This window comes from Kitasatospora sp. GAS1066B, assembly GCF_041262605.1.
Lineage (GTDB): Bacteria > Actinomycetota > Actinomycetes > Streptomycetales > Streptomycetaceae > Kitasatospora.
This window is the reverse complement of the sequence record NZ_JBGCCO010000009.1, coordinates 111,893-167,772: the sequence shown is the minus strand read 5'-3', so window position 1 is coordinate 167,772 and position 55,880 is coordinate 111,893. Positions and strand designations below refer to the sequence as shown.

Genomic DNA, 55,880 nt, shown 5'->3' with positions numbered 1-55,880 from the left:
GCCCAAACGGGCCCGCTCGACCGCACCGACAGGGGTGGATCCCATGACCACGACCACGCCGCTCACCCCCCGCCACTGCGCGCAGCAGCCGCCGCCACGCGGCCCGTCCCCGCTGCCGCCGCGGCAGACCGTCCCGGAGTTCCGGCCGATCCGACGGGGCGGGGGTGGGCGAGACCGCCTTCAGCAGGCGGTCCGCCAGCGACCTGGCGTGCTGGTCACCGGCCTGCTCGCCGCCGCCACGGCGATCGCCGCCGGTCCGCTGCGCCCCGGTGCGCCGACGCCGACGGGTCCGGCCGGCCCGCAGTCGCCGCCTGCCCAGACGGCGGTGGCACGGTGCTCCGCGGGGCGCTGACGGGGGCGGCGGTGCTCAGCGGCCGCGGCCCGTCAGCCGCCGGCTAGCCGTGGTGCGGGGGGCGCTGGCTCAGGTACCAGTCGAGACCGCGCGAGGCCTCGGATTCGCCCCACCCGGCGTCGGTGTCGTCCGCCGTCTGCCGGCTCAGCGGGTCCTTGAAGACGAGCTTGGCCGCCTTCGCGGGGGCGGCCGGGGCCGGCTTCGCGGCGGTCGACGGACTGGGCTGGCGATCCTGCTCGCCCTGGCCGTCCCGCTCGTGCTGTCCTGCCATCGTGCCGCCTCCGGTGTGGTCCGTTCCCACCGTCCAGCCTAGAACGCCGCGGGGGGCCGGGCGGCGGCCCGGCCCCCCGCGGTGCCCACTCACCGGCGGGCGTCGGCGCTCAGCCCAGTTCGGCCTTCAGGAAGTTGGCCCCGTTGTAGGAACCCCAACCCGTCACCTTGTCGTAGCCGGTGCCCGCGCTGTAGGCCCCGTTGCTGCCGGACTTCACGTCGTGGAAGGCGGCGGAGTAGGCGCTGGAGCCCGCCAGCGAGTAGATCCGACCGTTCGCGAATCCGAAGGAGGGCTTGCCCTTGGCCTTGGCCTCGCTGTTGTAGACCGCCGTGAAGGCCGCCCAGTTCGGGGCCGCCGCGCTGGTCCCGCCGAACTCGGCCCACGCACCGCCGGTGTAGACGGCCCAGCCGGAGGCCGGGTCGGCGTTCGCGGCGACGTCCGGCACCGCCCGGTAGGTCCCGGTGTTGGCGTTCGACTGGTAGCTCGGCGTGTTGAAGTACGAGGAGACTCCGCCGCCACTGCCGGACCAGGCCTTCTCGCCCTTCCACGCGCCGCCGGAGCCGAGGGAGAGCGTGGTGCCGCCGGTGCCCGTGGTCCACGGGTCGGCCGCCGGGAAGTCGACCGAGGTGCCGCCGTCGCCCGCGTCGTCCGAACCGCTGTCACCGGAGGCCGCGTAGACCGACTGGCCCTGCGCCGCGGCCTCCTTGAGGTCGGCGTCGACGGCCACCCGGTTGCTCGGGGTCTCACCCGCCTCGTAGGTGCCCCAGCTGATCGAGATCACCGGGACGTTGTCGCTGACCAGCTTGCCGTAGATCGCGGTCTCGCCGGCGTCGCTGTTCGGGGCCTCGTAGACCTTGATCGTCGCGCCGGGCGCCAGGGCCTGCACGACCTCGATGTCCAGGTCGACCTCGTCCTGGCCGGACAGGTCGGTGGTGCCGCCACCGGCGCTGACCACGCTCGGGGCGCCGGGCGTCAGGCCGAACCCCTTGTCGTAGGCCGCCACGTCGCTCTGCTTGAAGCCGGAGAACTCCAGCAGGCCCACCGTGGCCCCGGTGCCGTTGTAGCCGGCCTTGACGGCGGACGTGAGGTTGTACGCGGCCTGCGCGTTGGTCGGGCTCAGCCCGGCGGGCGCCTTGGCGGTGGCGTCCGGGGTGGCCTGGGCGCTCGACCTGATGCCGGGGTGGGTGTACTTGGTGAAGTCGCTGAGACCGGACACGTCGGTCACCGCGGCGGCGATGTCGGCGGGCAGCACCGGAGCACCGGAGTTGGCGTAGTAGCTGCGCCCGCTCCGGCCGTCCCGGTAGGTGGCGAGGCTGGTGCCGAAGGCCTTCTGCACCTGAGCCGCGCTGCCGCTGGCCTCGATGGTGAGCCGGTTGGCGGTCACCTGGCCGACCTGCAGCCCCTGGCCCGCCAGGTAGCCGGAGACCTTGGCGACCGTCGCCGGGGTCGCCCCGTACCGCTGGGCGAACTGATCCACCGTCAGGTAGTGCTGGTAGTCGGGCGAACTCGGGTCGGTCACCCGGTTGAGGAAGGCGTCCAGCCCAGCGGTGTCCCGCTGCGCCAGGCTGACCGCCACGGATATCCGCTGGCCGGCCGGGACCTCGCCGGTCCGGGCGGAATGGCTGACGGCTGCCACCACGTCCCCGCGCAGCACGGCGGGCGACTGGGCGGCGGGCTGGGCGGCGAACGCGGGTGTGGCGGCCAGCGCGATGATCGGCAGCGGGGCGGCGAGCAGTCCGACGACAGGCCTGATGCGGGACTTCACGGAGGTCCTCCTGGGACGGGGGTGATCGACCGTGGGCGCCGGCTGCCGGGGGTACGGACGGCTGCGGCGCCCAGGCCTGGGGAGTGGATGGCTCCACGCTAGGCTTGTCGATCCACCGTCAAAAGAGGGGTATCCCCTGCTGGTTGTGTGTCGCGATCGTGTCCTGGGGTGTCGTCCTGAGGTGTCGCCCTGGGGTGTCGCCGGCGTCGCGCCCCGTCGTGCTGGGCGGCGGGGTGGCGGGGCGGTGGGAGCCGTGGGGGGTCAGCCGCCGGCCGCGAGGGCTCGGGCGAGGCCGGCGCGGGAGCGCACACCGAGCTTGCGGTAGACCCGGGAGAGCGTGCCCTCCACCGTCTTGACGCTCACGAAGAGGGCGGCCGCCACCTCGCGGTTGGTCGCGCCGTCCGCCGCCAGGCCGGCCATCCGCTGCTCACTGGCCGTCAGCAGTCCGCCGTCCGCGCCCGGCAGGGCGGCCACCTGGTCCAGCCGCCCCAGCTCCCGCATCACCCGAGCCAGCAGCGGGTGGGCCGTACGGTCCGCGCAGAGCTCCCGGGCCTCCAGCAACACGGCCCGGGCGCCCGGCCGGTGCCGCAGGCGCCGCTCGACCGAGCCGAGGGCGAGCAGGGTCCGGGCCACCTCCAGCGGTAGCCCCGCCGCGCGCTGGCGCTCCGCCGCCGCCCGCAGCAGGTCCACCGCCGCCCGCCCGTTGCCCACGCCCGCCTGTGCCAGCCCGGCGGCGCGGTCCAGCGCGGCTCGGGCGGGGAGCTGCGGCCCGCCCTCCCAACGAAGCGTCAGATCGTGCCCCTGCCGCAGCACCTGCGCGGCCGTGCCGTGCTCCCCCAGGGCCGCCAACCCCTCTGCGAGGAGCGCGAGTCTGCGCACCGCGGCCGGATCGGCGAACCCCGCCGCCGTGCTCAGCCGGCGGGCCTCCTGGAGCGCCTCCACGCCGACCGCCGTGGCGGCCGCGTCCCCACGGAGCAGGCCGGACTCTCCCAGCGCCCCCAGTGCCCGCACCTGATGCAGGCGGTCGCCGGCCGCGGCCCAGCCCGCCGCCGCCCGCCGCGCCAACTCCCCGGCCCGCTCGGCGCTGCCGCCCGTCAGCTCCGCCAGAGCCGCCGCGTGCAGCGCGAGCCCGTGGACGGGGCTGGGGGCGGGGCTGGGGGCGGCCAGCGGTTCGCCGAGAGTGGCCAGGGCCTCCCTCAGCTGGTCGGCCGCCGCCATGGCTGACGCCGCGTCACCGAGCAGGGCGTGGGCGGCGCAGCGCAGGCCGAGGGCGGTGATCGCCGCAAGGTCGGGCGCATCGAAGCCGTGGGCATCGGCGTCGCGTGCATCGGAGCCGGAGCCATCGGAGCCGGAGACATCGGGGTGGCCGGGGACGGCTATCGCCAGCGCGGTGCGGAGGGCGGCGGGATCGTCCAGCGCCAGCTCGGCCCGGAGCAGGCCGAGCCGCAGGCCGCTTCGCGCACCGCGGTCCGCCACGCCGCGCAACAGGGCGGCCGCCTCGGCCAACGCCCGGCGCCCGGAACGGAGTTCGCCGCGAGCAGCCCGCACCGCCGCGAGCGTCCCCAGCGCCGCGACCCGCTGGGCGGCCTCGCCCGGGACGGCCGCGGCCACCGCCGCCTCGGCCGCGGTGGCCGCAGGGCCCGGGTCTCCGGCCAGCAGCCGGCCGTCGGCGGCCCAGCGGAGCAACTCCGACTCGGCCCAGCCGACCGCCCCCGCCGGCTCCTGCGCCGACCGGACCGTGCCGACCTCGGCCAGGCCCTCCCCGATCAACTCCCCCAGCCCGGCCGGCGCCTGCCCCGCCGAGCGGAGCAGCACCACGCGGGCCCGGGTCCGCAGGACGACCGCCGCCGGGGAGCGCCCGACGTCCCCCGGTGCCCGAGGAACCAGCACCCGAAGCGCCAGCGCCCGGGCCTCCGGCCAGCGGGCAGCAGCCGCGGCGTATCCGGCCGCATCCACCAGATCGGCCAGATCCACCAGATCCGCCGGCTCCACCAGATCCGCCGGCTCCGCCGGATCCACCGGTCCGGTCAACCGGTCCGCATCGTGGGCCCCCTGACGGATGGTCAGCAGCGCCAGCCCGTAGGCCTCTTCCGGAGCGCCCCGCCGGTGGGCCCGGCGGGCCGCCTCGGCCAGGGTGCGGGCGTCGGGCGGAGCCAGCTGGGCCAGGGCGGCGAGCCGGGCCCGCTCCTCGGGGTCGGCGGTGGCGGCGGCCAAGGCGCTACGGGCGGCGGCCAGTTCGGTCGGCCCGGCCTCGGCCAGCAGCACCACGCGCAGCACGGGTTCGCGGAAGCGCAGCTCGCCGGCCCGCGGTCCGGCCTCGGGTCCGCCCGCTCCCACGGGCGGGGCGGCTGGCCGCGGCGGGTCGACCAGTTCCAGCACCCGCGCGCGCAGCGCACCGTCCAGCAGCCGGATCGGCTCGCACCCCGCGGCCTCGCGCAGCAGCGCCAAGGTCGGGCGGGCCGCGACCGCGGCCAGCAGCAACAGCCGGCGCTCCGCAGCGCCGTACGGGCGTAGGCGCGCCAGCATCGCGGCACGCAGCGCCGGGGGCACCCCGTGCGGGCCGAGCAGTCCGAGCCGGAAGCCGGACCGGGCGAGTTCGAGCGCGTGCCCCGGGTTGCCCGCCGCGACCGACTGGACGTCGCGGAGCAGCGCCACCGGCAGCGGACCGCCGAGGTCGCGGGCCAGCAGCTGCGCGACGGCGGTCGGGGTCAGCGGGGGCAGCCGCACCTCGACGGTGGACGGTGGGCAGAGCTCCCACCAACCGGCCGGTGCCGCGTCGTCGCGCGCGGACGCGAGCACCCGCACACCCGTCCCCGCCCGGCGCAGCGCGAACCCCAGGGCCTGCGTGGTCGGGGCGTCCAGCCACTGCAGCACGAGCAGCAGTCCACTGCGGTCGGCCCGTGCGGCCAGCGCGCGCAGCAGGTCGACCAGGCCGAGCCCGAGCGCCAGCCGATCCGTCGCGCCGCCGGGCCCCGCCCCGCGCAGCAGAGCCGCAGCCAGGGCAGCCCTGGCCGGCCCGGCCGGGAGGCCGTCGAGCAACGCGTCGAGTTGCCCGCCCGGTAGCCCGGCCAGCAGGTCGCCGAGGCCCACGTACGGGAGATCGCGTTCCGGCGGCGCCGGAGTGCAGCGCAGCACGGTGCTCCCGCAGTCGGCGGCCTCGGCCGCGAGCGCGGCGGCCACGGCGGTGCGACCGATGCCGCCCGGTCCGCTCAGCAGGACCGCGCCGTCCGTGCGCAACGCCTCCCGGGCGGCGAGCAGTTCACCGTCTCGTCCGATCAATGCCGACTCTCCCCCGGGCCTGCCCCCGCCCCCACCCATCCGCCGAGCCACCTCCCCGTTTCCCTATTTGCCATGCACCTGACAGCAAGCTGCTCGTCACGCCCCCGAAGACGGTCCATCTCAACCCGGCCCGGACGCGCCGTCAATAAGGGGGGCAGCACGAACGATCAACCGAAACCGGGAGTTCACGCCGGTTGATCCACCGCAAAGAGATCCCCGGGAAGCGCACTCGGCACGACTGAGCCCGGGCCCCGCGATCGGGGTCCGGGCTCGGGGTCCGGGCTCGGTCGTGCCGAGCCGGACGGCTGAACGTCCGGCTCGCGGTGGGCCTGCGGTCAGGCGGCCTCGAAGCCGGCGTGGCCGGCGATCTTCTTCAGCTCCGCCAGCGCGTGCTTCTCGATCTGGCGGATCCGCTCGCGGGTCAGGCCGTGCTGCTTGCCCACCTCGGTCAGGGTGCGCTCGCGACCGTCCTCCATGCCGTAGCGGGAGCGGATGATCGAGGCGGTGCGGTCGTCGAGCCGGCCGATCAGGTCGTCCAGCTCCTCGCGGCGGAGCATCACCATCACGGCGTCCTCCGGGGAGACCGCGCCGGTGTCCTCGACCAGGTCACCGAACTGGGTCTCGCCCTCGTCGTCCACCGCCATGTTGAGGCTGACCGGATCACGGGCCCAGTCGAGCACGTCCTTGATCCGGGTCTCGGTGGTGTCCAGCTCGGCCGCGATCTCGGACGGCTCGGCCTCGCGGCCCAACTCCTTGGACTTCTCCCGCTGGACCCGCCGGATCCGCCCCAACTCCTCGACCAGGTGGACGGGCAGGCGGATGGTGCGGGACTGGTCGGCGATCGAGCGGGTGATCGCCTGACGGATCCACCAGGTCGCGTAGGTGGAGAACTTGAATCCCTTGGCGTAGTCGAACTTCTCCACCGCGCGGACCAGGCCGGCGTTGCCCTCCTGGATCAGGTCGAGCAACGGCAGCCCGCTGCGCGGGTAGCGCCGGGCGACGGCGACCACCAGTCGCAGGTTGGAACGGATGAAGACGTCCTTCGCCCGCTCGGCGTCGGCGGCTATCGCCTCCAACTCCTCGCGGGAACTGCCCTCGGGGAGTGCGACCCCGTGGCCGTCGGCCTCGTCCAGCAGGTGTTGGGCGTAGACGCCGGCTTCGATGCGCAGCGACAGCTCGACCTCCTCGGCGGCATCGAGGAGGGGGGTCCTGGCGATCTCGTCGAGGTACATGCCGACCAGGTCGCGGTCGGCCTCGAGGTTGGTCGGGCGGGCCGTACGAGTCCGGTCGGCCCTGTCGCGAACGACGGCACGGGTGGCCATGCTTGCTCCCTTGCTGGTGGATGCCCGGGTCTGGCTCGAGGGTCTGCGTTGGGGCGACGACACGCCTCCTCACCATGCGGGACCCCGGGGGCCTCGCACGTAACAATCCAACGAGCAGATTCCGGACAACATTCCCAAGTCGCTCAGATTCTTCGGGAGATGCAGTACCCTGCGCGATCCGGCACCGAATATCGACGCCGTGCGAGGGTTCGCCTACGCTGCGTCGAGTACGGCACGGGATCGACGACGGATCACCGTCATCCGTGCAACGCCCTGGGCGTCGCGAGAGATCCCCGCACCAGGTCCGCACAAAAGATGCCAAATCGCGATGCGCCACCCATCAGATCTACTCGTCGCGCTGGGAAGGTGTCAGCCATGCACCTGACCAGTAGCCCCGACCGTCCCGCGTGGGACCCGCGCCGCACGCCGCGCACCCGGCTCTCGCGTTACGCGGCGATCGCGCTGGGCGCCCTGGTGCTCTTCGGCGTGCTGCTCGCCCTGGTCGAGGGCGGCTGGTCCCCGTTGGCCCGGCTCGACCACGGCTGGACCTCGGCACTGCACGACTTCGCCCGCCAGCACACCGCGTGGACCGCCTCGCTGGAGACCACCACCATGCTCGGCGGCCCGCTGGTGATGCGCACCCTGCTCGCACTGGCCGCCGCCTGGCTCTGGGCGATCGGCGCTCGGACCATGGCGGGCTGGACCGCCGCCCAGGCGCTGGTCGGCTGGGGCGTCGAGGCGGCGGCCAAGGCGCTGGTCGGCCGGGCCCGTCCGAGCTGGCCCGACCCGGTGGCACACGCCGCCGGCGCCGCGTTCCCCTCCGGACACGCGATGGCCTCGGCGATCACGGCGGCCACCCTGGTCGCGCTGATCTGGCCGCGAGCCGACCGCGCCACCCGGATCGCCTGCTGCGCGCTGGCCGCGCTGAGCAGCGCCACGGTCGGCTTCACCCGGATCGGACTCGGCGTGCACTGGCCCAGCGACGTGCTCGGCGGCTGGTTCCTGGCGGGCGCGGTGCTCGGCGGGACCACGGTCGCGGTCGAGCTGTGGCGGCCCGGCGCGCTGTCGCGCGATGTGCGGCGGGTGGACTGGCGGACCAGACCCCGGGTGCAGAGCGTGCTGGCCCCCGTCGTGCCGTTCCCGGAGCTGGCCCCGGGCGAGGGCTACCGCTACCAGGACCGGCTCGGGCGGACCTTCGGCGGCGAGTTCGACGACAGGTTCGAAACCCGCGCGCCTGACGGGTCGTGAGATACCTCACACGAGTGGTCTGCGGCCACCCGGGAGGTAACCGGGCAGGGTCGGCCGAGTCCACCCAGTGCGGGTCCAGTCCGGTCAAACCTGGACATTGAGCGGTATATCGCCTGGCAAATCGATCACTCCCGGACACCTCGACCGCCCCGAAAACGGCCGGTTCGCGCACCGGAGAGATCCACCACATGGCACCGGACTCCCCAGTAAGTGCCCGGGTAGGGCAGACTGCTTCGGCTGGGCATAGCCATGTCCGGTTCGGGGGAACCGAGCACGACAGCGCGGCGGCGGCCGGTCGTCCGGAACTCGCGCCCATGCGTCAGCTCCGTACACCGACCCGCATCACCGCGCTCGCACTGCGGCAGCCCCGCAGCAGCACCTGCCCAGGCACCGAGCGACGGGGGTCCGATGACCACGCACACGGCGGGCGAGCCATACGGTTCGTATGGCCCGTCCGAGTCGTACGGGTCGGCGCAGCCGTACCCGGCGGCGCCGACGCAGGGTCAGGCGGATCCGGAGCTGGGCGGGCAGCAGGCGCAGGCGTACGGACAGGCCGCGCCCGGGTACGGGGAGGCCCCCCAGGGCTACCCGTACGCGCAGAACCCCCAGGAGTACGGGCAGGCTCCCCAGGAGTACGGCCAGCCCCAGGGCTACGGGCCCGGGCAGGAGTACGGGCAGCAGCCGGAGTACCCGCAGAACCCGTACCAGCAGCAGGATCCCTACCAGCCGCAGATCCACCAGCAGCGACAGGATCCGTACCAGCAGGACCCGTACCAGCAGCAGCCGTACCAGGACCAGCCGTACCAGGAGCAGCAGCCGTACGAGCAGCAGCAGGTCCCCTACCAGCAGTCCTACGAGCAGCAGCAACAGCCGCAGCAGCCGCCGTACGGCCAGCCCGACGGCTACCCCCAGGGCTACGGGCAGCCCGCCCCCGAGCAGTACTACGCGGGGCACTACCGGGAGCCGGAGCAGCAGCCGTACGTCGTCTCCGAGCCGTACACGCTGCCGCCCGACTACGGCATGCCGCAGATCTTCGGCGACCCGCCGACGATGTCCCTGTCGCTGCGGGCGATCGAGTCGTACGCCCCGCCGTCGCGCGGGCAGCTGCCGCAGCAGCGGGAGTCGGCGGACGAGGAGCAGAAGTCCGCGCCGTCCGAGGAGGCGGCGGCCGGGCGCAACGGGCTGATCATGGCGATCGGCACGCTGGCCTCGCGCGGCCTCGGCTTCGTGCGCAGCGCGATGCTCGCCTACGCGCTCGGCGTCAAGGACGTGGCGGCGACCTTCAACATCGCCAACACGCTGCCGAACATCGTCTTCACCATGCTGATCGGCGGCGCGCTCAGCTCGGTCTTCGTACCCGAGCTGGTGAAGGCGCAGCGGACCCACAAGGACGGCGGTGTCGCGTACACCGACCGGCTGCTCACCCTGTGCACGGTGGCGCTGGTGGCGCTGACGGCGGTGGCGGTCTTCGCCGCGCCGCTGCTCGTCAGCGTCTACGCACCGGACTGGCACGGGGCGCAGCGCGACCTGACCATCGCGCTCGCCCGGTACTGCCTGCCCGAGATCCTCTTCTACGGCCTCTTCACCCTGCTCGGCCAGGTGCTCAACGCCCGTGGCAAGTTCGCCGCGATGATGTGGGCGCCCGCGCTGAACAACATCGTCGCGATCGCGGTCTTCGGGCTCTATGCCGTGATCGGCGGCCAGGCCGCGGCGGTCGGCAAGGTGACCTCGACGCAGACGGCGATCCTGGGGATCGGCACCACCTTGGGCGTGGTGGTCCAGGCGCTGGGCATGCTGCCGTCGCTGCGGGCGGCCAAGTTCCGCTGGACGCCGCGCTTCGACTGGCGCGGCGCAGGCCTGAGCCAGCCGCTGCGGGCGGCGAGCTGGGCGCTGCTGCTGGTGATCGTCACCCAGGTGGCGTTCACCGCGCTGACCGCACTGACCACCAGCATCGACTCCGGCGCCAGCAACGCGGCCTACAGCAACGCCTACGCGCTCTTCGTGGTGCCGCAGGGCGTGATCACCATCTCGCTGGTGACCGCGATCCTGCCGCAGATGTCCCGCGCGGCGGACGAGGGCGACCTGCCGAAGATCGGCGCGGACCTGTCCCGGGTGCTGCGGAACTCGGCCGCGATGATCATCCCGATCACCATGCTCTTCATCGCGTTCGCCGGCCAGCTCTCCGGTCTCGCCTACGGCTACGGCGCCGGCGCCTCGGCCACCTCGCTGATCAGCTACTCGCTGCTGGCCTTCGCGATCGGCATCCCGTTCTTCTGCGCCCAGTACGCGCTGGCTCGCGGCTTCTACGCGATGAGCGACGCGCGGACCCCGTTCTGGCTGACGGTGGTCTCCTCCGGCACCAACGTGCTGCTCTCCTACCTCGCGTTCCTCGTGCTCAGCCCGCACTGGAAGGTCGTCGGCATGGCGAGCGCGCAGACGGTGGCCTGCGTGGTCAGCATGACGATCACCGGCCGGGCGCTGGCCAAGCGCCTGCAGTCGCTGCCGCCCGCGCCCGAGGACCCCGAGGCACGCGCCCGGGTGCTGCGGGCCTCGCTCAGCAACCGGGCGGGCAGCGGCCTCGACGGCCGCCGCGTCTTCGGGCTGCACCTGGGCCTGGTGCTGGCCTGCCTGCCGGGGGCGCTGCTGGGGCACTTCCTGGCGAGTGGGATCGGCGGCATGCTCGGCGGCGGGTTCTTCGGCAACCTGTTCGGCCTCGGCGTCGGCGCGGTGGTCGTGCTCGCCTCGCTCTTCGTGCTGGCCAAGCCCTTCGGCGCCGCGGCGGCCGTCGCGCCGCTGGCCCGTCGGCTGCGGCTGCCGTACCCGCAGGTCCCGGAACCCGCTGGGCGGCGCCGGCGTCGGTAGGCTGCCCGGACATGACCTCCGCTCACCTCTCCCAGCCGTTTCCCCTGCCCAGCCGTCCGCTGCGGGTCGCCGTCGCCCAGGCGGCCGTGGTCCGCGGCGCGGTGGACGCCAACGTGGCCCGGGTGGCCGCGCTGATCGAGCAGGCGGGCGCCGACGGGGTCCAGTTGGTGCTGTTCGCCGAGAAGTTCCTCACCGGGTACGAGCCGGAGCTGATCGCGAGTGATCCGGCCCGCTACACCGTGACCGAGGACGATCCGCGCCTGTCCCCCATCGCCGCCGCCTGCCGGGCGGCCGGCACCGCCGCCGTGGTCGGCGCGGCGACCCGGGACGCGGCCGGGGTGCTGCGGATCTCCGCGCTGGTCTTCGGGCCGGACGGCGTCCTCGCCGCCCGGTATGACAAGCAGTACCAGTTCGGCGGCGAGCCCGAGGTCTTCGCGGCCGGCACCACCGGCTGCACGGTCGAGCTGGCCGGCTGGCGGCTGGGCCTGGGCGTCTGCTACGACTCCGGCTTCCCCGAGCACGCCAGGGCCGCCGCGCTGGACGGCTGCCACGCCTACCTGGTCGGCGCACTGTTCAGCCGGGGCGGCGGGCGGCAGCAGGTCGACACCTGGTTCCCGGCCCGGGCGATCGACAACACCGTCTACGTGCTGCTGGCCAACCACATCGGGCGCACCGGCGCGATGGACACCTGCGGGCACAGCGCCGGCTGGGGTCCCGACGGCCGGCTGATCGCCGCACTGGGCGAGACGGAGACCGGGCTCGCGGTGGTCGACCTCGGCCCCGAGCGGCTGCGCGCGGTCCGGGAGGACCTGCGGATGCTGAGCGACGTCAAGGACCGGGACGCGGCCGCCACGGCGACCCGGGCGCTGGTGCGGCTGGGCTGAGCCGCACCAGCCCGCCGTCAGCGCGCCGCCGCCGGTGCTGGGGTGCAGAGCAGGGCCGCGCGCAGGTCGAGGCGGTCGTCCAGCCTGCCGAGGTCGCGATCGGTCAGCTCCTCGATCCGGCGGATCCGGTAGTGCACGGTGTTCACGTGGACGTGCAGCGCCTCGGCCGTGCGGGCCCAGGAGCAGTCGTGGCGGAGGAAGCTGACCAGGGTGGCCAGCAGCGCGCCGCCGGTGAGGCGGTCGTGCTCGGTGAGCGGGTCGAGCAGGCGGCGGCGGAAGGCGGCGGCCACCTCGGCCGGGATGCCGCGGACCAGCGCGGCCAGCGAGTCCAGTTCGGCGCTCGCCCCCACCGAGCAGGCAACGGGCTGAGCCGCGGCGGCCGCGTCCATGGCGTAGCGGGCCTGGCGCAGGCCCGCCGCCAGCTCGCTCGCCCGGCCGCCGGCGCGCGGACCGACGCCCAGCCGCAGCAGGTGGCGGTCGGGCAACCGGGCCTGCAACCGGGGCCAGACCTCGCGCAGCGCGGCCGTCAGTCGCGACGGGTCCGCCACGGCCACGACGGCGACGGCGCCGCCGCGCTCGTCGGCACCGACCGCGAACACCTCGCAGGGCGCCGAGCGCAGCGCCTCGGCCAGCGCGTCCGCCGCCCAGGGCACGTCCAGACCGTCGATCCGGGCGGTCACCGGGACCAGCGGGCCGTCGCCGGGCAGGCCGCAGGAGGCCAGCGCCTCGCCGAGCTCGTCGGCGTGCACCGGTGCCGCGCCGGTCAGCAGGCCCGACAGCCGCTCGGCCGCTCGGCGCCGGTCGGCGGCCGCGCCACGGCTGCGGGTCCAGAGGGTGGCGAGCACGTCGGCCAGTCCGTGCAGCATGGCGGCCTGCCCCGGGCCGGCGGCGTGCGGGTAGAGGTACCAGCCGTCGAACGGCGTGTCGCCGCCCTCGCCGATGGGGAGCGCCGCGGTGGCGCCGGTGGGACCGGTAGGGCTGGTGGGGCTCGGGAGCGCGAGTCGGATCGTCTCCGGGTCCGGGGCGGTGGCGCCGGTGGAGGTGGCGATGGCGCGTCCGGAGGCGGAGACCAGCGAGCAGGGGCCGCAGCCGAGCCGGGAGACCGCCTGCTCCAACACCTGGGCCGCCGGGGCGCCCGCGTACATCAGCTCGATCAGCTCGCGCCGAGCCCCCTCCGGCACCGTCGCCGCCTCGCCGGACTGCGTGCGCAGGTCACCCCAGAGACGTAGGTAGACCCGGTCGGTCACGGCCCGGAAGCTGGTCCCGGCCGGCACCGAGAGCAGCGGTATCCCGTGCACCCGGCACGCTTCGACCAACCCCGTCGGCACCTCGCCGTGCGTGCCCTCCCCCGCCAGCAGCGCGGCCACCCCGGCGCTGCGCAGCGAGGTGGCGAACCGCATCGCGAGAGCCTGCCCGGCGGGGTGGTCCGGCTGCCACCAGACCAGCCCGGAGAGCACCAGCTCGCCGGGCTGCAGGTAGCGGGCCGGGTCCTGGAGATCGGTGGAGGTGACACCGGTGACCGGGCGTTCCAGCAGCTCGGGCGGGCCCCAGGCCAACCGCAGCCGCAGGTCCGCCACGTCCAGGAGATCAGAAACGATCACCGCGACACTCCTCGGTACCGAGCACTCGGATGCGAGTGCCGCACCCGGCCGGCCCTCTTATCAGCCAGGGATTCAGGTGCAGATGCATGGTAAATGCCATGGGCCATGCCCTGTAGCCCCCGCTGGTTGATCATCCACCTGGCGGACGGTCGCAGGCGGGGCGGCCGGGACCGGGGCAGCCGTCGACCGAGCCAACTCGGTTCAGCGTAACGAAGTTGACGCACCGTCTGCGGGTGGCCGTGTGACCTTGCCCACACTGTTCGAACTCATGCGCCCTTTTCGGCCACTCGGAACGTCCAAGGAGAGGCAGTACGGGTAGCAACAGTGGGGGGAACATGTCGGGTGCGGGCAACAGTGGGGCGGTCCTGCGGATCGTCGGGCGTACGGTGGCCTGCGCCGTCTCCGCCTCGGTCCTGGCCGCGTGCGGATTCTCCTGGTACGCCTACCACGACCTCACCAGCGGGATGACCACCTCGAACGCGATCGAGATGGTGAAGCAGGCCGCCCAGCCCGGCCCGCAGCAGGCGGCGGTGTCCGCTCCGCCACGGCTGGACAAGTCGGTCAACATCCTGCTGATCGGCCTGGACAGCCGCAAGGACGAGAACGGCAACGACCTGCCCAAGCAGTTCGTCCAGGACCAGCTGAACGCCGGCAGCAGCGACATCGGCGGCTACAACACCAACACCCTGATCCTGATGCACATCCCGGCGAACGGCGGCAAGGTCGAGGCCTTCTCGATCCCCCGCGACGACTACGTCGACCTGGTCAACGTGCCCGGCGGCCACCCGCTCGGCAAGCACAAGATCAAGGAAGCCTACGACCGGGCCAAGTACTACGCCGAGGAGCAGCTCTCCAAGCAGTACTCGGGCGCGGACCTGGAACACCGGGGCCGCGACGCGGGCCGCGCGGCGACCCTGCTGACGGTGCAGAAGTTCCTCAACGTGCCGATCGACCACTTCGCCGAGCTGAACCTGAAGGGCTTCTACGACGTCGCCCAGGCGCTCGGGCCGATCACCGTCTGCCTCAACAAGGACGTCAGCGACCCGACCATCGCCCGCACCACCGACACGCCAGGCGGCGGCTCCGGCTTCGTGGGACACCAGGGGCTCAACCAGCTGGACGCCTCGATGGCGCTGGCCTTCGTCCGCCAGCGGCACAACCTGCCGGACGGGGACTTCGACCGGACCCACCGTCAGCAGGCGTTCCTCTCCTCGGTCACCAACAAGCTGGAGCAGGAGGGGATGTTCGGCGACCTCACCAAGATGCAGGGGTTGCTGGACGCGGTGAAGCAGGACCTGGTGATCGACAGCGGCTGGGACATCCTGGACTTCGCCCAGCAGGCCACCAACCTGACCGGTGGGAACGTCGAGTTCCACACGCTGCCGATGGAGGGCTACGCCACACTGGGGAGCGACGGGGACGTGAACCTGGTGGACGTGGGGAAGATCCAGGCGATGGTGCGGCAGACCATCGGCGGCATCGACCCGACGGCGGCGTCTGCGTCTGCGTCTGCCTCTGCCTCTGCCTCTGCCTCTGCCTCTGCGTCAACGTCGGCGTCCCCCTCGGACATTGCCCCGGCCAGTCCGTCCGCCCCGACCACGCCCAGCACTGCGGACAGCAGCACCCCGCCCTCGACCGACGGCGCCACCCCCTCCCCCAGCGACAGCTACTTCGGCCCGGCCGTCCAGGGCGGCGTCCCCTGCGTCAACTGACGCCGCCGGGCACCCGTGTCGGCACGGGAACCGAACTCGGCCGGGCCGCGGCGCCCGGCCATTGACCGTGCGGGCGGTGGACTATACCTTCCCTCTCATTGGTCTATGCCAATGAGTTCGTCGCACCATTCCCGTACCTCCCGCGTTCCCCACCGCCGCTCCCGCTCGCGGCGCCCGCCGAGGAGAGTCCATGCCAGCGACCCGCCGCACCGCCGTCCGCAGAGCCGCCGTCACCGCCGCTGCCGCCACCTGCGCCTTCGCCCTGCTGGGCGCGGCCCCCGCCAACGCCGCCCCGAGCCACGGGGGCGGACGGCCCGACGGCCAGAAGGAGTTGACCGGCTACTTCACCCAGTGGGGCATCTACTCCGGCTTCATGGAGAAGAACCTGGTCACCACCGGCGAGATCAACCACCTCACCGAGCTCGACTACGCCTTCAGCGACGTCACGGCGGACGGCCTGTGCGGCAGCGGCGACAGCTGGGCCGACTACCAACGCCCCTTCTCCGCCACCGAGTCGGTCGACGGGCAGGCCGACGCGGCCGGGCAGGCACTGCTGGGCAACTTCAACCAGCTGCGCGAACTCAAGGCGAAGTACCCGAAGTTGAAGATCGTGATGTCGATCGGCGGCTGGTCCTGGTCCGGGCAGTTCTCCCAACTCGCCGCCACCGCGGCCGGTCGCCAGAAGTTCGTCGCCTCCTGCGTGGACCAGTACCTCAAGGGCGACCTGCCCGGCCTGCCCGCGGGCGCGGCCGCCGGCATCTTCGACGGCTTCGCCGTGGACTGGGAGTACCCGGGCGAGCCGGGCAACGGCAACCCCTACGGCCCGCAGGACACCCCGGACTACACCGCGCTGATGCGGGAGTTCCGGCAGCAGGAGACCCAGGCCGGGGCCGCCGACGGCAAGCGCTACCTGCTCACCGCGAACACCTCCGCCAACCCGGCGTTCGCCGCCAAGCTGGAGCTGCGGAAGATCGCCCAGGTGGTCGACTGGTTCAACGTCATGACCTTCGACTACCACGGCAGTTGGGAACCGACCGGACCGACCGACTTCTCCTCCGCGCTGTTCCAGGACCCGCGCGACCCGAACCCGGCCGACAACCGGTACAGCGTCGACCAGGCGGTCCAGTACTACGAGAACCAGGGCGTGCGCCCCGAGCAGATCGGCCTGGCCATCCCGTACTACGCCCACGAGTGGACCGGCGTCACCCCCGGCCCGAACGGCGACGGCCTCTTCCAACCCGCCACCGCGGGCGCGGCCGGCACCCCGGACTACAACCAGGTGGTCACCGCCCCCGGCAAGACCTACTGGGACCCGCTGGCCGCCGAGCCCTACAAGTACGACCCCACCACCGGCACCTTCGCCAGCTATGACGACCCCGCCTCGGTCTGGCTCAAGGGCCAGTACATCCGCGCCAGAAACCTGCGCGGCACCTTCGCCTGGTCCATGGACGGCGACACCACCGACGGCAGCCTGACCGCCGCCCTGGGCGAGAGCCTGAACGGCCACTGACCACCAGGCCGCCCCGGCGATGACGCAGAATGCCCCGCGACCCGATCGGGTCGCGGGGCATTCTGCGTCACGCGTGCGGTGTGCCCCAGGCAGGATTCGAACCTGCGACACGAGTTTTAGGAGGACCGGGGTGGGTCAACTGGGCTGACCTGCTGCTGTCCTGACTGGGCATCCTTGCGCTGTCCGCCCGCCCCGGCCCGCCGCTTCCCTTGGCGCCCCGTCCGACCTGGCACGGCTGTAGCACGGTGCCTACGCTGCGTCGTCTCGCTCCAAGATCAGGCTGATCGAGCCTTCTTCAAGGTTGACCCCGCCATCAAGGTGCAAGTGGTATCCCCATCTGAGTTCAGGATCGGCGAGACCGACAAGTTGCTCAGCCAGAGCATGAAGCCCTGCCGCGTTAGCTGCGATGGTGATCTCGGCCCCTGAGCCGTACACGTTGATTCGAGGGGAGTCCATTGCGGCACGGTACCGCGCGGGTTCGGCCGGCCGGCCAGTCCTCGGGCTGAGCGGGGTGGTTCCCTCCTCGCTCGGGCAGCTTCGCCGGACCAGGGTTCCCGGGGGCCGCCAAGGCTCACGCCCGTGACGCTTGCGCTTGGCCTTGGCGGCCCTGGGGTTCCGGGTGCGCCCTCAGCCGCTCCAGGTCGGCGGTGTAGGCCGGGCGAGCGGCCGAGCGCAGTTGGCGTAGGGCTGAGCGGCCACGGAGATGCCCAGGCCGTACACCTCGGTCAGGATGCCCGGTACCAGGGTGTCGGCGTACCCGTCCGCCCACTTCTTGATCTGTTGAAGGTGACAGGCGGCACCTCACCTGCTCCCGGGGGCCCGCTCGCTCAGGCCGGCCCGCCGTCCTGCGGGGCACGGCCGCCCTGACCCCGCAGCCGGGCGGCGTGCTCCTCGATCCGAGCGTTGCTGGCGGCTTCCTGCTCGGCCTTCTCCTCCCGCCTCGCCTGCTCCAGCTCGGCCTCAGCCTGCTCCACCTTGGCCAGCTCCTGGTCGATCCGGAGTTCCAGCTGCCGCCCCCGCAGGTCGTTGATCCTCTCCCCACGGCGCTTCTCCCGGCGCAGCGCGCGCTCGTGGAACTCCTCGGCGGCAGCCATCTGCCGGGCCACCAGGCCGTCGTAGGTCGTCGAGCCGCTCATCAGCTTGGTGATCGCCGGCAGGCAGTCGACCGCGATGAGCAGCAGTCGCAGCAACCACTGGGCCGCCCACACCATCCCGCTCCGCCCGGCCAGCCGGTCCAGCGCCTGGTCCTCCTCCAGGATGTCGATCTGGCCCTGGGCGGCACGCCGTTGCTGGACGAGGCCGGTGATCCGGCCGTCGATCTGGGCGGCGTAGCCCTTGGTCGCGTCAGCGGCGGTGGCATCCAGCTGGAGGACCTGGGTGTTGAGGGCGGCGAGCTTGCCCTGCTGGGTGTCGATTCCCGAGTCCGTCCTGAACTGGTCCGCCTCCTGCCGGGCGCGCAGACAGTTCGGACCCTGGCCGACCCGGCCGCTCAGTCCGGTGCCGGCCTTTCCGTTGCACTCGTCCCGGGCCAGCTGCTCCTTGGCGTCCAGCTGCTGCTGCACCGAGGCGACCTGGGTCTGCAGCTGGTCCCGTTCCGCCGTCACCTGTCGCAGGTCCTGCTGGGCGGCGGTCACCGAGTCCGTCGCCTGGAGGCGGTACTGGTCGCAGCCTGCTTCGGCGACCACGCTCCCGTTCTCGGGGTTGCAGTGCTTCAGCAGGCTCTCGTAGGCCAGCACGTCGTTCTGCCGCTCGTCCCTGACCTCCTGCTGGATGGCCGGCTGGAACACCCGCAGGACCAGCGGCTCCGCGATGACCGCGCCGAGCAGCACCGAGAGCACGAGCCGGGGCACCATCGTGCGCCACTTGGCGGCGCCGCTGCTGCCGTGCGTGCTGGCGATCAGCCAGGCGTCGAAGGAGATGATCACCCAGGCCCAGCCGAGCGCGACCGGGATGAGGAGCGGCCACGGCACCTGGACGAACTTGGTCACCGCCGTGAACAGTGAAACCCCTGCCAGCAAACCGGTGTTGAGTACGATGGCGCCGAGCCAGACGTACCGGCGGCGATCCTCGGGCACCCAGTCGAGGAGGTCTTCCTTGACGCCGGCGAACTTCCGCAGCAACCGGCCCACGCCATAGGAGGGCTTGGCGGGACGGTAGGGCCCGCCGGTCCTGCGAGCGCCCTCGGTGAGGGCGGCATCGAGCAGCAGTGCGTTCAGGGCACCGTCGAACTCCGTGGGGCCCGGCTGGTCGTGCTCAGGGCGCTCCGGCGGTTCTGCCACCGCGGGACCGCGAACCTCAGTAGTCATCCTCTTCCCTCAGGCCCTTGATCGATTCGTCAAGGCTCTCCGGAGCGAACTCGTCCGGCTCGTCCTCGTTCGGGTCCACCGTCGTGCGCCGCGCCGCAGGACCGATCGCCGGGGCTTCGGGGTCCGCCGGACCGGTGCCGAGCGCCTGTGCGCCGACGGCCTCCTGGATCAACGAGCCCACGTCGATGTTGGTGTGCGCGGTGTGGCCCTCCTTGATCAGATTGATGAGCAACTCCCGCCTGACCTCGGCGTCGCGGGCCTCCCTGAGCCGCCGGGCCGCGCGCTGGTTGCCCTCCTCCTGCTGCAGGACGCGCATCAACTCGAGGGGGTCCAGGCTGCCTGCGGCATGGGCGAGATGGGCGGCCTCGGTGGGGCTGTCGCCGACCTGCTCCTTGGTCAGCCGAGCCGCCCGGAGCGCGAACTCGCGGCGTTCCTGCTCCAGCAGCAGCTCATTGGTCTGGTCGGCCGTCGACGCGCCATGGCGGTGGTCCCGCTCGCGCTCGTCCAGGTCCTGCTCGTACTGCTGGCGCTGCGAGCCCAGCGTGTGGCTCTGACGCTGCCGTTCGAAGGCCAGCGCATGGTCGAACTCCTGTGTGCGCCGCTGCTCCTCGAAGTCCGAGAGCACCTCGGGGGTCCGTACTTGGACGCTCTCCAGCTCCACCGTCATGCCGTCGAGCCTCAGCGGCCGTTCGGTGATGTAGGCGAAGACCTGTGCGCTGGCGTTGCGGCGAACGGTGTTGACGTCCTTCAGTCGGTGGTCGAGCCCGAGTTCGAAGATCTGCCGGTGCTTGCGCAGGTGCGCCCGCAGTGCCAGCCCGGCATCCGTCAGGCCCTCCGCCACGATCTCGACGGGATCGGTCACCGTGCAGACGAAGGTGACCTCGACCGTGAACTCGCTGGCCTCCGCCGAGGGGATGGGCAGGAGCACGGTGACGGGCGTGTTGCGGCGCAGGTCGACGACGCTGACGTGCGAGGCCTCCACCACCGGCTGATCGCTCAGCCGGCCCTGGCCGGTGTCCAGGTGGTACTTGCCGTCCACCCGGTACACCATCACCTCGTGCGCGGAGACCGTCGGCAGCTCGTGCGCCTCGCGCTTGCGGGGCAGCAGCCCGAGCGGGCCCCGCTTGCGCGTCTGCGCCAGTGGACGCTGGACGACCACCGGGTACGGCTTGCTCATGTGTCGCCTTCCAGGAGCTCGTGGCGGTCGGCCTTGGCCACCGCCGCCAGGAGGATCTCGATCAGGGCCCGGGCCTGCCCGGGAGTACGTCGCAGACCGGCCGCCACCAGGCTCAGGTCACTGCGCAGCGGCCGGTACTCGTCGGGCGGCAGTGCGCGGGCCAGGTGTTCACCGAGCCGGGCCGCCTCGTCGGCCGGCTGGTCGCTGATCCTGCTCAGGCCCGCCAGACCGGTCGCCAGCGCCCCGAGGGCCCGCTGCCGGCTCGGCCGGTGCCGCAGCGCCGCGGCCCACAACCGGGCCACCACGGCCGTCCGCTCCGGCCAGCGGTGCAGGTACACCATCACCACCGGCACCCCGCTCTGGTCGTCGGTCACCTCGACCAGTTCCAGCACGGTCTCGATCACCAGGACGCTGGGCCGCGAGCCACCGCCCTCGTACAGCTCGTGGTCCAACTGGGCCGGGATCCGTCCCGGTTGCTCGCCCTCCGAGGTCAGCAGGCCGAACAGTCGGGCCAGCGCCTGCTGCGACGGCTGGCGGTTGCGGCCGCCGCGCCGGATCGCCCGCCAGATCGCGGCGATCGCCCGGCTCGGGTAGCGCAGGCCCAGCTCCCCGGCGAACGCCACCACGGCCGCCCAGCGCCGGGCCGCTGCCCCGTCCCGCGCCCAGGACTCGGCGGTGGTCAGCGCGACCGGTGCGAGGGTGTCGTCCGCCAGGCACATCAGCCACAGCGTGAAGACGGCCGTCTCCTGCCCGGCCCAGCCCGCCGCCCCGCCCGCCCAGGCCCGGAGGTAGGAGCGGTCGACCTCCTCGATGTCGCACTTGGCCAGCAGCGCGAGGCCGGTGGCAACAGCCGGCTTCAGCTCGGGGTCCAGCCGGTAGCCCTGCCGGACGGTCCCGTTCAGCCAGCCGCGCACCCCGTCCCAGAACGCGTTGTCATAGCGGTCGTAGAGCTCGCTCAGCACCCGCTCGCGGAACGCCGGTTCCCGGAAGTCCATCACCCGGCGGCTGCGGACGCCGTCCGCCACGGTGCGGATGGTGACCAGCCCGGCCGGATCGACGAACTGCTTGCGATGGCCCGGCAGGGTCGCCACGGCCTTCTCCGCCCGGTCGGGTTCGGCGACCGTGCTCGGCACCGCGGCCGCCATCTGCTCCTCAAGCCGGTGCAGCTCGGTCTCGACCGTCCGCACCGCGGTGCCAGCGGTGAACGCTAGCGCGGCAACTCCCAGGATCTCCCTGGGCGATCGCGGCTCCTGGAACCAGTTGCCGGCGATCTCGGTGGCCGCCACCGCAAAACGCTCCATCGCCCGCTCCGGCGACCCACCCTGCGCGATCTGGCGCACCACCTCCATCAGATCCTGCGGGCGGAAGGCCGGCGGCACCGCCTGTGCGAACTGCTTCAGCTCCTGCTCGGTGAAACTGTGCCCACCGAGACGGTCGACGATGATCGCCATCGGGTCGGGGCGCTCCCAACTCTGGCGCCACGGCGAGCCCAGCGCCGCGCTGGCTGTGGTGACCACCAGGAAGGACTTGGCATCGGAGACCTGGTCCCTGATCCGATGCCAGAGGTGTGCCACGTCCTCCGCCGGGGTGGCATCGGCAACCCGCCCCGGAACCACGTAGCCGAACCCGGCGTGGTACTCGCGCACGGCCAGCTGGTTGAGCGTAACGGTGGGCGCCAGCAGGATGGTTGACCCCGACACGACCTCCCGGAGCAGGGCCAGCGCACCAGCGCTCTTACCCATGCCCGGAGACCCGGACAGCTCCACCACGCAGTTGCGGCGCAGCAGAGCGAGCGCCGCCGGGTAGCACGCCGGAGCCTGGTACCCGTCCAGGGTGTCGGCGACCTCGTCGGCGGTGAGCTTCCCGGTCTCGGGTAGTCGCCCCCGCCCCCGACCCCCCTTGCCGGATGTGCCGACCCCGAACACGCCTCCCCTGGCATCCACCTCACCGTTGAAAACCATGGTCACGAACTGCTGTACTGCCCCGCGCAGTTGGCGGCCATCCGGCTCCACCCCGGATTCGATCTCCGGGTCCTCGGCCGCAGCAGGGTAGCCGGCGGACTCACCCTCCGGCCCGGTTGTGGGTTGGGAGAAGGTCATCCAAGGGCTCCGTTGCTGATCCCGAACACCGCACCAGGAGCGTGCACGCTTCCGTTGACGACCGTGTGCACCATCTGGCCCTGCCCGAGGCCAGGTGCGCGGGTGACCGCAGACGCCGGTCCCGGAGCGACTGCGCGCTGCGCACCACCGGGTGCCTCCAGGCGCAGCGCCCTGATGTCACTGCCCGGCACCCGCAGCCACGCACGCACCCTGGTCTCCTTGTTGTCCACGGCAACCTCGCGGAAGTCCTGGTCGGTCAGCTTCGTGTGGCGCTGCACCACGACGTCCTGGTACACCTCGTCGGACACCATCACCGCGAGCAGTGCCCCGTCGTCCTGTTCCAGCGCGAGATGCGGCGGGCGACTGTCCACCAAGCGGCTCACCAGGACGACCCCTTGGCCCGCATACCCGTTGTCGGCCTTGATCGCCGCACCGAAGTGGATGGCGAGCCGGAGCCGCATGCGGAACTCCGGCAGTCGGCCGTGGTTGTAGTAGCGCAGGGCGGCATGGAGTTCGGCGACGAAGTCGTCCACCACGACCGGTTCGGCCTCCTGGTCCGGCAGGATCGCGAGTTCGCCATCCCCGGCACCCTGCCGGCTCCAGTCGAGACGGTCGAGCCCGGAGGCGTGGGCGGCTTCGTTGAGCACCATGAGCAGCGCACGCTGGACGTCCGCGTGCTCGCGGTCATCCCGGCGGCCGTAGCCCATGACGTCGACGGACAGCAGCAGACGACGAGCGAATCCCGGTTTTTGCACCAAGGCTGATCAACCTTTCGCACCGATCGGTGGGCGACAGAGAGTCAGTGTCGCGTGCGGGTACGACAGAAGATCCCGCAAAAGTACGGCGTTCACCCGTACCGTTCAGGGCAGGCCGTGCAGCGACGATCACTTTACTGATTCATACGGCATCGCCGAGTTACTTTCGAGATCCCATGGAGGCGGCAACTCATCCTCTTGGGGGCACAAGTGACTGATCATCCGATTGAACGGTCTCCATCAACTGACCTGGAGACGGCCCTCGCCGCCATGACGGCCGCCCAGGGTTATGTGCAACAAGCCGACGCCAAGGTGAACACGCTCTTGGTCCTGCACACCGGCGGCACCGTGGCAGCGCTGGGTGTGCTGGGGGGAACCTCCGGGCGTACCGTCGTCGTCTGGGTGCTGCTCGCCCTGTTCGCCGTGGCCTTTCTGGTCTCCGGGTACCACGTGCTGCAGGCTCTGCGTCCCCGGATGGATCCGCCGGCGCTGCCCAGCCGGTTCGGCATCGTCGGGCCGCAGCCCGAGGGCACTGCCGCCCCTGAGACGCAGGCGGCGGAGGCGTGGGCGATGTCCCGGCTACTGTCCCGCATCGCCCTGTTGAAGAACCGCCATCTCGCCACGGCCACGCCCTGGGCCGGCGCGATGATCAGTTGCGCCGTGTTCGCGGCCTTGTTTCGAGGGTGATCGGGGCGAGGTCGGCGAAGCGGCGCAACCCCCGCAGATCGAGCACGGTCACCCCTCGGTAGTGCGGACGCACCAGCCCCTCGGCCTTGAGCCGACGCACGGCCTGCCCGACGGCGTCCTCGCCCGCACCGATCAGCCGACCGAGCTCGGGCTGCGAAAGCTCCACCCCGATCGAGGTACCGCCGTCCCCTGAGCGCCCCAGCAGATCCGCGAGTTCGACCAGCACCCTGGCCAACCGGATCGGCACACCATAGGCGACGAAGTCCAACCGGCGGCGATTCGCCGAGTCCAGTCGGTCGGCAAGCACCGCGGCCACGTGCTGGGCCGCCTCCGGGAAGCGACCGAGGAACGTCAGAAAGCGGTCGCTGGTGACCACGGCGACCCTCAGCGGCGTGCAGGCGGTGACCGTCGCCGACCTCGGTACCTTGCGCAGCGCCGCCTGCTCGCCGATCAGGTCACCGCTCACCCGGATGCTGAGCAGCGTCTCGGCTCCGCCCTCCAGGCCCGCGGTCACCTTCGCGCAGGCCACCGCCGTCGGGTCGGCGGGCTGGAGAAGCATGACATGCCGGCTCGACTCACCCTGGTGCAGCAGGACATCGCCGGCCTCGAAGGCCGCCGTCCGGGACAGCGCCAGCAGCTCCGCAGCCTGGTCAGCCGGAAGTCGATCCATGAACGAGCCGAGGGCCCAAAGTGGAGGGCCGTCAGTGCCACGTGTACTCACACCATGTATTGAACCCGCTGTGCTGCCAACGACAAAGCACGGCGCCATCCCCCAGCGGGACACTGGAACGGCTGAGGTCCCCTCGCACATGCGCGTGGGGACCTCGTCTGTGCCCCAGGCAGGATTCGAACCTGCGACACCAGCTTTAGGAGAGCTGTGCTCTATCCCCTGAGCTACTGGGGCATGGGCTCCACCCGGAGGCGAGGCCCAGGTCGGTGGGATCGCCACCTGACCGATGACAGACTAGCGGATCGGTCCGCCGAGGGTCGCTGCCGTTGCCGGTCGGGTACGCGTCGAGGCCCTCGGCGGTGGTCGTTCGGCCGGGGTGCGGGTCGGGGTGACTACGATCTGAGGGCGCGCGTCGTGCCGTCGGTCGGTGTCGGGGAGGGGTCACGCTGTTCGGGCTGCTGTCCCGCCTGCTGGCGTCCAGGCGGGCCGATGAGGACCGGTGGGACACCCGGCCGACGAGGGCGCACGTGCTCGCGGTGGTCCGCACCCTCACCTCGGCGACCCGGGTGATGGACGTGTTGCCGCTGCTGCGGGCGCGGGACGGGATCGAGCTGTACATCACGGTCAACCCGGGCTCGGCCTTCACCGCCGGGCTGGACGCGTACCTGGAGTCGCTGGACGGGATCACGGCGCTCAGCTGGTCGGCGGCCACCCGGCGGGGCTTCGACCTGGCGGTGGCTTGCACGGTGAACAGCTCGATGCGCCGGTTGCGGGCGCCGCTGGTGGTGCTGCCGCACGGGGCCGGGTACAACCGGTTGGTGCGTCCGACCACCGGTGACGACGTGTCGCCGGCCGGGCTCTCCCGGCAGGAGCTGACCTGGCGCGGGCGGGTGGTGCCGGCGGTGATCGGGCTCTCGCACGAGGAGCAGCTCGAACGGCTGCGCCGCTCCTGCCCGCAGGCGCTGCCGCTGGCCCGGGTGGTCGGCGACCCGTGCTTCGACCGGCTGCTGGCCAGCCTGGCCGAGCGCGACCGGTACCGGCGGCTGCTCGGCGCGGTCGGCGGGCGCCGGCTCGTGGTGGTCAGCTCGACCTGGAGCGAGCACTCGCTGCTCGGCCGCTGCCCCGACCTGCCGCTGCGGCTGGTGCGGGAGTTGCCGGCCGACGAGTACGCGGTGGCCGTCGTGCTGCACCCCAACATCTGGGCCCGGCACAACCCGCTGGACCTGCTGCGCGAGGCGGTGTCGGCCGGGCTGCTGGTGGTGCCGCCGCAGAACGGGTGGCAGGCGGCGCTGGTCGCGGCCGACTGGGTGGTCGGCGACCACGGCTCGGTCTCGCTCTACGGCGCCGCGCTGGACCGGGTCACCCTGCTGGCCGCCACCGGCGAGGCCGAGCTGGCCCCGGACTCCCCCAGCTACGCCTTCGGTCGCGGCGCCCCCGCGCTGGACCCGGCAGGACCGCTCGAGCCGCAGCTGCGCCGGGCCGCCGAGCAGCACCAGGAGGCCTCGGACAACGTACTGTTGACGCTCACTCAGCGCTCGCTGGGCGAGCGCGGCCACTCGGCCCGGATCCTGCGCGAGCTGCTCTACTCCTACCTGGCGAACGTCGAGGAGCCCAAGGAGGAGGCACACACCACGCCCTACCCGGATCCGGCCCCGGCCGACCTGGCCCGGGTGAGCGCCTACGACGTGCTCGGCGAGGCCACCGGTGATGACGGCGTGCGGATCCGCCGCTACCCGGTGGGCCCCGGACACCTGGCGGCCCGCGGTTTCTACGCCGTGACCGCCGAGGCCGGCCTGCGCCGCCGCCAGAGCGCCGAGGTGATCGCGCGCACCGAGCCCGGAGCGGATCCGGAGCCGCTGGTCTGGCTGGCCCGGGTGGCGGGCCAACTGCCGGGCCTGGCGGTCGCGGTGGCCGCCCTCGACGAGGACCGCCACCTGGTGCGGCTGCGCTCGGGGGTGGTCCTTCAGGCGCAGGCGGTGCGCCCCTGGGGGACGGCGAGCGCGCCGCTGGACCCGGTGCTGCTGGGGGCCGCGGTGGCGGTGCGTCAGCAGGAGGAGCTGGCGGGCCGGGAGCTGGTGATCGAGGCGGGGCGGCGGGTCAGGGTGCGCTTCACCGCTCGCCCGTAGCGCCCCCGGCCTCAGTCCGAGCAGTCCGCGCCGGGCAGCACCCCCGCAGCGCCGCGCAGTTCGCGGATCCGCTCCCGGCAGGCGCGGGCCAGCCCGGTGTCGCCCACCCGCTCGGCCAGCCCGGCCAGCAGCTCCAGCGCCTGGTCCGCCTTGAACCGGTGGCCCAGCCGCAGCGCCAGGTCGGCGGCCCCGGACAGTCGCTCGATCGCCGCCGCCGGCTGCCCCAGCGCCTCGTGGATCCGTCCGCGCAGGATGCCGAGCCGCATGATCATCACCTGGTCACCGGTCCGCTCGGCCAGCTCGGCGGCCCGCTCCGCCTCCGCCAGCGCCCGCGCCGGTGCCTCAGGTCGGTCGGGCACGGCGAAGAGCGCCTGGGCCAGGTTGTAGCTCTGCACCACGATGCCGTGCGTGTCACCGGCGTTGGCCTCCCGGGCCTCGGTGAACATCGCCACCGCTGCCTCGGCCCGGCCCTGCGCCAGGCAGAGCAGGCCCTGCGACTCGCGCAGCATGCCGGCCAGCCGCGAGTCCGTCACCCGGGGCAGCAACTCGCCGGCCAGCGCGAGCTGCGCGGCGGCGAGTTCGTGCTCGCCGAGCTCGTAGTGGGCGCGGGCGAGCTGGTTGCGCATCCGGATCTCCGCGTCCGGGCGGGCGTCCCAGCCGGCCGCCTCGACCCCCAGTTCGTGCGCCTCGATCCAGTCGGCGTAGAGCTTGCGGCCGTGGTAGAGCGGCCACAGCGACTCGCACAGCCGCCAGACGGCACCGTGCAGGCGCTGCGCGGCAGCCGCCCGCAGCAGCACCAGGATGGTCGCGCTCTCCCGCTCCAGCCAGTCGAGGTCCGGCGCGTGGTCCGTCAGCAGATCCGTCAGCAGGCCTGCGGCGGGCGGCTCCTGGAGGCGGAAGCGCTCGCCGAAGGAGCGGTCGGCGAGGGCGGTGCGGTGCAGGTAGTAGTCGAGCAGGCGGCGCTGCACGGCCGCGATCTCGGCGGCGCTCAGCGCTCCGGCGGCCCGGCGGGCGGCGTGCTCGCGGACCAGGTCGTGGCAGCCGAACCGGTCCTCGGCCGGGTCCTCCGGCGGCTCGCCGGCGACCGGCAGTTCGTCGATCAGGTGCGCGTCCAAAAGGTCGTCCAGCGCGGGATCGACCGGGCCACCGCCGGCGGCGACCTGGAGGACCTCGCGGGTGAACCGGGCCCCGGGCAGCACCCCGATCAGCTGGTAGAGCCCGCGGGCCGGTTCGGGCAGCCCGGCGCAGACCGCTTCGAGCGCGTCGTCCACCCCGTCCTGACGCGGCCGGTCGGCCAGCGCGGCCACCACCCGGCGGACCGTCAGCTGCCGGCGCCCGATCAGCTGCGAGCCGACCGCGTTCAGCGCCAGCGGCAGCCCGCCGCACCGGGTGACCAGCTCGGCCAGCTCCTCCTCCGTCCCGCGCCCGGACCCCAGCCAGCCGCGGACCAGCTCGCTGCCGGCCCCGGTGGTCAGCGGCGGCACGGTGAGCACCTGGGCGCCGTCCAGCGCCAGGTGCTCCAGGCGCCTGCGCCCCGCCACCACCGCCAGGCCGTCGCCCGGCAGCAGGGCGCGGACCTCGGCCGGCTGCTCCACGTTGTCGAGGAAGACCAGCAGCCGGCGGCCCTTGGTGATGCTGCGGAAGAGCGCGCTGCGCTCGGCCGCCGTGTCCGGGATGTACTCCTTCTCGACCTGCAGCGCGCGCAGGAAGCTACCGAGCACCTCGCCGAGGTCGACCGCGCCCTGGTGGCGGATCGCCGCCAGGTCGGCGTAGAGGTCGCCGTCCGGGAACTGCGCCCGCTCGCGCTCGGCCCACTGGGCGATCAGCTCGGTCTTGCCGACCCCGCCGAGGCCGGTGAAGGCGACGATGGACGGCCCGTGGCCGTGCCCGACGCCGGCCAGCGCCTCGGTGAGCGCGGCCAGTTCGGCCGCCCGGTTGACAAAGGCCCGGCGCAGCGGCTGGATCTGCCGCGGCGTGACGTGCGGACGGTGCGGTGCACGGAAGTTGACGGTGACGTTCTGCCCCTGGACGAGCTGCTCGATCCGGCTGTCGCTGATCGAGTTGTTCACCGTCGGCCCCGGGCCGCCCGTCTCGCCCTGCGGTGCCATCCGCCGCCCCTTCCGCCGTCCGCCCTGACCGCGACCCTCCGTACCAGCCTACGGGCCGGCCGGTCGCCGGGGGCGGAAACGGGCGGGGAGTCGGGCGCGGAGCCGGGCACGGAAGCCGGCGGAGAGCAGATCCAGCGGGTCGAAGCTCCCGGGGCGGGCGCGGGTCAGCGGGTAGCAGGCGAGGCCGAGCAGGACGGCGCTGAAGTGGCCGACGCTGGTGAAGTCGCGGGCGCGCAGCATCGCGATGCCGTAGAAGAGCAGCAGCCCGACCAGGTAGAGGTAGCGCCAGGGGCGGACGAGCAGGTAGACGAGCACCGCCTCGACGCCGGCCAGCGCGTAGCTGACGCCGTAGTCGAGGGTGAACCTGGCCCGCTCGGGGGCGTGGCCGTGCTTGATCGCCCAGTACAGCACGCCCTCGCTCAGGTAGGTGGCCCCCACGTGCGCGATGACCACCACGAGCAGCCAGCGGGCGGTGCCCAGCCAGCGTTCGGCGGGCGCCTGGAAGATGTTGTAGAGCACGAAGTAGAAGAACCAGCCGCCGCCGGCGATGTAGAAGGCGCTGGTGATCAGCACCCGGATCGGATCCGTGCCCAGCGCGTGCAGATTGGTGGAGCGGTGCTCCAGGATCCGGTGCTCCGCGTGCGGGGAGACATGGCGCAGCGCAACCGTGGTGGCGAAGAGGATCAGCAGCCAGATGTGGGTTCCTGGGGCGCTGCAGATGTAGGCCCAGTACCCGCGGAGCAGCCTGCCGACTCGGTGACCCATGGCCCCAGTCTCGGCGTTGAGCGCCCGGGCCGGAATCTTGCCACGCCCTAAGTATTGACGCGATGCCATCTAAGGGTCTGTCATATGTCACATTGCGTTTGAGTCTGTGTGCTTTTGATGGATTGTCTATCGCTCGGAGCCACCATGCCCACCGCCCGCCTCCCCCGCACCGGCACGCTCACCCTGACCCTCGCCCTGTCGATCACGCTCGCCCTGACCAGTTGCCTGACCGGCTGCTCCAGCAGCACGGGCATCCCCAAGGCGACCGGGCAGATCTCGCTCACCTACCTGCAGAAGCAGGGCGACCAGCAGTACTTCAAGGACGAGGCGGCCGGCGCCCGGGCCAGGGCCGCACAACTGGGGGTCGACCTCAAGATGGTGGACCTCGGCACCGACGCGAGCCGGACGGTCACCGAGTTGCAGGCCGCGATAGCCGCCAGGAGCCAGGGGGTGATCGTGGTGGCGCCGGACCCCTCGGTGGGTCCGCAGGTGGTGCAGGCCGCCAAGGACGGCAGGGTCGCCCTGCTCGCCTCGGACGACCAGCTGTGCGGCGTGGCCACCGATCCGGCGGCCTGCGCGCACCAGGACCTGGTGCCGCGGGTCGGCTTCAGCGGCGAGCAGTTGGGGACCGCGGTGGGGCAGCGGGCGGCCCAGGAGTACCAGAAGGCCGGTTGGACCGCGGCCGACACCCGGATCATCTCCGCCTGGCAGCCGGACGTCTCGGTCTGCGGCGACCGGGTCAACGCCGCCGACGAGGCCTTCTTCGCCGCCGCCGGACGGCTGCGGGTGCTGGACGTGGCGACCGACAACACCGTCGCGGGCGCGCAGACCCAGGCGGCCGCCACCATCGCCGCCAACCGCGGCGTCAAGCACTGGGTGGTCTGGGGCTGCAACGACGAGAACGTCCAGGGCGGCATCAACGCGCTGCAGCGGGCCGGGGTCCGCGCGGACGACGTGATCGGCGTCGGCCTGGGCGCCTACCTGGCCTGCCAGGACTGGGGCAGCGGGCAGCCGTCCGGGATGCGGGCCGCGCTCTTCCTGAACGGCACCGAGGTCGGCGCGCTCGCGGTGCAGACCATGGTCGACCGGCTGCGCGGCGGCAAGGACTTCCCGGCCGAATCGCTCGCCCCGGCCGCCATGGTGGACGCCGGCAACTGGCAGTCCGGCGGCGTCAAGTGCTCCTGACGGCACGTCGGTTCCGGCCTTCCCGGCCAACGCTTATCGATTGTTGATCGCCGCTGGCTAGCCTCGTCCGGGTGAACGAGACCAGCGCGACGACCCCGCCCGAGTGGTGCCAGCCCGGCGACCTGGAGAACTTCGTCCTGCTGCTGAGCGGCCTGCGGGAGTCGCTCGCGGAGGACCAGGGCGCACAGGAGCAGAGCGCGCAGGTCGGGGGTGCGCAGGGGCAGGGCGCTCACGAGTAGGGGCGCGCCTCTCCGCCCCGTACATCGGGCGAACATCAGCGCTCCGTCAAGGAGGATTACGGGAGGTTACGAGAGGGTGGTGTGCCGATGGGCCGCCGGCATCCCCGCCCGCCGTACGTCCCCGCAAGCGCCGGCTCGTCGGTCTCCGCCCTGCCGTGCTGACGCGGTGTTCACCGCTCCCGACGCGGCTTGAGCAGGTCTTCGGCCGCCGCCGCCAGGGCTTCGGGCGGGCCCGTGACGGGTTTCCCAGTCACTCCACAGCGGGTCCTCAGTCGGGCCCGGGCGGCCGTGCGCGCCTTGCGGCGCCCGCCCGCGCGCTCCGGTCGGGCCCGGGCCGATGGTCATGACCTTCGTCGCGAGGTCGCTACCATCGGCACTGGTGAGGGACCCCGTGCCAGACATTCCCGGCGGACCGGCCCCGGGCCCTTGGGGCGGTTCTCACACCTACGTGATCGCCGCAATCCACGGTGGATGCGGCGCAACCCGAAAGGCTCGTACGTGACTGCGCCCCAGGAGCACTCCTTCGCCGACCTCGGCAAGGTGCTGGTCATCATTCCGACCTACAACGAGGCCGAGAACGTCGAACGGATCGTCTCGCGGGTCCGGACCGCCGTGCCCGAGGTGCACGTCCTGGTCGCCGATGACAACAGCCCCGACGGCACCGGCGGGATCGCCGACAAGATCGCCGAGCAGGACGGCAACGTCCAGGTCATGCACCGCAAGGGCAAGGAAGGCCTCGGCGCCGCCTACCTGGCCGGCTTCCACTGGGGCATCGACAACGGCTACGACGTCCTGGTCGAGATGGACGCCGACGGCTCGCACCAGCCCGAGGAGCTCTACCGCCTGCTGACCGCACTGCGCGGCGCCGACCTGGTGCTGGGCTCGCGCTGGGTGCCGGGCGGCAAGGTGGTCAACTGGCCCAAGTCGCGGCTGTTCCTCTCGCGCGGCGGCTCGACCTACTCGCGGCTGATGCTCGGGGTGCCGATCCGCGACGTCACCGGCGGCTACCGCGCCTTCCGCAAGGAGACGCTGCTGGGGCTGGGCATGGACCAGGTCGCCTCGGCCGGCTACTGCTTCCAGGTCGACCTGGCGTTCCGCTCGGTCTCCAGCGGCTTCAAGGTCGCCGAGGTGCCGATCACCTTCGTCGAGCGCGAGCACGGCGCGTCCAAGATGAGCCGCAACATCGTCTTCGAGGCGCTCTGGCGGGTCACCGTCTGGGGCCTCCAGGCCCGGGTGGCCAAGCTCACCGGCAAGGGCGGCAGGAAGTAGTCGAGCAGCGGTGGACAGCGCGCGAAGGCCCGTACGTCTCGACGTACGGGCCTTCGCGCGTCTCCCGCCCGGTCGGCCGGTGCGCCCGGCCGGGGCGGCGGATCGGTCAGTGCAGCCGGGCGAGCCGGGCGGCGATCGACGGCGGGGCCAGGTCGCGCTGGAGCGCGACCGGCACCTGGAGCCGGCCCGGGCCGTCGCCGGCGGTCAACGTGCCGACCACGGTGCCGGCCGGGGCGGTATGACCGATGCCGCCGGGCGTCCCGGTCAGCTTGAGAGTGGTGGAGGTGCCGGTGAAGCCGGGCACCGTGATGTCCTTGGTCGCCACCACCGGGAGCCGCCCACCCAGCCCGTCGTCCAGGTAGCCGACCACCTCGCCCTGCTTGGCCAGGGTCTCGCCGGTCAGCGCCGACTGGCCAGCGGTGATGATCTTCGAGCTGACGGTCTGCGCGGCCCGCACGATGTCGTCGGTGGCGGTCTGCGGCTGGCCCAGGGTCACCCCGAGCAGCAGCTGCCGGGTGCCGCCGACGTCCTTGGTCGCCGCCCACATCAGGCAGCTGCCGGCCGGCGAGCTGGAGCCGGTCTTGGTGCCGATCACGCCGTTCTTGTTGAGCAGGTAGTTGGTGTTGATGATCTTGGTGCCGGCGATGGTGGCGCTCGGCTCGGCGACGATCTGCTGGAAGATGTCGCTCTGCACCACCACCTCGGCCAGCTTCAGCTGGTCCCGCGCGGTGCTCTTGGTGTTGGCGTCGTAGCCGGCCGCGTCCACGTAACTGGTGTGGGTCATACCGAACTTGGCCGCCTGGTCGTTCATCTTCTTGACGAACGCGTCCTCCGAGCCGGCGTCCCAGCGGGCCAACAGCCGGGCGATGTTGTTGGCACTGGGCAGCATCAGCATCTCCAGCGCCTCGTACTCGCTGATCTGCTGGCCCTCGGTCACCTTGGCGGTGGACTGGTCGACGTTGCTGGACTCCTGGGCGGCGGCCTGGTCCACGGTGATCATCGGGCCGGACTGGCCCTTGGCCAGCGGGTGGTCGCGCAGGATCAGGTAGGCGTTCATCACCTTGGTCACGCTGGCGATCGGGACCGCGGTGTCCTTGGGACCCGAGCTGCCGAGGCTGCCCAGGCCCACCACCTCGGCGGCCGCCTGGCCCTTGGCCGGCCAGGGCAGCGCCAGCGGGTCGCCGCCGAAGGTGTAGGAGGTGGCGGCGGTCAGCTTCACCTGGGGCGCGGGCAGCGGGCGCAGCAGCTGGGCCACCCCGACGCCGCCGGCCAGCACGCCGAGCAGCAGCGCGCTCACGGCGGCCCGCCTGAGCACACGACGCACCTTGGCGCCGGGCTGGGTGCTGGGGGCGGCGGGACCGGCCGGCGCCTCCTCGTCCTGCTCGGGCGGCGCCGGGGGCAGCAGCGGGACGGGGGGCAGCGGCGCGGGGGCAGGCGGCAACGGTGCGGGGGCGGGCGCCGCGGGGGTGAGCACCAGGGGGGCGGGGGCGGACTCGGGCTGCGGCTCGGGCTCAGGCTCGGGCTCGACGCTCCGTTCAGCTGACGACACATCAGCTGACGCCGCCTCGTCCACCGCCTCGTCCACCGGCGCCGCCGGCTCCGTCCGCATCGCGAGACGCGGGTCGGCTGCCTGCGGCGTCTCCTCGGCAGCGTCGGCCGGTTCGGCCGCCTCGGGCTCGGGCAGCCGCAGGAAGGTGGTCTGCATGTCCGCATCCCGGACGCGCAGCTGGACGGTCGGCCCGCCCTTGACCACCGTCCCCTCCCCCTCCGGCGGCGCCGCGTCGGCCTCGGGCTGCTCCCGCTCCCCGTCCTGCACCTTCTCCGGGGCGTCGCCCACCTGTCCCGACCTCCTCTTTCGCAGTCACTGTGATGCGTCGCGGGGGTTCCACCGCCGCGGGTCCGACCTGTACAGTCTCCGCCACCACGGCTCGTTCGCACCCCGCCACACCCCGTCCGACCGGCGGTTATTCCGCGCAACCGGCTCGTCCCCGGCACAGACGTCACCCTCTCGGCCCCCGGTTCCCCCGCCGGCGAGACGCCTCGAAAGAGTTCCCGGCCCAAGGTCACGATTCGGAGGCGTACTCGACAAGTCCGTGTGAGAGGCGTCACGCTGTCATTCATCCACGCGGGGAGGCTTGGATGGGCAAGAGCCGTAGAACAATTCCCGAGGAACTCCTGCTGCTCGCTTTGGACCCGACCACGGGCACCACGGCGCAGCCGCAGACCCTCGACCTCGGACTCGCCGGGGCACAGCTCGTCGAGCTGTCCCTGGCCGGACGGATCGTCCCGGACGGTGACCGGATCGCCGTGGTGCTGCCACGGCCGACCGGTGATCCGACCCTGGACCACGCCCTGGAGCTGCTGCGCCGTCGCGGCAGCCCGGTGCGTGCCGTGCACTGGATCGGCGGGCCCCGGCTGGGGCTGCGGCAGACCTATCTGGCGCATCTGGAACGGTGCGGCATGGTCGCCGCCGTCCCGGGCCAGGTGTGCGGGGTGCTGCCGACGACGCGTTATCAGGCGTCGGACGACTGTACGAACGCTGCGATCAAGCAGCGGCTCGACACAGCCATCCGCACCGGCGTCCCACCGGATCCTCGGACGGCCGCGCTGGCCGCACTGGCGCACGCCGTCGGCCTGGGCAAGCACCTCTACCCGGGCAACGAGGGCAGATCCTCACGGTCGCGACTGCGCGACCTGATCCGCTACGACCCGCTCGGCGGCATGGTCGCGCACGCCGTGATGGACGTGCAGAACGGCCTGCCGGCCCAGACGGGCCGGACCGGCTCGACAGGCCGGGTCGCCCCGGCCGCCCGCACGGGCGGGGACCAGGTCCCACGAAGCCGCACCGAGCCCGCCGCACCCACCCGGGTCGGCGTGCGATGAACTGACGGCCCCACGGCCTACGGGGCGGTCGCTCCCGGCACCTGCCGGAAGCGACCGCCCCTGTGTCGTCCCCGGAGCCGGTCCGGTCGGCTGTCTCGGTCGGCTTGTCTCGGCGGCTGCGGGACCCGCACTCCGCATACAGATCGCATTACCACTGAAATCGTCCCGGCGTGCGGCTTTCGCCCAGTCCGACGGTCGTCGAGCCATATCCCGGCGAGGAGCGGATCGGAGGTGACATGCTGCTGAGAAAGAGGGGGTTGGTCCCACTGTCCCAGCCGTCGAACGGCGACGGGCCGCTGCCTGCCCCGCCTCGCTGCCCAACCGCCACAAGCACCATAGAGGTCCCGCCGGAGGTCCCCGTGTCCGCCAGCAGCAACCCCACCGTCCGCCGCAGAAGGTTGGGCGCGCAACTGCGCCACCTGCGGGAGCAGCGAGGCATGACCGCCGAACAGGTGGCCGACGTCCTGATGGTCTCCCAGTCGAAGATCAGCCGGCTGGAGAACGGCCGACGCAGCATCAGCCCGCGCGACGTGCGCGACCTCTGCGAGCTCTACGAGGTCACCGACCCGAAGATGCGCAACAGCCTGCTGGAGATGGCCCGGGAGTCCAAGCAGCGCGGCTGGTGGAACGACTTCGGCGACATCCCCTACAGCGTCTACATCGGACTGGAGGCGGCGGCCTACTCGATCCGCGCCTACGAGTCCTCCTTCGTGCCCGGCCTGCTGCAGACCCGGGAGTACGCCGAGGCCGTGGTGCACGGCACCCAGCCGGACACCGCCACCGACGCGATCCGCCGCCGGGTCGAGGTGCGGCTCAAGCGGCAGGACCGGCTGACCGGTGCGGACCAGCTGTCCAGCTTCTGGTCCGTGATAGACGAGGCGGTGCTGGCCCGGGAGGTCGGCGGGCCCGCCGTGATGGGTCAGCAGCTGCGCCGGCTGCTGGAGACGAGCGAGCAGGCGAACGTGAACATCCAGGTCATCCCGTTCACGCGTGGGGCCCACCCCGGCATGACCGGGACATTCTCCCTGATGGAGTTCCCGGAGTCTGCCGATTCCACAGTTGTCTACTTCGAAGGGGTGACGAGCGACCTCTACCTCGAGAAGGAGGCTGACGTCCGCCGCTATACCGGTCTTTACGACCACCTGCGGGCGGCGGCCTTCGGAGTCGCCGAGTCGAGGTCACTGATCACCACCTATGCGGAGGTTTACGAGAATGAGCTCCAAGACCCTGACCGTTGACCCGACCTGGCGCAAGAGCAGCCACAGTGGCGGGAACGGCGCCTGCGTGGAGGTCGCGGTACCCGCGCCGGCCACCGTTGCGGTCCGGGACTCCAAGGACCCGTCCGGGCCTCGGCTGCACTTCTCGCCCGAGTCCTGGCACGCGTTCGCGGGGGCCGCGGGGCACGGCGCGTTCGGCGCGGTCTGAGCTCTGAGATCTGCGGCCTTACCTGTGGGGCCTGAGGCCTGACGCCGGCTCAGCCCGCCTGACGGGAGCGCTCACCCCACCGGGTAGCGCTCGCGCCAGGCCGGCCCGGCACCCGGGCCGTGCAGCTCAGCCCCGTGGCTCAACTCCAGCACCAGGTCGTCGGCGAGTTGCAGCACGGTCCCCCGCCCTTCCAGCTCGGCCACCCACTCGGCCGGCAACGCGGTCTCCCCGTGCACCGCACCCAGCAGGTTGCCGCAGACCGTCCCGGTCGAGTCGCTGTCCCCCGAGTGGTTGACCGCGAGCAGCAGCCCGGTCCGCACGTCCTCGGCGACCAGCGCGCAGTACACCCCGATCGCCAGTGCCTCCTCGGCCACCCAGCCCTCCCCCAGCGAAGCCACCCGCTCCGCCGACGGCTCGCCGGCCCGCACCGCCGCCAGCGCCCCGCGCAGCGCCGCCGCGGTCTCCTCGTGGCTGGGCCGCTCGGCGAGCAGCGCGAGCGCCAGCTCGACCCCCTCCTCCACCGCCCCGCCGCGCAGCACGGCGTGCACGATCACCGCCAGCGCCCCGGCGGAGAGGTAGCCGGTCGGATGGCCATGCGTCAGCACCGAACACTCGACGGCGAGTTGGAAGACCAGGCCGGGCTCCCAGCCGAGCAGCAGCCCGAACGGCGCCGCCCGCATCACCGTGCCGCACCCCTTGGAGTGCGGGTTCTTCGGCGCCGCCACGGTGCCGAGCCGCTCGGCGTCCGGTCCGGAGAGCCCGGACAGGCAGGCCGAGCCCGGCGCCCGGCGCGCGTACAGCCACTCCTCGCGCCCGAGCCAGCCGAGGTCGCGGCGGCGCTCGTCCGGTCCCCAGTCGTGCTGGGTGGCCGCCCAGCGCAGGTAGGCGTGGTGCACGTCGGTGGGCGGGTGCCAGCCGGCACCGCTGCCCTGGCGGACATGGGCCCGGATGAGTCCGTCCACCGTGAAGAGGGACATCTGGGTGTCATCGGTGACGGCGCCGCGCCTGCCGTACGCCGTGACGAACCCGGTCACCCCGTCCGGACCGTGGTCGGACCGGATCTTGTCGAGCGCGTCGAACTCGATGCCGGCGCCGAGCGCGTCACCGATCGCCCCGCCGAGCAGACAGCCGCGCACCCGGCTGCGATAGTCCTGCTGCTGGGCGCGCGACCACAGGGGTATCACGGGGATGACGGCCTTCCACTGGACGACTGGGCTCACCCGGGAGGCCTCCCCCCGGCGACACCGCACTGTAATTCGTCTCGGTGACGGCTGGCGACGCCCGGGTCACAACTCACCGCTGCGACCCGGGCCTCAGGGCCCACGGCATCAGGTTCGCGGCGTAACGCTCACGGCGTCAGCCGGTTCGGCCCCCGGAAGAGGAACACCGCGTCGCGCAGCGAGCCCAGCCCGAGCAGCACCATCAGCATCCGGCCCAGGCCCATCCCGAAGCCGCCGTGCGGCGGGCAGCCGTAGCGGAAGCAGTTCAGGTAGTCCGTCAGCGGCTCGGTCCGCATGCCCTTCTCCGCCGCCTGCTCGACCAGCACCTCGTAGCGGTGCTCGCGCTGGGCCCCGGTGGTGACCTCCAGGCCCTTCCAGAGCAGGTCGAAGCTGAGCGTCAGGTCGGGCCGTCCGGCCGGCCGGGCGTGGTAGAACGGCCGGATCTCGGCCGGGTAGTGGGTGACGAAGACGAACTCGTGCCCCGTCTGCTCCCGCACATGGCCCGCCAGCGCCCGCTCGCCCTCCGGGTCGAGGTCGACCTTGGCGCCCTCCGGGTCCCAGCCGAGTTCCTCGCGCAGGATCCGGTGCGCCTCGGCCATGGTGATCCGCGGGAACGGCAGGCTCGGCACCGTCACCTCGACGCCGAACTCCTCGCGGATCGCGGCGCCGTGGCGCTCGGCGACCCGGCCGAGGGCGTGCGCGATCATCTCCTCCTCGAACCGCTGCACCTCCTCGACGTCGGTGGTCCAGGCGAGTTCGACGTCGACGCCGGTGAACTCGGTGGCGTGCCGGGAGGTGAACGAGGGTTCGGCGCGGAAGACCGGGCCGATCTCGAAGACCCGGTCGATGCCGCTCGCGATCGCCATCTGCTTGTAGAACTGCGGCGACTGGGCCAGGTAGGCCTTGCCCCCGAAGTAGCCCAGCTCGAAGACCTCGGCACCGGACTCGGAGGCCGTGCCCATCAGCTTCGGGGTGTGCAGCTCGGTGCAGCCCGCGCCGTACGCGTACTCGCGCAGCCCCGCCTCGAAGGTGGTCTGCACGGCGAACAGCAGCTGGGCCGCCGGACGGCGCCGGATGTCCAGGAACCGCCAGTCCAGCCGGGGTTCGGGCCCCGAGTGCTCGTCGATCGGCAGCGGGGCCGTGGCTCGGTTCAGCACCTCGACCGACTCGGGGATCAGTTCCAGGCCGCCCAGCTTGACCACCGGGTTGGCCACCACCCGGCCGGTGATCCGGACGGCGGATTCGGTGGTGAGGCCGTCCAGGACGGCGGTCAGCTCGTCGTCCGCCTTGCGGTGCGTCACCTGGACGATGCCGCTCTGGTCGCGGACCAGCACGAACTGCATCGTGCTCTGCAGGCGCAGGGTGTGCACCCAGCCCGCGACGGTGACCGTCCGGTCAGGCTGCTCGGTGCGTTCGCGCAGGTCGGCGACCATGGTGCGCTCGATGGGGTGGATCATCGCAGTCCTCCGGGGACCTCGGCTGATCCCTTGGAAGTGCGGGCGAGAAGGGTGACTCGCGGTACCACCGCACTTTCACCGCCACCCGGCCGCTGGTCTCGCCGGGCAGTGGCCTCTTGCACTGCTCAGCGCTCCGGAGTGTCTTCACCGTGGGGCACGAGACCGCCTTCACAGCTGCCGGCGGCTCTCTCGGCTCGCGGAATCCCGCGGTTACTCGTCTCCATCAACGCGCTGAGTCAGGACAATAGGCAGTCCCACCGTGGCTCCGCAAGTCACTTCCGGCCCGCCCACCGATGAGCTGACGGTGTCTCAGATCACGTCCGCCAGCTCGCGCAGCAGCTTGGCCTTGGCCCGGGCACCCACCATCACCTTCACCGGCTCGCCGCCCTTGAAGACCATCAGGGTGGGCATCGAGAGCACGCCGTAGGCGGCCTGCATCTCGGGGTTGGTGTCCACGTCCAGCGAGACCACCTTGAGCCGCTGCGCCTCCTCGGCCGCCACCGCCGCCAGCACCGGTGCGATCATCCGGCACGGCGGGCACCAGTCGGCGGTGAAGTCCACCAGCACCGGCAGCTCGGCCGCGAGCACCTCGGCGGCGAAGCTCGCGTCCGTCACCTCCTTCACCAGCTCGGTCGTCTGCTCGGTCGTCGTGTCGGTCATCTACTCGCCCTCTCCGGTCGGCTTCGTCGACAGTTCGCACCGGGGCTCGGCATCCGCGCTCGCCACCTCCAGCTCGGCGCGGGCCAGTTGCCCCGCCACCTGGGCGCGCACCGCGCCGAGCCGGGCCAGGCAGTCGTCCAGCTCGGCCAGCTTGCGCCGGTACACCTCCAGTGAGGCCGGGCAGGCATCCCCCGCCTGGTGCCCCGCTTGCAGGCACTCCACGAACGGGCGGGTGTCCTCCAGCTCGAAGCCGAAGTCCTGGAGCAGCCGGATCTGCCGGACCAGCCGCAGATCCTCCTCGCCGTACGCCCGGTACCCGTTCCCGGTGCGTCGAGCGGTCAGCAGCCCGCGTGACTCGTAGTACCGCAGGGTGCGCGTGGTGGTTCCCGCCCGCTCCGCCAGTTCCCCGATCCGCATCCCATGGCCTCCTGCCCGCTCGATCCCCTCGACCGTAGACCTTGACCCTGACGTCAACGCCAGCAGCGGACGCCACCCGGCTCAGACCACCTCGCTGCCACCGGAGCCGGCATCGTGCGGGGCCTCGGGCTCGACGCGGGTGCCGAGGGCGCGCAGGCCGGCGATCACATCGTGTTCGGTCGGGGCATGCTCCGGATCGAGGAGCCACTGGGTCATCACCCCGCTGAGCAGGGCCGTCTGGACACCGCCGAGGCTGCGCTCGGTGGCCTCGTCCACCTCGTCCTCCGGCACTCCCGAGAGCAGCGCGGCCATCCCGCGGCGCCCCTCCCGATGGGCCGCGGTCAGCAGTTCGCCCAGCTTCGGGTTCTGTTCGACCAGGACGACCGCCTCCAGCGAGGCGAGCCAGAGCGACCGGTCGGCGGTGAACGACTTGATCATCTCCCGCCACAGGGCCTCGTACTGCTGCTGCCGGGTGGCCTGCGGGTCCAGTGACGCGGCGACGGCCTCGCCGATCCGCTCGCCCCACTCGTCCATAGCCTGCACGAAGGCGGCGGTCAGCAGCGCGTCCCGGGAGCCGAAGTGGTAGCCGATCGCCGCATGGTTCACCCCGGCGGCGGCGGCGATGTCGCGGACGGTGGTGCGCGACCACCCCTTGTCCTTCAGGCACTGCACGGCGCCCGTCAGCAGATCCTCGCGGTTTCCCATGTCCGGATCCTAGCGCAGCCGTCATCCAAGCGGTTCAACCGATCGGTTTATCCACATGGATTGACCAAGCGGATAAGAGCGCCCTACGGTGGAGCCACAGGCCGCGAGGCAAGAGCCCGCAAGGGCGACATGAGGGGGCACCCATGACCACCGACACCACCGTGCTGATCTCCGGCGCCGGCATCGCCGGCCCGTCCCTGGCCCACTGGCTCCGGCGCTTCGGCTTCGTGCCGACCGTCGTGGAGCAGGCGCCCGGGCTGCGGGACAGCGGCGGCGCCGTCGACTTCCGCGGCGCCCAGGTGGAGGTCCTGCGGCGGATGGACATCCTGGCGGCCGTCCAGGCCCAGCAGACCGCGATGGGCGCCCAAGTGGTCATCGACGGCGACGGGGAGCCGCTGGTCAACCTGCCGTCGGCGTTCTTCAGCGGCGAGGTCGAGATCGAGCGCGGGGATCTCGCCCGGATCCTCTACGACCTGACCCGGGACACCACCGAGTACGTCTTCGGCGACAGCATCACCTCGCTGGCCGAGACCACCGACGGAGTGGACGTCACCTTCCGGCACGGCGCCCCCCGCACCTTCGACCTGGTGGTCGGCGCCGACGGCATGCACTCGGCCGTGCGGCGGCTCGCCTTCGGCGACGAGTCCCGCTTCCGCCAGGACATGGGCTACTGCTTCGCCGGCTTCACCGCCCCCAACCACCTCGGGCTGGACCACAGCGGCGTGATCTACAACGTCCCCGGCCGGGGCGCACTGGTCAGCAGCTCCCGCGACAGCTCCCGGGCGGGTGTCGGATTCGTCTTCGCCGCACCGGAGTCGCCCTACGCCCGGCACGACCAGGCGGAGCAGAAGCGGATCGTCGCCGACGCCTTCGCCGGGGCGGGCTGGCGGACGGACGCGCTAGTCGAGCTGATGCACGACGCCGAGGACCTCTACTTCGACTCGCTCAGCCAGATCCACCTGGACAGCTGGTCCCGGGGCAGGGTGGTGCTGCTCGGCGACGCCGCCTGGTGCGCCGGGCCCGGCGGCTCGGGCACCGGCCTGGCGATGATCGGCGCGTACGTCCTGGCCGGCGAGCTGGCCGCCGCGCCCGGCGACCACCGCCTCGCCTTCGCCCGCTACGAGGAGCGGCTGCGCCCGGGCGCCGAGCTCGGCCAGAAGCAGGCCAAGGGCGCCGGGCCCTTCCTCGCCCCGCCGACCGAGCGGAAGATCCGCCGGCGCAACCGCTTCTACAAGCTGCTCTCCTCGCGGTTGCTGGCCGGCGCCTTCAACCGGCTGACCGCGGGCGCGGCCAACTCCGTGCCGGTCCCCGACTACCCGGAGCCCGTTGCCCTGGTGGCGAGTTGACGGCCGTGCGACCGCGCCGGTCCGGCGCGGCGCCCCCGTCGGATCGCGTCGGTCAGATCGCGTCGAGCCGGGCCAGCTCCTCGCCGGTCAGCCGCAGGGCACCGGCCGCCAGGTTCTCGACCAGGTGGTCCGGATTGCCGGTGCCCGGGATCGCCAGCACGTGCGGCCCCTGCTGCAGGGTCCAGGCCAGCCGCACCTGGGCGGCCGAAGCCCCGTGCGCCGCCGCGATGTCGAGCACCGCCTGGTCCTCCGCCCCACCGGCGCCGCCCTCGCGCCCCTCCCCCGCGATCGCGAAGAACGGCACGAACGCCACGCCCTGCTCCCCGCAGATCCGCAGCACCTCGCGCTGTTCGGCCGTGGCACCGATGCCGAATCGGTTCTGCACGCAGACCACCGGCGCGACGGCCTGGGCGGCGGCGAGCTGCTCGGCGCTGGCGTTGGAGACGCCCAGGTGCCGGATCAGCCCCGCCTCGCGCAGCTCGGCCAGCGCGCCGAACCGCTCGACGAACGGTTCCACCGCTGGGCGATTGTTCCGCAGGTTCACCACATCGAGGTGGTCCCGGCCGAGCTGGCGCAGGTTCTCCTCCACCTGCCCACGCAACTGCGCCGGCTCGGCCCACCACCACTCGCCGCCGCTGTCGCGGCCCGGCCCGACCTTGGTGGTGATCACCAGGTCCTCCGGGTAGGGCGCGAGAGCGGTGTTGATCAGCTCGTTGGCGGAGCGGAGCGAGGAGAAGTAGAAGGCCGCGGTGTCGATGTGGTTCACCCCGAGCTCCACCGCCCGCCGCAGCACCCCGAGCGCCCGCTCGCGCTCACTGGGCGTGCCGAGGTCGAAGGGGCCGCTGCCGGTGAGGCGCATGGCGCCGAAGCCGAGCCGATTGACCGTCAGGTCGCCGAGCTGCCAGGTGCCGGCCGAGGACGCGGTGATCGTCTGGGGAGTCATGCCGGGGAGTAAATCACAGCTTCGCGAAATATCCCAAGGTGTTAACTATCGGGCGGATTACCCGAATTGATAACGAGCGAGGGGCTCGCGGAGTTCCCGTCGAACGGGTTTTCGCCGGACCATTCCCGGCGCCGTAGCCAGTGCCCAACGCGGTCGGGGCGGTCGGGCTGACATCCGGAGAGCTCTGTATTACAGTTGGAATATGAGCGATAAGGCCAAGCTGAGCATCAGCCTCGACGAAGAGCTCGGGGCCAGACTGCGAGAGGTCGCCGCGCAGCGCCAGGAGCAGATCTCCACGGTTGTCACGCATGCTTTGATCGACTATTTCACCACCGAGCAGCGTCGTCTCGACGGCCTTGTCGCCATGGAGGAGTACCAGCACGAGCACGGCGCCTTCACTGCGGACGAACGCCGCGCGGCCTCGGAACGAGTGGACGAGCTCATGGGCTGGTCCGCCAGTCCCGGACGGCAGAGCGCGTGAGCGCCATCGTCTATGACACCGGGGCACTGATCGCCGCCGAAAGGAACCGCCGCACCTTCGTGGCGCAGCACGAGACCCTGCTCGCCGCGCGGGTGCGGCCCCTGGTGCCGGCCGGCGTGCTGGCCCAGGCGTGGAACGCCCGCCCCTCCTCGGCGGTGCTGCATCGAGTACTGCGCGGCTGCGAGGTGCTGCCGCTCACCGAGTCGCGGGCCAAGGCGGCCGCCGAACTCTGCCACCGCGCCGGGAGCAATGACGCGGTGGATGCCAGTGTCGTCCTCACCGCGATCGAGTACCTCGACGCGCCGATCCTCACCGACGACCTCGGGGACCTCGGCAAGCTGGTCGACGCCTCTGGCCACACGAGGATCAGAGTCGCCCGCCCGTAGGGCACAGGGCTGGGCGATCCTGTCGGCGCCTGACTTTCCAGCCCTCCACTCCCTAGCCCTCCACTCCCTAGCCCTCCGCATGACGCAGTCGGCGCACCGAAGCGTCCGCCAGCGGGGCCACCGCCGCGAAACCGGCCACCAGGCCGGCGACGGTGGTCACCCGGGCGCCGCCGAAGGCGTGGGCCAGCGGGCCGACGGAGAGCTGGCCGATCGGGATCGCGAGGTAGCTGAGCAGGTCGCCGCAGGAGGAGACCCGGGAGAGCACGGCCACGGGCACGTGCTCCTGCAGCGAGGTGTCCCAGGCGATGCCGGTGACGGACGAGCCCAGCCCGCCGGTGAAGGCGGCGGCGATCAACCACGGCGCGTCCAGCCCGGCCCCGAGCGCGAGCAGCGGCAACGTACCTAGCGCGCAGGCCAATTGGCCAAGCCGCAACAGATGACGAACCGTCACCCGGTACATCAGCACGCTGGTCAGCAGCAGCCCGAGGCCGCGCGCGCTCAGCACGAAGCCCCAGGTCGCCGCGGAGCTGCGCTGCTGGGTGAGCAGCGGGCCCAGGATCTGCCAAGTGCCGGTCTGCACCAGGTTGATGACGAAGAAGGCCCAGCTGCCCAGCCAGACCCAGCGGATCCGGCGGAACTCCGTCCAGCCCTGGCGGATGTCGCTGAGCAGCGAGGCGCTTCGGGGCAGCGGATCGGCCTCGGCCGCCGCCAACCTCGCCAGGCAGCCCGCCGCCAGCAGATAGCTCAGCGCGTCGAGAGCGATCGCCGGACCGCCGCCCACCCCCACCACCAGCAGACCCGAGACGCTCGGCCCGAGGATCTTGGTGGCGTTGCGGGTCGACCCGAGCAGCGCGTTCGCCCGCTGGAGCTGGGCCGTCCCGACCAACTGCGGCACCACACCACGCAACGCCGGCGTGGTGAACGCGGCCAGCACCCCGTTGAGCAGTTCCAGCGCCGCCACCGGGAGCAGCGCGTAGTGGCCGGTGAGCAGCAGTGCGGCGACCGCGCCCTGGGTGAGGGCCGAACCCAGATTGGCCGTCACCAGTACCGTCCGGCGCGGAAACCGGTCGGCGGTGGCCCCGCCCACCAGCAGGAACGCCAGCATCGGCACCATGCGGGCGGCCAGCACCAGGCCGAGGTCCCCGCTGCGCCCGGAGGCGTCCAGCACCGCGAACGCCAGGGCGACCGGCGCCATCGAGCTGCCGAGCAGCGAGACCGACTGGCCGGTGAAGAACCAGCGGAAGGCAGGGGTGCGCAGGGGTGACGGGCTCATCCGCCCGAGTGTTCGCCGGCCGGCCGGCCCGGACTATCGTTTCGGCAGGAGGCGAAAGCGACGGGGGACGGAACAGACCGGCGACGAAGGAGACGGGGACGAAGGATGACGCTGCTGCGGTTGAGCCCGCTGGCCCTGTCCCGCTCCCGGTTCGCACTCTCGCCGCTCGCCGAGACGCTGGGGACGCTGATCGAACTGGGCAAGCCGCAGCCGGACCCGTCGTTCGCCGCCTGGCACGCCCGCCACCACCCGGTGTTCACCGCCGCGATCGCCACCGACCCGTTCGCCCGGGGCCTGGTGCGGCTGCTCAGCTCCACCAAGTGGTTGCCCGAGCATGTCGTCCTGCCGCCCCTGGACGGCATGCGCACCACGTTGGGCCCCGAGCTGGCCCGGGTCGCCGCCTTCTCCGACCAGCGGGTGCGGGCCCAGCTGGAGCAGTCGGTCGCGCACAGCTGGCAGCGCCACGACCTGAGTTGGCTCGCCGGCACCGGCTGGGCCGTGCGGACGGCCGAGCTGCTCCGCGCCGTCTGGGTCGGCCATGTCGAGCCCGACTGGCCACGCCGGCGGGCGGTGCTGGAGCGCGACGTCACCTACCGGGCCGGCCTGCTGGCCGCCTACGGCTGGCCGGGCGCGCTGCGGCAGATGAGCCGCCGCAGCACCTGGGTCGGCGCCGACGCGATCCGCTTCAGCAATCAGTCGTTCCCCGACCGTGTGGTGGGCGACGAGGGCATGCTCTTCGTCCCGGTGAGCGTCTCCAGCGGCACCTGGCTCTGCGAGGGGCCGTCCGGGCAGTACGCCCAGGTCTATCCCGCCCGCGGCTTCGCCACCTTGTCGGCCGTCCGCCCGCCCCGGGCGCTGGCCCGCCTGCTGGGCCCGGGGCGGGCGGCCGTCCTGCACGAACTGGCCGTCCCGGCCACCACCAGTGAACTCGCCGCCCAGCTCAGCCAGTCGGTCGGCACCATCGGCGGCCACCTGGCCGTCCTGCGCGAGGCGGACCTGGTGGCCGGCACCCGGGTCGGGCGGCGGGTGGTGTACCGGCGCACGGAGTTGGGCGAGCTGCTGGTCGGCGAGCGAGCCGACTGACACCCCCAGGGCTTCGCGTTACCAGGGCAGGGTGCCCTCGGCGTAGAAGTAGCCGCCCGTGGGGCCGTCCGGGCCCACCTGTGCCATCCGCACGATGATCTCGGCGCCCTGCTCGACGGTCTGGATGCCGGTGTTCCCGTTCAGGTCGGTCTTGGTGAAACCCGGCTCGACCGCGTTGATCCGCATGGCCGGGAACGCCTTCGCGTACTGCACCGTGATCATGTTGACCGCGGCCTTCGACGCCGGATAGGCCACCCCCGGGTAGGCGTAACCCGGTGTGCCCGGGGTGCTGGCCACGGTCAGCGAGGCCAGTCCGCTGCTCACGTTGACCACGACCGGTGCGGCCGAACGCCCGAGCAGCGGGAGGAACGCGTGGGTGACGCGCACCAGGCCGAACACGTTCGTCTCGAAGGTCGTCCGCATCAGGTCGGCGGTCACGTCCGCGGCGCCGATCACCGCGTTGCCGTCGCCCCGCTCCTCGATGCCGGCGTTGTTGACCAGGATGTCCAGCCCGCCGCCGGCCTCGATGGCCTGGACGGCGGCCCGCACGGACGCGTCGTCGGTGACGTCGAGCTGGACGGCCCGCGCGCCCAGTTGCTCGGCGGCCCGGCGCCCGCGTTCGGCGTCCCGGCTCCCGAGGTAGACGGTGTGGCCCGCGGCGACGAGTCGGCGGGCGGTCTCGAACCCGAGACCCTTGTTCGCTCCGGTGATCAGTGTCGCTGTCATGCCTCCACGATGCGGCGCGGCCGCGCGGTCAGCCAGACGTCCCGGCTTCCTGGGACTGCCAGTACCAGGACGATCCGGGCGGCGCGGTGCACAGTGGGTGTCATGGCGACCACGGAGTTCGGGCACACGGTGCGACGCTGGCGCGACCGGATCTCCCCGGAGGCGGCCGGCCTGCCCGTCGGCGGCCATCGCCGCGCGGCCGGCCTGCGCCGCGAAGAACTCGCCCTGCTGGCCGGGATCTCGGTCGACTACGTCACCCGCCTCGAACAGGGCCGGGCCGCCAACCCCTCGGAGCAGGTCGTCGAAGCCCTCGGCCGGGCCCTGCGCGTCTCCGCGCCCGAGCGTGAGCACCTGTTCCACGTCGCCGGCCTGGTGCCACCGGGCCAGGGCACGGTGCCCGCCTACATCACACCGAGCGTTCAGCGGCTGCTGGACCGCCTGACCGGCACACCCGTCGCGGTCAGCGACGCGACCTGGACGCTGCTGCTGGCCAACCCGCTGTACACGGCGCTGATGGGCCGGTTCCACGGCAACGAGCGCAACGCGGTGTGGCGCAACTTCCTCGGCTCCGGCACCCGCGTGCGCCACACCCCGCAGTCCCGGCGCGCCCTCGAAGCCGCCCAGGTCGCCCAGCTGCGCGCGACGGCCAACCGCTACCCGGCGGACCAGCGCCTGCGCCGCCTGATCGCCGAACTGCGCGCCAACAGCCCCCGGTTCGCCGAACTCTGGGACTCCGGAGCCGTGAGCCGGCACGAGGCGTCGCGCAAGACCATCGACCACCCGCAGGTGGGCCCGCTGACGCTGGACTGCGACGTGCTCAGCGTCGCCGGCAGCGACCTGCGCATCATGATCTACACGGCCGAGCCCGACACCGAGGACGCGCAGCGACTGGCGCTGCTCGCGGTGCTGGGCACGCAGACGTTCGTCGGGTAGCGGCGTGACCGTTGGGTTCGTCAATCGTCAACTGGCCTGGGGAGCCGGAGACAGGAGCTCACCTTGCAGTGTCAGACCTGTTGACGATCGTTCGGAGTTCGCGGGCGCTTCGGGGTGACAGTGCGTTCATCACCGTGTCGAGGAGGGCGCGGGCTTCCAGCGGATCGCCGCAGCAGTACCAGTGCACGTTGCCCCACTCGTCGTCGTGCCACAACTGACGCTCAGGGCGGCGGGCGTAGTCCCTCCACAGGCGTACGGCGGCGGTGACATCCCCCGGTAGCAGGTAACTCCGGGTGCGCTCGAGGCGGGCGATCTCACAGAGCGCCCGCGAGGAGACACCGTCGATCACCGGCCTTGACCCCCGTGCCCGGCGCAGGGGGAGACCGGCCCGGATGCGCTCTGGCCGTCTACGCGGCATGGACCTTTCGGTTCGTCGTCACGCGGCCCATGGTGCCACGGTCTCGAATTCCTCTCGAACGGGTTTACTCGTCCGTGAGTTCGTCACCGATCCTGCGCCCCGGGCCATCTTGGCTCAGCCCAGCGCGTCCAGCAGGGCGGTGACATAGGCATCCAGCCGCTCCTCCACCGCTCGCGTCGTCAGCTCTGTCCTCCCTGCCGCCCGCCACGGCTGCGCCACCAACCGCACTTCTTCCGAGCACGCCAGCCCGTCCCGCACCTGCCAGTACAGCCGCTCGCTCGCGGCCGCGGCCAGCACCCCGCCGGCCTCCTCATACGCCTCAGCAAACCGCAGACCCCACGCCGGGCCGTGCAGCAGCGCGAGATTGGTGGAGCAGTGCGCCACATCGAGGTCCGCCGGGCCCCAGGAGGTCGCTGCCCAGTCGACGACGCCGGTGATCCTGGCATCTGCCGGCCCCGAGGGCGGCACGTCGAACAGCACGTTGCCGGGTTGGAAGTCCCGGTGCAGGAACCGCCCTTCATAGGGCGGCGCGGGCCTGCGGATCACGTCGATCGCCGCCGCCCAGGCCGCCGCGTCGGCGCCCTTCGGAGTCACGACGGTGTCGGCGGTCGTCAACGCCACGTACTCCCGGGGCCGCTCAGCGGGTCGCAACGCGTGGATCGCCACGAGTTGACGGGCCAGCAGAGGAACGCGCGCCTCCACTCCCACATCGTCGAGGACCGTCCGGCCCGCCAGATGCGTCATCAGGAGCGACGGATACTCGCAATGCGCGGCGGTCGGATCAACCGCGACCAGCCCAGGAGCCGGCACACCGGTCCCCGCGAGCAGGGCCAGGGCGCCGGCCTCCCTGTCCAGCCAGTCCTCGGCATACTCCACGTTGACGAAGGTCCGCAGCACCAGGTAGCGGGTGCCTCCGTCCCGCGTGCCGATGGTCAGCCTCCGCATGTCGGCCGTGATGCCGCCGTGCAGCACCTCGGCTCTGACGACCCGTTCACCGACCTCCAGGTGCCGGCCCACCCAGGCCAGCGTCAACGGTAGGACAGCCGCCGTCTCATCGTGGTTGGTCACCGTGCCACCTCATCATCCGGAGGGCGGCACGCGCGAGTTCCATGCGGGAGCCGGAACGGCCATCGCCGCCGAGCACCATGGCGTGAAGGTCGTCGCTGTCGAACCGGTGAACTGCCGCGCCCTCGGTGCCGCACTCGAAGCGGCCGAAGTCGTGGACGTGGACGTGGACTCGGTAGCGGCCGACTCCCTCGGCGCGCACCGCACGAGCGAGACCGCCCTGGCTGCCCGCCTACGCCCCCGAGCCCGGCAGTCGGACCGCCCAGCACAGGATCGCCCCACGGGCATCGGCATGAAGCTTCGAGACTGGCGCGCTCCTACAGCGGGACGGCAGGATCGGCAGCATGCGGATTCTCGTTCTCGGCGGCACGTGGTTCCTCGGGAAGGCCGTTGTCGACGGCGCCCTCGCGCGAGGCTGGGAGGTGTCGACGTTCAGCCGGGGCCGCTCCGGACTTCCCGCCGCGCAGGCGCAGCACATCGCCGGTGACCGGCTAGCGCCTGAGGACCTCCGCAGGCTGGCGTCCCACGGCCCCTGGGACGCTGTGATCGACACGTCCAGCACGGAGTTGTCGCCGCGCGGTGTCCTCCTCAGCACCACCGAGCTCCGTGACCAGGTCCGGCACTGGGTGCACATCTCCACGGTGTCGGTCTACCAGGGCTGGCCGCATCGGAAGCTGACCGAGGACAGCCCGGTGCTGGACTGCCCGCCTGACGCGGACGAGACCTTCGGGTACACCGGCCCTGACGGATCGCCAACCATCTACGGCTTTCAGAAAGCCGGCGGTGAGCGGGCGGTGACCAGCGTCTTCGGCGCCGATGCCGTCACCCTCCTCCGGCCTGGAGTGATTCTGGGCCCGGGTGAGTACGTGGGTCGACTCCCCTGGTGGCTGAGCAGAGCGGCACGAGGCGGAAACATCCTGGCTCCGGCACCACCTGACCGGAAAGTCCAGCCGGTCGACGTCCGAGACGTGGCCACGTTCGCGCTCGACCGCGCCGACGTCGCCGAGGGCGACATCTTCAACGTCACCCACCCTCAGGGGATCACCTTCGGAGGGTTCGTAGCGGAGTGCCTGCGCGTCACCGAAGGAGCAGGGCAGCCGGTGTGGGTGGACGACCGGCTGCTGATCGAGCACGGGGTCACGGAGTGGACCGAGCTCCCACTGTGGCGTACCCACCAGGGGGTGTGGAGCGTTGATTCGACCCGGGCAGTAGGGGCGGGCATGCGCTTCCGGTCCATCGCGCAGACCATCGCGGACACCTGGGCATGGCTGGACGCCGGTGGCGAGCTGGTGGATCACCCACGACGTCACGTGCACGGGATCAGCGAGGAGAAGGAGGCGTCGGTGCTGGCCAGCACGGCCGGGCGATCTCCCTCATGACCCTAAGGCGAGGGTGCTACCGAGCTGGGAGTGCGCGCCGACCGCAACGTAGTCATCGATGTGCTCTGCCAGCTCGGCCTTTGCGGTCGGCGGGCCGGGGACGGCAACGCGGGTGAGGTCCTGGCGAAGGCCTCGCAGTCGGTCCGTGACACCGGCCACCCGCCACTCCCTGGGGAGATCGAAGACCGGGGCGATGGCCTCGGCAGCGCCGTCGAACTCACCGGCGAGGATACGGGCCCGGGCGAGGTCGGTCTGGGCTTGGGCAAGGTCGGTGTGCTCCTGTGGGAGCAGAGCGGGCTTGCCGCCTGGCCGGCTGGCCATCAGGGCGATCGCCTGCCCCGTGGCCTCTTCAGCGCTGGGGCCGTCACCGAGGAGGAGGTGGGTGGTGCCGTTGCTCATCAGCGTGCGACGGCGCGAGAAGCTGAACTCGCCTCCCACGTCGTCATGGAGTTCATCCCGACTGCCGGAGTCGAACTCAAGTGCGTCGAGAGCAGCACGACGGGCATTAGCAGCATCGCCGAGGTGCCCGTAGGCCCGGGCCTCGATCGCACCGAGCCGCCGCTGACCGGTGTCACCCAGGCCAGTGAACGTCTTCGCGGTCACGATGAGCCGAACCGCATCGGACGGCCGGCGGTCCCAGTAGGCAAGCAGGGCGAGGGTGCCGTGCGCGTAGGCCTGGAGCGGGCCGTGCTCGATCACTTGTCCGTACATTGCGGCTGATCGGGCGAATGAGGTGGCGGCCGTCAGCGAGCCGAGGTCGAACGCTGCGGCGGACAGGATGGCCGTCACCTCCCCGGCCACGAGGTAGAGCCGACTACGTTGCGACACGATCTGCGTCCGATCGAGCATCGCCTGTGCTACGGCCAGCAGTTCGTTGCCTTGTCCATAGACGGTGAATGGGGGCTTGGAGACATAGGCCCGAACGAACTCGATTGCATCATCCTCAAGCTGACTGATGGTCATGTCTGGAAGGTTGCTTGCTGCAGCGTTGCCCGCGTGAACGGCTGCCTTACGTGCTGTCATCATCAGATCGCTATCGTCGAGCGTTGACATGGAAGTTGGATTGACCGCGATTGCGTCCGGCGGCCCAAACAGCGCCTGGACGCTGTAGGTCGGGTACATGCGTTCGAGGATTCTGGGCGCGGGATGGCGCGGCAGCCCGGTGACTCCCGAGCGCCAGCGCTTCCACGTCTTCGTCGCGACTGTCGCGCCCCTGAAGGCGCTGTCTCGACGTTCATCGAACAATTGCTTCCCGATACGACGGTATTCGTCGCTGAACTCGCGGTAACTCACACCACCTTGCGCGAGTAACGAGCCGAGGAGTGTCCCGGGCTCAGGCTGGTCTGCCAAGGGTGTCACCACCTTTTCTTTGTCCGCCGCATACGTGCTTACCACCAGAAGCTCGGGGTGCACACTTCCCGCTTCGAAGTGACCGTGAAGTGACCCCGATCTGTCCCAGCCTTCACCAGAACGTGTCTCAAGAGTCCCCGGCAATGCAGTGGTTGTGTCCGCAGGTCAGCGGCACTCTGTGAGCTCCGCAAGTCCCGCAGTTGCCATGGAATGCGGCTTCGGCGTCGCTTTCCGAGTGGCGCCCGGGAGTAAGGAGCATCGTGAGCACCATTGACCACCGCAGGGGCCAGGGATGGCGCGGACCAAAGAAGCATGAACGGTACTACGACGCGCTGGCAGACGAGTTGGAGGTGCGCCGCATCCGCCAGTGGCTGGTCAGCCTGGCCGAGCGGTGGTGGCCCGCAGCGTTGGAAAGCGAGCGGGACGCGCTCGGGACGGTCGCGGCCGAACTTCTCGCGAACGTCGTGCGGCATGCTCCCGGGCGCGTACGGGCGCTGCTGCTCGACTCGGGCCAGGGCAACTGCTTGTTGGCGGTCGCCGATCAGAACCCCGCCGGGCCCGTCACGCGGGAGGCGGAGCCTGGCGAGGCCGAGTCAGGTCTTGGCCTGGTACTCGTCCGGGAGCTGACCAGCGGATGGGGCTGGCACCCGGTCCCGTTCGGCAAAGTCGTGTGGGCTCACCTGCCCATGAGTCGACACACCCGCGAGGCGTCCGCGAGGGCAGAAAGCCGATGCTCGAAGGCTGATTGACCGGCTGTACCTGCACTGCCTCCGCCTGAGGCTCACTTCCCACCGGTCGGGCGTAGCGCCTTGGATGCACGCCAGCCGGCCAACCGAAAGGACTGAGTACGTGACCACCATGCTCGGAACTCCGCAGATGTCACGCCGTTCGGCCGTCGACCTGGGTGGCGGGGTCAGCTTCGCCGCCGGCCACCACTTCACGCTCGACCCGACCGCCGACCTGGATCAGCTCGTCGCCGACTCGACCGGCCCGCTGTCGGTGATCCTCCAGGTCACCAAGCGGTGCAACTTCGACTGCTCGTTCTGCTCCGAGACCCTGCAGCTCCCGGACCCGACGCTGGGGCAGCTGGAGAGGATGCGCGACCACCTCAAGGGTGTCGGGCGGGTGTTCCTGTCGGGCGGGGAGCCGCTGCTGCGCGAGGACTTCGGGGACGTGGTGGACATGTTCGCCGATGAGAAATTCATCGTCGCGGTGCCCACCAACGCCACCAAGGGCCTGGCGCACGCGCGCCGGATCGCGGGAAAAGTCGCGTTCATGAACGTCGGCCTGGAGGGGCCACGGGCTACGACCACCCGGGTCCGGGGCGACTACGACCAGGTGATGGCCGGGGTTCGAGCCCTGAAGGACGCCGGACTGCCACTGTCCCTGTCAGCCGTCGTCTACCGCTCGACGCTCACCGCGCTCCCCTTCACCTACCAGATCGCTGACTTGCTGGAGGCGGGGAAGCTGAAGCTGATCCTGCCGCTGCGCAAGGGCAACGCCCTGGACCTGGACGAGAAGGAGTTCATCACCGAAGAGGAGGCGGCCGAGGCCTTCGGCCGCCTCCAGGAGCTGCGGGCGGTGCACGACTGGACACCCGCGCTGCGCATGACGACCTGGACCCCACATAACGAGGGCCACATGATCTGCGTCGAGCCGACCGGGGCGGTCAACGCCTGGCCGGTGTACGACGCGAAGGACTTGTTCGAACCGCTCGGCAACGTCCTGAAAGAGCCGATCACCGAGATCTGGAAGCGGTACCGGTTCAAGGCGAACCACTTCGCGAAGTACCTCGGGCGCTCCATCCGCACCACTGGCCACACGGAGGCCGTCAGTGCGTAGCTACACCAACCAGCTGTGGCCCCACACTCCGTTCGGCGCCGACAAGCGTCCGTTCGGGCACTCCGTGCGGCTGTTGACCGGCTTCGCTGTGCAGTGGGCCGACAACGGGCAGCAGGCCCTGCCGGTGGCTGCGGCCGCCGTCTTCCTGCCCGTGCACCGCACCGCTACCAAGACCGTCGTCCCACCGATGCTTCACTTCGGGTACCAGGCCGTCGCCGTCGGATCAGAGGAGGAGGCGCCACAGGTGGCGGACTTCCTGGACCGGTTGCTCGTCCAGGGCCGTCGGCATGCGGCAGGGCTGGCCTGGCACTCCTTCGAGGACGACAGGGCCGCGTTGCTCGCCCACGCGACCGGCGGGGCGCCGGGCATCACTGCGCTGGCACAGGCGTGGGCTTTGCGGGAGGTCCGCGAACGGGCGACCGCGCAGCTGACCGACACCGGCGAAGACCTCGCCCTGACGGGCTGGACGATCGGCCAGGCGTGCCGGGAGAACGAGCTCGCTGTGCCAGACGGCTCGGATGGCATTCTGATGCCCCACCGGGTCCAGGCGATCTACGAGTACCTGGGCATGGACCCGCCGCTGGCCGGGGAGAAGCTGGCCTGTTCGGCGGTCGTCCAAGCATTCGCCACCACGCTGCTGGCCGGCCTTGCCCGTCGCCACATCCGGTGGGATGGCGTCCTGCCGGTCGCCCGCATCGTGCGGGCTGTCGCCTGGGATTCCTTCCCCAACGTGCTGCATCACCGTCTCAGTCCGTCCGGCACCGGCCGGTAGCGTCACCGGCGGGCCTCGGCCCGGGGCCCGCCACCGATCGAGGAAGTGCGCCGTGATCACCCTGTCCACGCTCGAACGCCCCCACCAGGTGCCACCGCGACGCCCGCCGGGCACTGTGCGAATCGCCTCCCTGGACCTGGAGTGGACCAAGAACTACCGGATCAAGAACGGCAATCGGCCGTTCTGCTACTCCCTGACCTGGATCGACCTGCCCAGCGGCGTTCTTGACCCAGCTGCGGTCATGTTCGACTGGACCAGCCTCTACGTCGAGTCCGCCGACGAGATGGGGCAGCTGATCAAGCAGGCCGGCACGGCAGTTCAGCGTGCCTTCGACGGTGCGGACCTCATCGTCGGGCACCAGCTGTGCGCGGACCTCGCTGTCCTGGACGCCCACCACGACCACCACCGGCCGCGCTCCGTCGGACCGGCACGCGAGGCATGGCGCCGCCGCCGCACCCCGGACGCGGCGGACCCGGCCATCCTCGACACCCGATACGACGCCGGGCATCTGCTGACGAACCCTTCCCGCCGCCTGGTCGACGTCTGCGGAGAACTCCAACTCGACGTCACGCAACCGGAGCTGCGCGGAACGTCGATGACCGCGCTCCACCGCCGCTGGCTTGAGAAGTCCGACCACGAGGCCTGCGAGCGGGTGAGCGTGCTGAACCTGCGTCACAGCCTCTCCACCGCCCTCGTCGCTGCTCGCGCGCGTGGCGTCTCGACCTGGCGCGAGCCGGTGAACGTCAACCGCGTCCTGGCCCAGAGAGCCGAGGGTGCCTGGACGTGGCTCACCTCACCGACCTTCACCAAGCTCCTCACGGAGGATCCATGCCCATCCGCGACTGCATCGTCCTAGCCGTCGAAGGCACCCAGGCCGCCGGCAAGACCACCCTCGTCCACGCTCTCACCGCCCATTACCGGGAG

At 72.0% G+C, this 55,880-nt stretch carries 50 protein-coding genes, 1 tRNA gene and 1 pseudogene (1 of these 52 cut by a window edge); 26 read left to right on the top strand and 26 right to left on the bottom strand.

Annotated elements, in window-relative coordinates; genetic code table 11:
- Positions 1-43: 43 nt before the first annotated feature.
- On the top strand, positions 44-352 hold the full coding sequence (locus ABH937_RS12675; RefSeq protein ID WP_370218241.1) for a hypothetical protein: 309 nt from the start codon (positions 44-46) through the stop codon (positions 350-352).
- 43 nt (positions 353-395) lie between these two features.
- Here the strand turns inward: ABH937_RS12675 and ABH937_RS12670 are convergent, their stop codons facing one another.
- The 4 genes from ABH937_RS12670 to ABH937_RS12655 all read right to left on the bottom strand — a co-directional run bounded on the left by ABH937_RS12670 (position 396) and on the right by ABH937_RS12655 (position 6,989).
- Positions 396-623 carry a hypothetical protein gene (locus ABH937_RS12670; RefSeq protein WP_370218240.1) on the bottom strand — a complete coding sequence of 76 codons (228 nt, stop codon included), beginning with the start codon at positions 621-623 and terminating at the stop codon, positions 396-398.
- A 109-nt stretch (positions 624-732) separates the two neighbouring features.
- Entirely contained in the window at positions 733-2,388 is a 1,656-nt protein-coding gene (locus ABH937_RS12665) for a protease pro-enzyme activation domain-containing protein (protein WP_370218239.1), read from the bottom strand.
- A 261-nt stretch (positions 2,389-2,649) separates the two neighbouring features.
- The gene (locus ABH937_RS12660; RefSeq protein ID WP_370218238.1) at positions 2,650-5,667 is read right to left on the bottom strand and encodes a LuxR C-terminal-related transcriptional regulator; all 3,018 of its coding nucleotides are present in this window, start codon (positions 5,665-5,667) and stop codon (positions 2,650-2,652) included.
- A 335-nt stretch (positions 5,668-6,002) separates the two neighbouring features.
- A complete protein-coding gene (locus ABH937_RS12655) occupies positions 6,003-6,989 on the bottom strand; it encodes a sigma-70 family RNA polymerase sigma factor (RefSeq protein ID WP_370145539.1) in 987 nt (328 codons plus the stop codon).
- A 375-nt stretch (positions 6,990-7,364) separates the two neighbouring features.
- On the opposite strand from ABH937_RS12655, the gene ABH937_RS12650 reads away from it, so the two are divergent.
- The 3 genes from ABH937_RS12650 (at position 7,365) to ABH937_RS12640 (ending at position 11,983) form a co-directional block, all read left to right on the top strand.
- Complete coding sequence (locus ABH937_RS12650; protein WP_280689595.1) at positions 7,365-8,237, top strand: phosphatase PAP2 family protein; 873 nt, start codon at positions 7,365-7,367, stop codon at positions 8,235-8,237.
- Positions 8,238-8,645: 408 nt separating this feature from the next.
- Entirely contained in the window at positions 8,646-11,099 is a 2,454-nt protein-coding gene (gene murJ / locus ABH937_RS12645; RefSeq protein ID WP_280689596.1) for a murein biosynthesis integral membrane protein MurJ, read from the top strand.
- 11 nt (positions 11,100-11,110) lie between these two features.
- On the top strand, positions 11,111-11,983 hold the full coding sequence (locus ABH937_RS12640; RefSeq protein WP_370218237.1) for a carbon-nitrogen hydrolase family protein: 873 nt from the start codon (positions 11,111-11,113) through the stop codon (positions 11,981-11,983).
- Between the two features lie 17 nt (positions 11,984-12,000).
- Here ABH937_RS12640 and ABH937_RS12635 read toward each other — a convergent pair whose 3' ends face one another.
- On the bottom strand, positions 12,001-13,584 hold the full coding sequence (locus tag ABH937_RS12635; protein WP_370218236.1) for a PucR family transcriptional regulator: 1,584 nt from the start codon (positions 13,582-13,584) through the stop codon (positions 12,001-12,003).
- 335 nt (positions 13,585-13,919) lie between these two features.
- Between ABH937_RS12635 and ABH937_RS12630 the strand changes: the two genes are divergently transcribed.
- Together ABH937_RS12630 and ABH937_RS12625 are read left to right on the top strand one after the other, a co-directional pair.
- Entirely contained in the window at positions 13,920-15,296 is a 1,377-nt protein-coding gene (locus ABH937_RS12630; protein ID WP_370218235.1) for an LCP family protein, read from the top strand.
- 190 nt (positions 15,297-15,486) lie between these two features.
- Entirely contained in the window at positions 15,487-16,806 is a 1,320-nt protein-coding gene (locus ABH937_RS12625) for a glycoside hydrolase family 18 protein (RefSeq protein ID WP_280689600.1), read from the top strand.
- A 249-nt stretch (positions 16,807-17,055) separates the two neighbouring features.
- Here the strand turns inward: ABH937_RS12625 and ABH937_RS12620 are convergent, their stop codons facing one another.
- The 5 genes from ABH937_RS12620 to ABH937_RS12600 all read right to left on the bottom strand — a co-directional run bounded on the left by ABH937_RS12620 (position 17,056) and on the right by ABH937_RS12600 (position 23,146).
- The gene (locus tag ABH937_RS12620; RefSeq protein WP_370218234.1) at positions 17,056-17,262 is read right to left on the bottom strand and encodes a hypothetical protein; all 207 of its coding nucleotides are present in this window, start codon (positions 17,260-17,262) and stop codon (positions 17,056-17,058) included.
- 371 nt (positions 17,263-17,633) lie between these two features.
- Positions 17,634-19,112 carry a DUF4407 domain-containing protein gene (locus ABH937_RS12615; protein WP_280689602.1) on the bottom strand — a complete coding sequence of 493 codons (1,479 nt, stop codon included), beginning with the start codon at positions 19,110-19,112 and terminating at the stop codon, positions 17,634-17,636.
- A complete protein-coding gene (locus tag ABH937_RS12610) occupies positions 19,102-20,289 on the bottom strand; it encodes a hypothetical protein (RefSeq protein ID WP_280689603.1) in 1,188 nt (395 codons plus the stop codon). Before ABH937_RS12610 ends, ABH937_RS12615 begins: the two co-directional genes overlap by 11 nt.
- A complete protein-coding gene (locus ABH937_RS12605) occupies positions 20,286-22,388 on the bottom strand; it encodes a hypothetical protein (protein WP_280689604.1) in 2,103 nt (700 codons plus the stop codon). The genes ABH937_RS12610 and ABH937_RS12605 overlap by 4 nt, the downstream gene beginning before the upstream one ends.
- The gene (locus ABH937_RS12600) at positions 22,385-23,146 is read right to left on the bottom strand and encodes a hypothetical protein (RefSeq protein ID WP_280689605.1); all 762 of its coding nucleotides are present in this window, start codon (positions 23,144-23,146) and stop codon (positions 22,385-22,387) included. Before ABH937_RS12600 ends, ABH937_RS12605 begins: the two co-directional genes overlap by 4 nt.
- A gap of 267 nt (positions 23,147-23,413) precedes the next feature.
- On the opposite strand from ABH937_RS12600, the gene ABH937_RS12595 reads away from it, so the two are divergent.
- Complete coding sequence (locus tag ABH937_RS12595) at positions 23,414-23,830, top strand: hypothetical protein (protein WP_280689606.1); 417 nt, start codon at positions 23,414-23,416, stop codon at positions 23,828-23,830.
- On the opposite strand, the gene ABH937_RS12590 is transcribed toward ABH937_RS12595, so the two are convergent.
- Both ABH937_RS12590 and ABH937_RS12585 read right to left on the bottom strand, forming a co-directional pair.
- Positions 23,793-24,500 (bottom strand): Crp/Fnr family transcriptional regulator, encoded by a 708-nt coding sequence (locus ABH937_RS12590; RefSeq protein ID WP_280689607.1) that lies wholly within the window; start codon positions 24,498-24,500, stop codon positions 23,793-23,795. The genes ABH937_RS12595 and ABH937_RS12590 overlap by 38 nt on opposite strands.
- Positions 24,501-24,661: 161 nt before the next feature.
- Positions 24,662-24,734 (bottom strand) — tRNA-Arg (locus ABH937_RS12585).
- Between the two features lie 293 nt (positions 24,735-25,027).
- Here ABH937_RS12585 and ABH937_RS12580 point away from each other — a divergent pair.
- Positions 25,028-26,626, top strand: coding sequence for a hypothetical protein (locus ABH937_RS12580; RefSeq protein ID WP_280689608.1), 1,599 nt, complete (start codon positions 25,028-25,030; stop codon positions 26,624-26,626).
- Between the two features lie 11 nt (positions 26,627-26,637).
- On the opposite strand, the gene ABH937_RS12575 is transcribed toward ABH937_RS12580, so the two are convergent.
- Together ABH937_RS12575 and ABH937_RS12570 are read right to left on the bottom strand one after the other, a co-directional pair.
- The gene (locus ABH937_RS12575; protein WP_370218231.1) at positions 26,638-28,734 is read right to left on the bottom strand and encodes a hypothetical protein; all 2,097 of its coding nucleotides are present in this window, start codon (positions 28,732-28,734) and stop codon (positions 26,638-26,640) included.
- Between the two features lie 48 nt (positions 28,735-28,782).
- Positions 28,783-29,499, bottom strand: a complete 717-nt coding sequence (locus tag ABH937_RS12570; protein ID WP_370218230.1) for a rhomboid-like protein — start codon at positions 29,497-29,499, stop codon at positions 28,783-28,785.
- A 144-nt stretch (positions 29,500-29,643) separates the two neighbouring features.
- On the opposite strand from ABH937_RS12570, the gene ABH937_RS12565 reads away from it, so the two are divergent.
- The 3 genes from ABH937_RS12565 (at position 29,644) to ABH937_RS12555 (ending at position 32,192) form a co-directional block, all read left to right on the top strand.
- Positions 29,644-30,684, top strand: coding sequence for a substrate-binding domain-containing protein (locus tag ABH937_RS12565; RefSeq protein WP_280689611.1), 1,041 nt, complete (start codon positions 29,644-29,646; stop codon positions 30,682-30,684).
- 71 nt (positions 30,685-30,755) lie between these two features.
- Positions 30,756-30,923: a hypothetical protein gene (locus ABH937_RS12560; protein WP_370218229.1), complete on the top strand. Its 168-nt coding sequence runs from the start codon at positions 30,756-30,758 to the stop codon at positions 30,921-30,923.
- A 498-nt stretch (positions 30,924-31,421) separates the two neighbouring features.
- Positions 31,422-32,192, top strand: a complete 771-nt coding sequence (locus ABH937_RS12555) for a polyprenol monophosphomannose synthase (RefSeq protein WP_370145532.1) — start codon at positions 31,422-31,424, stop codon at positions 32,190-32,192.
- A 106-nt stretch (positions 32,193-32,298) separates the two neighbouring features.
- Here the strand turns inward: ABH937_RS12555 and ABH937_RS12550 are convergent, their stop codons facing one another.
- Entirely contained in the window at positions 32,299-34,029 is a 1,731-nt protein-coding gene (locus ABH937_RS12550; protein WP_370218228.1) for a D-alanyl-D-alanine carboxypeptidase family protein, read from the bottom strand.
- A gap of 302 nt (positions 34,030-34,331) precedes the next feature.
- On the opposite strand from ABH937_RS12550, the gene ABH937_RS12545 reads away from it, so the two are divergent.
- From ABH937_RS12545 to ABH937_RS12535, 3 genes are all read left to right on the top strand, one after another.
- Positions 34,332-35,075, top strand: a complete 744-nt coding sequence (locus ABH937_RS12545; RefSeq protein WP_280689615.1) for a GPP34 family phosphoprotein — start codon at positions 34,332-34,334, stop codon at positions 35,073-35,075.
- 359 nt (positions 35,076-35,434) lie between these two features.
- Positions 35,435-36,313, top strand: a complete 879-nt coding sequence (locus ABH937_RS12540; RefSeq protein WP_280689616.1) for a helix-turn-helix transcriptional regulator — start codon at positions 35,435-35,437, stop codon at positions 36,311-36,313.
- On the top strand, positions 36,288-36,500 hold the full coding sequence (locus tag ABH937_RS12535; protein WP_370218226.1) for a DUF397 domain-containing protein: 213 nt from the start codon (positions 36,288-36,290) through the stop codon (positions 36,498-36,500). The genes ABH937_RS12540 and ABH937_RS12535 overlap by 26 nt, the downstream gene beginning before the upstream one ends.
- 71 nt (positions 36,501-36,571) lie before the next feature.
- Here the strand turns inward: ABH937_RS12535 and ABH937_RS12530 are convergent, their stop codons facing one another.
- From ABH937_RS12530 to ABH937_RS12510, 5 genes are all read right to left on the bottom strand, one after another.
- On the bottom strand, positions 36,572-37,720 hold the full coding sequence (locus ABH937_RS12530) for an ADP-ribosylglycohydrolase family protein (RefSeq protein ID WP_370218225.1): 1,149 nt from the start codon (positions 37,718-37,720) through the stop codon (positions 36,572-36,574).
- Between the two features lie 128 nt (positions 37,721-37,848).
- Positions 37,849-39,177 (bottom strand): aspartate--tRNA(Asn) ligase, encoded by a 1,329-nt coding sequence (gene aspS / locus ABH937_RS12525; protein ID WP_370218224.1) that lies wholly within the window; start codon positions 39,175-39,177, stop codon positions 37,849-37,851.
- A gap of 309 nt (positions 39,178-39,486) precedes the next feature.
- Positions 39,487-39,837: a thioredoxin gene (gene trxA / locus ABH937_RS12520; RefSeq protein ID WP_280689619.1), complete on the bottom strand. Its 351-nt coding sequence runs from the start codon at positions 39,835-39,837 to the stop codon at positions 39,487-39,489.
- Positions 39,838-40,254 (bottom strand): MerR family transcriptional regulator, encoded by a 417-nt coding sequence (locus ABH937_RS12515; protein WP_280689620.1) that lies wholly within the window; start codon positions 40,252-40,254, stop codon positions 39,838-39,840.
- 81 nt (positions 40,255-40,335) lie between these two features.
- Positions 40,336-40,959 carry a TetR/AcrR family transcriptional regulator gene (locus tag ABH937_RS12510; protein WP_280689621.1) on the bottom strand — a complete coding sequence of 208 codons (624 nt, stop codon included), beginning with the start codon at positions 40,957-40,959 and terminating at the stop codon, positions 40,336-40,338.
- 143 nt (positions 40,960-41,102) lie between these two features.
- On the opposite strand from ABH937_RS12510, the gene ABH937_RS12505 reads away from it, so the two are divergent.
- Complete coding sequence (locus ABH937_RS12505) at positions 41,103-42,305, top strand: FAD-dependent monooxygenase (RefSeq protein ID WP_370218222.1); 1,203 nt, start codon at positions 41,103-41,105, stop codon at positions 42,303-42,305.
- Positions 42,306-42,357: 52 nt separating this feature from the next.
- Here the strand turns inward: ABH937_RS12505 and ABH937_RS12500 are convergent, their stop codons facing one another.
- Positions 42,358-43,248 carry an aldo/keto reductase gene (locus tag ABH937_RS12500; protein WP_280689623.1) on the bottom strand — a complete coding sequence of 297 codons (891 nt, stop codon included), beginning with the start codon at positions 43,246-43,248 and terminating at the stop codon, positions 42,358-42,360.
- A gap of 202 nt (positions 43,249-43,450) precedes the next feature.
- Here ABH937_RS12500 and ABH937_RS12495 point away from each other — a divergent pair, with 202 nt between their 5' ends.
- Positions 43,451-43,729, top strand: coding sequence for a hypothetical protein (locus ABH937_RS12495; RefSeq protein WP_370218220.1), 279 nt, complete (start codon positions 43,451-43,453; stop codon positions 43,727-43,729).
- Entirely contained in the window at positions 43,726-44,115 is a 390-nt protein-coding gene (locus ABH937_RS12490; protein WP_280689625.1) for a PIN domain-containing protein, read from the top strand. The genes ABH937_RS12495 and ABH937_RS12490 overlap by 4 nt, the downstream gene beginning before the upstream one ends.
- A gap of 67 nt (positions 44,116-44,182) precedes the next feature.
- Here the strand turns inward: ABH937_RS12490 and ABH937_RS12485 are convergent, their stop codons facing one another.
- Positions 44,183-45,388, bottom strand: coding sequence for an MFS transporter (locus tag ABH937_RS12485; RefSeq protein WP_370218219.1), 1,206 nt, complete (start codon positions 45,386-45,388; stop codon positions 44,183-44,185).
- Between the two features lie 105 nt (positions 45,389-45,493).
- On the opposite strand from ABH937_RS12485, the gene ABH937_RS12480 reads away from it, so the two are divergent.
- Entirely contained in the window at positions 45,494-46,471 is a 978-nt protein-coding gene (locus tag ABH937_RS12480; RefSeq protein WP_370218218.1) for an ArsR/SmtB family transcription factor, read from the top strand.
- A gap of 18 nt (positions 46,472-46,489) precedes the next feature.
- Here ABH937_RS12480 and ABH937_RS12475 read toward each other — a convergent pair whose 3' ends face one another.
- Positions 46,490-47,197, bottom strand: a complete 708-nt coding sequence (locus ABH937_RS12475; protein ID WP_370218217.1) for an SDR family NAD(P)-dependent oxidoreductase — start codon at positions 47,195-47,197, stop codon at positions 46,490-46,492.
- Between the two features lie 102 nt (positions 47,198-47,299).
- Between ABH937_RS12475 and ABH937_RS12470 the strand changes: the two genes are divergently transcribed.
- On the top strand, positions 47,300-48,130 hold the full coding sequence (locus ABH937_RS12470; RefSeq protein ID WP_370218216.1) for a helix-turn-helix transcriptional regulator: 831 nt from the start codon (positions 47,300-47,302) through the stop codon (positions 48,128-48,130).
- A 58-nt stretch (positions 48,131-48,188) separates the two neighbouring features.
- Here ABH937_RS12470 and ABH937_RS12465 read toward each other — a convergent pair whose 3' ends face one another.
- On the bottom strand, positions 48,189-48,479 hold the full coding sequence (locus tag ABH937_RS12465; RefSeq protein ID WP_370218215.1) for a hypothetical protein: 291 nt from the start codon (positions 48,477-48,479) through the stop codon (positions 48,189-48,191).
- 183 nt (positions 48,480-48,662) lie between these two features.
- Positions 48,663-49,565 (bottom strand): phosphotransferase family protein, encoded by a 903-nt coding sequence (locus tag ABH937_RS12460; protein ID WP_370218214.1) that lies wholly within the window; start codon positions 49,563-49,565, stop codon positions 48,663-48,665.
- Positions 49,566-49,665: 100 nt separating this feature from the next.
- Here ABH937_RS12460 and ABH937_RS12455 point away from each other — a divergent pair.
- A pseudogene (locus ABH937_RS12455) lies at positions 49,666-49,854 on the top strand (threonine/serine dehydratase); the annotation flags it as partial.
- A 103-nt stretch (positions 49,855-49,957) separates the two neighbouring features.
- Positions 49,958-50,992 carry an NAD-dependent epimerase/dehydratase family protein gene (locus ABH937_RS12450; protein ID WP_280689632.1) on the top strand — a complete coding sequence of 345 codons (1,035 nt, stop codon included), beginning with the start codon at positions 49,958-49,960 and terminating at the stop codon, positions 50,990-50,992.
- Here ABH937_RS12450 and ABH937_RS12445 read toward each other — a convergent pair.
- Positions 50,987-52,405: a hypothetical protein gene (locus ABH937_RS12445; protein ID WP_280689633.1), complete on the bottom strand. Its 1,419-nt coding sequence runs from the start codon at positions 52,403-52,405 to the stop codon at positions 50,987-50,989. The two genes, ABH937_RS12450 and ABH937_RS12445, sit on opposite strands and share 6 nt — an antisense overlap.
- A 197-nt stretch (positions 52,406-52,602) precedes the next feature.
- Here ABH937_RS12445 and ABH937_RS12440 point away from each other — a divergent pair, with 197 nt between their 5' ends.
- From ABH937_RS12440 to ABH937_RS12420, 5 genes are all read left to right on the top strand, one after another.
- Positions 52,603-53,091 (top strand): ATP-binding protein, encoded by a 489-nt coding sequence (locus tag ABH937_RS12440; protein WP_280689634.1) that lies wholly within the window; start codon positions 52,603-52,605, stop codon positions 53,089-53,091.
- A 109-nt stretch (positions 53,092-53,200) separates the two neighbouring features.
- Entirely contained in the window at positions 53,201-54,184 is a 984-nt protein-coding gene (locus tag ABH937_RS12435) for a radical SAM protein (protein ID WP_280689877.1), read from the top strand.
- On the top strand, positions 54,177-54,956 hold the full coding sequence (locus ABH937_RS12430) for a hypothetical protein (RefSeq protein WP_280689635.1): 780 nt from the start codon (positions 54,177-54,179) through the stop codon (positions 54,954-54,956). Before ABH937_RS12435 ends, ABH937_RS12430 begins: the two co-directional genes overlap by 8 nt.
- 52 nt (positions 54,957-55,008) lie before the next feature.
- A complete protein-coding gene (locus ABH937_RS12425; RefSeq protein WP_370218211.1) occupies positions 55,009-55,812 on the top strand; it encodes a hypothetical protein in 804 nt (267 codons plus the stop codon).
- Positions 55,785-55,880, top strand: partial view of an AAA family ATPase gene (locus tag ABH937_RS12420; protein ID WP_280689637.1) — the 5' portion only. 519 nt of this gene lie beyond the right edge of the window; 96 of the gene's 615 nt are visible here — the first part of the coding sequence; its start codon is at positions 55,785-55,787; its stop codon lies off the right edge, out of view. The genes ABH937_RS12425 and ABH937_RS12420 overlap by 28 nt, the downstream gene beginning before the upstream one ends.

Excerpts from the sequence above, each read along its gene's own strand:
- ABH937_RS12575 (WP_370218231.1), bottom strand. The coding sequence starts at position 28,734 with ATGGCACCGCAGGGCGAGACGGGCGGCCCGGGGCCGACGGTGAACAAC.
- ABH937_RS12605 (WP_280689604.1), bottom strand. The coding sequence starts at position 22,388 with ATGACCTTCTCCCAACCCACAACCGGGCCGGAGGGTGAGTCCGCCGGC.
- ABH937_RS12515 (WP_280689620.1), bottom strand. The coding sequence starts at position 40,254 with ATGCGGATCGGGGAACTGGCGGAGCGGGCGGGAACCACCACGCGCACC.
- ABH937_RS12595 (WP_280689606.1), top strand. The coding sequence starts at position 23,414 with ATGACGGCCGCCCAGGGTTATGTGCAACAAGCCGACGCCAAGGTGAAC.
- ABH937_RS12435 (WP_280689877.1), top strand. The coding sequence starts at position 53,201 with ATGCTCGGAACTCCGCAGATGTCACGCCGTTCGGCCGTCGACCTGGGT.
- ABH937_RS12500 (WP_280689623.1), bottom strand. The coding sequence starts at position 43,248 with ATGACTCCCCAGACGATCACCGCGTCCTCGGCCGGCACCTGGCAGCTC.
- ABH937_RS12510 (WP_280689621.1), bottom strand. The coding sequence starts at position 40,959 with ATGGGAAACCGCGAGGATCTGCTGACGGGCGCCGTGCAGTGCCTGAAG.
- ABH937_RS12450 (WP_280689632.1), top strand. The coding sequence starts at position 49,958 with ATGCGGATTCTCGTTCTCGGCGGCACGTGGTTCCTCGGGAAGGCCGTT.
- ABH937_RS12570 (WP_370218230.1), bottom strand. The coding sequence starts at position 29,499 with ATGGGTCACCGAGTCGGCAGGCTGCTCCGCGGGTACTGGGCCTACATC.
- ABH937_RS12640 (WP_370218237.1), top strand. The coding sequence starts at position 11,111 with ATGACCTCCGCTCACCTCTCCCAGCCGTTTCCCCTGCCCAGCCGTCCG.
- ABH937_RS12545 (WP_280689615.1), top strand. The coding sequence starts at position 34,332 with ATGGGCAAGAGCCGTAGAACAATTCCCGAGGAACTCCTGCTGCTCGCT.
- ABH937_RS12470 (WP_370218216.1), top strand. The coding sequence starts at position 47,300 with ATGGCGACCACGGAGTTCGGGCACACGGTGCGACGCTGGCGCGACCGG.
- ABH937_RS12495 (WP_370218220.1), top strand. The coding sequence starts at position 43,451 with ATGAGCGATAAGGCCAAGCTGAGCATCAGCCTCGACGAAGAGCTCGGG.
- ABH937_RS12625 (WP_280689600.1), top strand. The coding sequence starts at position 15,487 with ATGCCAGCGACCCGCCGCACCGCCGTCCGCAGAGCCGCCGTCACCGCC.
- ABH937_RS12670 (WP_370218240.1), bottom strand. The coding sequence starts at position 623 with ATGGCAGGACAGCACGAGCGGGACGGCCAGGGCGAGCAGGATCGCCAG.
- ABH937_RS12615 (WP_280689602.1), bottom strand. The coding sequence starts at position 19,112 with ATGACTACTGAGGTTCGCGGTCCCGCGGTGGCAGAACCGCCGGAGCGC.
- ABH937_RS12590 (WP_280689607.1), bottom strand. The coding sequence starts at position 24,500 with ATGGATCGACTTCCGGCTGACCAGGCTGCGGAGCTGCTGGCGCTGTCC.
- aspS (WP_370218224.1), bottom strand. The coding sequence starts at position 39,177 with ATGATCCACCCCATCGAGCGCACCATGGTCGCCGACCTGCGCGAACGC.
- ABH937_RS12475 (WP_370218217.1), bottom strand. The coding sequence starts at position 47,197 with ATGACAGCGACACTGATCACCGGAGCGAACAAGGGTCTCGGGTTCGAG.
- ABH937_RS12620 (WP_370218234.1), bottom strand. The coding sequence starts at position 17,262 with ATGGACTCCCCTCGAATCAACGTGTACGGCTCAGGGGCCGAGATCACC.
- trxA (WP_280689619.1), bottom strand. The coding sequence starts at position 39,837 with ATGACCGACACGACGACCGAGCAGACGACCGAGCTGGTGAAGGAGGTG.
- ABH937_RS12655 (WP_370145539.1), bottom strand. The coding sequence starts at position 6,989 with ATGGCCACCCGTGCCGTCGTTCGCGACAGGGCCGACCGGACTCGTACG.
- ABH937_RS12535 (WP_370218226.1), top strand. The coding sequence starts at position 36,288 with ATGAGCTCCAAGACCCTGACCGTTGACCCGACCTGGCGCAAGAGCAGC.
- ABH937_RS12675 (WP_370218241.1), top strand. The coding sequence starts at position 44 with ATGACCACGACCACGCCGCTCACCCCCCGCCACTGCGCGCAGCAGCCG.
- ABH937_RS12480 (WP_370218218.1), top strand. The coding sequence starts at position 45,494 with ATGACGCTGCTGCGGTTGAGCCCGCTGGCCCTGTCCCGCTCCCGGTTC.
- ABH937_RS12610 (WP_280689603.1), bottom strand. The coding sequence starts at position 20,289 with ATGAGCAAGCCGTACCCGGTGGTCGTCCAGCGTCCACTGGCGCAGACG.
- ABH937_RS12650 (WP_280689595.1), top strand. The coding sequence starts at position 7,365 with ATGCACCTGACCAGTAGCCCCGACCGTCCCGCGTGGGACCCGCGCCGC.
- murJ (WP_280689596.1), top strand. The coding sequence starts at position 8,646 with ATGACCACGCACACGGCGGGCGAGCCATACGGTTCGTATGGCCCGTCC.
- ABH937_RS12485 (WP_370218219.1), bottom strand. The coding sequence starts at position 45,388 with ATGAGCCCGTCACCCCTGCGCACCCCTGCCTTCCGCTGGTTCTTCACC.
- ABH937_RS12505 (WP_370218222.1), top strand. The coding sequence starts at position 41,103 with ATGACCACCGACACCACCGTGCTGATCTCCGGCGCCGGCATCGCCGGC.
- ABH937_RS12630 (WP_370218235.1), top strand. The coding sequence starts at position 13,920 with ATGTCGGGTGCGGGCAACAGTGGGGCGGTCCTGCGGATCGTCGGGCGT.
- ABH937_RS12565 (WP_280689611.1), top strand. The coding sequence starts at position 29,644 with ATGCCCACCGCCCGCCTCCCCCGCACCGGCACGCTCACCCTGACCCTC.